The following is a 56722-nucleotide window of genomic DNA, read 5'->3' as shown; positions in this document are numbered from 1 at the left end:
ACCCTCACCCGAGACGTCGCGCGTGATGGAGGGGTTTTCACTCTTCCTCGCGACCTTGTCGATCTCGTCGATGTAGATGATGCCGGTCTCGGCCTTCTTGACGTCGTAGTCGGCGGCCTGGATCAGCTTCAGCAGGATGTTCTCGACGTCCTCGCCGACGTAGCCCGCCTCCGTCAGGGCCGTGGCGTCGGCGATCGCGAACGGGACGTTCAGCATGCGCGCCAGGGTCTGCGCGAGCAGGGTCTTGCCGGAGCCCGTGGGCCCGAGCAGGAGGATGTTGGACTTCGCCAACTCGATGGCGTCGTCGCGGCCGTTCGCCCCGCCGTTCTCACCGGCCTGGACGCGCTTGTAGTGGTTGTACACCGCCACGGACAGGGCCTTCTTGGCGGCCTCCTGGCCCACCACGTAGCCCTCGAGGAACTCGTAGATCTCGCGCGGCTTCGGGAGTTCCTCCCAGCGGACCTCGCTGGTCTCCGCCAGCTCTTCCTCGATGATCTCGTTGCAGAGATCGATGCACTCGTCGCAGATGTAGACACCGGGCCCTGCGATGAGCTTCTTGACCTGCTTCTGGCTCTTGCCGCAGAACGAGCACTTGAGCAGATCGCCGCCGTCACCGATGCGTGCCACGGTGTGCTTCCCCTTCGCCTGGGAGACTCCTGGACGTCGACGTCCAGCGGACTCCTGGTGCTGCCTTATGTCCGACGGTACCTTGCCGGGCCCCCCGTCCGGGCCCCCCTTGGCGCGGTTCGCTTTGACGTGAACCGAGCCAAACCGTGCCAAGGGGCGGCAGACGTTACAGCCTCGCGCCTCAGCGCAGGGACGAGTTGTCCATCTTCCGGGTGGTGATGATCTGGTCGATCAGCCCGTAGTTCAGCGCGTCCTCGGCCGTGAGGATCTTGTCGCGCTCGATGTCCTCGCGGATCTTGTCGATCGCCTGGGTGGAGTGCTTGGCCAGCATCTCCTCCAGCTGCGTGCGCATCCGCAGGATCTCGTTGGCGGCGATCTCCAGGTCGGACACCTGGCCGCGGCCCGTCTCGCTGTACGGCTGGTGGATCAGCACGCGCGCGTTCGGCAGGGCCATGCGCTTGCCGGGCGTGCCGGCGGCCAGCAGCACGGCCGCGGCGGAGGCCGCCTGGCCCATGCAGACCGTCTGGATGTCCGGCTTGACGTACTGCATCGTGTCGTAGATCGCCGTGAGCGCCGTGAAGGAGCCGCCGGGGCTGTTGATGTAGACCGAGATGTCCCGGTCGGGGTCCATCGACTCCAGGCACAGCAGCTGCGCCATGACGTCGTTGGCGGAGGCGTCGTCGATCTGGACGCCGAGGAAGATCACGCGCTCCTCGAAGAGCTTCGCGTACGGGTCGTACTCGCGAATGCCCTGGGAGGTGCGCTCGACGAAGCGCGGGATGACGTAGCGGGACTCGGCCTGCGGGCCGGTGTAGCGGCCCTGCGAGGCGTTCATGTCCTGCACGGCCTGCATACGGTCGTAGATCCCACTGCCGGGGAATGCGTTCACGGTGTCTCCTGAAAGGGGCTGAGGCGGTCGGCTGGGGCTGCTGGGGCGTCCCGGGGCTTCACGGGCCCGGGCGGGGTCCTACGGGGCTCGTGGAGCCGCGTGGGACCGCTCAGGCCCCGGTGCCGCCGCCGCCCGGCATACCGGCGGCCGTGGCGATCACGTCGTCGATGAGGCCGTACTCCTTGGCCTCGAAGGCGTCGAACCAGCGGTCGCGGTCCGAGTCGCGGGTGATCTGCTCGACCGTCTGGCCCGTGTGCTGGGCGGTGAGCTCGGCCATGCGCTTCTTGGTGTGCAGCAGCCGCTCGGCGTGGATCTTGATGTCCGACGCGGAGCCGGCGAGACCGGCGGAGGGCTGGTGGATCAGGATCTCGGCGTTCGGCAGCGCGAAGCGCTTGCCGGGGGTGCCCGCGCTGAGCAGGAACTGGCCCATGGACGCCGCGAGACCCATGGCGATCGTCACCACGTCGTTCTTGATGTACTGCATGGTGTCGTAGATCGCCATGCCGGCCGTGATCGAACCGCCGGGGCTGTTGATGTAGAGGTAGATGTCCTTCTCGGGGTCCGAGGCAAGGAGCAGCAGCTGTGCGGTGATCTTGTTCGCGATGTCGTCGTCGACCGGCTGGCCGAGGAAGATGATCCGCTCGTTGAGCAGCCGGTTGTAGACCTGGTCGCCGAGGCCACCACCGATGGAAGGCTCGCCGGCGGCTGAAGGCATCAGATTCGTCACGTATCCACCTGCTCGTCTTACGACGGCGCCGGGCCGTCTCACGTGTTCCCTGCGGGGCGGGAGCCGTATCGGAGACTCCACTGCCCTGGTATTCATGGACCCTAACGCGCGGGTCCCTTCGGGGAATCCCGGAGATGGGAGTGTTCGCCGGGGGCGTAGCGCGGTGGGCTCCGGCGGTGGGGCCGGGGCGTCTCGCCGGAGGGCTTCAAGGCCGTGGGCGGCTGCGGGCGCGTGGGGGCTTGTCGCGCAGTTCCCCGCGCCCCTGGGGTGAGCTGCCCTCGCGGGGAGCGAAAAGGCCCTGGGGCGTGCCCCAGGGCCTTTTCACGAACTCACCGGTGCCGGGGCTCAGCCCTCGGTCTTCTCCTCGGCGGACTCGGCCGGGGTCTCCTCGGCGGCGGCCTCGGCGGACTCGGTCTCGTCCTCTTCGTCGTCGAGGTCGATGATCTCGCCGTTGGTGTCCTTGACCGTGGCCTTCTCGACCACGACGGCCAGGGCCTTGCCGCGGGCGACCTCGCCGACCAGGAGCGGAACCTGGCCGCCCTCGACGACCGCCTGGGCGAACTGGTCGGGGGACATGCCGGAGGAGGCGGCGCGGCGCATGAGGTGCTCGGTGAGCTCCTCCTGGTTGACGTTCAGCTTCTCCTGCTTGACCAGCTCGTCGAGGACGAACTGGGTCTTGATGCCCTTGACCGCGGCCTCACGGGTCTCGGTCTCGAACTCCTCCTCGCTCTTGCCCTGGATCTCCAGGTACTTCGCGAGGTCGAGGCCCATCTGGCCGAGCTGGTGGTGCTCCAGGTTGTGCTTGCGGGTGTTGATCTCGTCCTCGAGCAGCTTCTCGGGGACGGGCACCTCGACGAGCTCCAGCAGCTTCTCCAGGACGCGCTCCTGGGCCTGCGTGGCCTGGTCGTACTGCTTCATGTTCTCCAGGCGCTTGCGGCTGTCGGCCTTCAGCTCCTCGAGGGTGTCGAACTCGGAGGCGAGCTGCGCGAACTCGTCGTCCAGCTCGGGCAGTTCACGCTTGGCGACCTGGGTGACCTTGACGGTGACCTCGGCCTCCTTGCCGGCGGCGGAGCCGCCCTTGAGCTCGGAGGTGAAGGTGGCCTCGCCACCCGCCTCCAGGCCCTTCACGGCGTCGTCGATGCCGTCCAGCAGCTCACCGGAGCCGATGGTGTAGGAGACGCCGTTGGCGACGCCGTCCTCCAGGACCTCGCCGTCGACCTTGGCCTCCAGGTCGATCGTCACGACGTCGCCGTCCTCGGCGGCACGCTCGACCGGGGCGGTGGAGGCGAAGCGCTCGCGCAGCTCCTCGACGGCCTTGTCGACGTCCTCGTCGGTGACCTCGACGGCGTCGACCTCGACCTCGATGCCGGAGTAGTCCGGGATCTCGATGGCCGGGCGGATGTCGACCTCGGCGGTGAAGTTCAGCGTCTCGCCGTCCTTCAGCTCGGTGATGTCGACCTCGGGCTGGCCCAGCGGGCTGAGCTCGGCCTCGTTGACCGCGTCGGTGTAGAACTTGGGAAGCGCGTCGTTGACGGCCTCCTCCAGCACCGCACCGCGGCCGAACCGCTGGTCGATGACCCGGGCCGGGACCTTGCCCTTGCGGAAGCCCTTCACCGTGACCTGCTGGTTGATCTTCTTGTACGCCGCGTCGAGGCTGTCCTTGAGCTCCTCGAAGGGCACCTCGACAGTGAGCCGAACCCGAGTCGGGTTCAGGGTCTCCACGGCGCTCTTCACGGTTCGGTCTCCTTGTGGCTGACTTCTTGGTTTCTGCCGGGGCCAGAACGGCCCGGCGGATTTCGCCGCCCGGAGGACTTCAGACGATGAGACACACGGGCGTGCAGCTTGCATAGTAACGGCAGCGACTACACCGCCCAAAAGGCGATCACGCGAGTGATCAGGAGACGATCACCCGAGGTGGTCGGGTGGCTGGTCGGGGTGGCGGGATTTGAACCCACGGCCTTCCGCTCCCAAAGCGGACGCGCTACCAAGCTGCGCCACACCCCGTCTGGTGCGACACGTAGGGTACATGCCGTCAGGCGGTGCGGCCGCCGCATTTCCACAGGGCCGGCGCCGCGTCGGCCGGGGCCGGAAATGCGGTGTGCGTGGGGCGGGCCCGACCCGCTACGATGCCTTCAGTGCCGCGGTCGCTCCGACCTGCGGCGCGTGCTGTGCGGGCGTAGCTCAATGGTAGAGCCCTAGTCTTCCAAACTAGCTACGCGGGTTCGATTCCCGTCGCCCGCTCTTCATGGCTCAGGGCCAGGCGGAGGATCATTCCTCCGGCCTGGCCCTGAGTGCTTCCCGGGGCTGCGTTCAGCAGGAGCGGCGGTTACGGGCACGGCCACCGGCCGACCGTGCACGACTCCCACCGCCGGTAGTCCGGTCGGTGATCACGCGCCCCGGATGTGTGCTCAGCGGGTCGTGAGGGTGCGTGCGTCGACCGTGTAGACGGAGCGGACTCCGTAGGGGACGTAGAGGGCGTCGCCGACCAGGACGGGCCGGGCGCCTCCGGTGGCGAACATGCTGTCGACGCGGCCGCCGTCGTCGCGGCCGGGGCGGGTGCCTTCCGGCTTGCCGGTGCGTGCGTCCAGGGCGGCGAGGCGGCCGCTGGGGGACGCCAGGTACACGTGGGTGGCGGAGGCGGCCGGGGGGCCCGGCTGTTCGACGGAGGAGTTCGCTTCCCACAGGGTCCGGCCGGTGTCCGGCGACACCGCGCGGATGCCGCCGCTCGCCGTCGTGAAGTAGAGCGTGCCGCGCACCAGGTGCGCATCGGCGTCCGCGGGCCGGGGCCGGGCGAGCCGGCGCACGGTGAGTACGTGCGAGGAGACGTCGATCAGGGTCAGCGGCCGGTCGGTGTCGAGGGTGTCCGCGAGGACCAGGCGCCCGTCGTGCTGGCCGAGCAGGTACGCGGTGCCCTCCACCTCGACGGTCCAGCGGGACTTCCCGGTGGCGGGGTCGATGCGGGTGACGGTGGTACGGCCGGTCTCCCCCTCGTCCGTGGGGGTCGCGCAGACGAGGTAGGCGCGGCCGGCGGCGGCGTGCAGCAGGCAGTCCAGGAGGGCCGGCTTCGGCTGCTTCCAGCGGACGTCGCCGGTGCCGGCGTCGAGCAGGGCGTACCGGTCGCCCCCGTCCCCGTAGAAGGTGACGACACCCTCGGGAACCGCCACCGCCGCGCCCTGCGTGCTGTCGGGGACGGAGGCGCTCTCGCCGGTGCCGGTGGGTGTCCGCCAGAGCACCTTGCCGGTGTCGGGGGCCAGGGCGTGGACCCGGTAGGTGGTCCGGGGGCCGTTCGGGGCGTTGCGGTCGTCGGCCTCGTAGGCGTAGACGCGGCCCTCGCCGGTCCCGATGAGCGCGCCCTCGTCGCCGGAGCCGCCCTCCGGCGTGGGATCGACGGGCCTGGACCAGGTGGTGCGGCCGTCGGCGAGGGCGAAGCGGGTCGCCATCAGTTCGGCGCCGGCGCACACCAGGGACCGGTCGAGGGCGGCGCAGCCCGTGAGGGTGCTGTCGGGACCGCCCAGGACGCGCTCGCTGCCCGCCGGGGCCGGTGCGGTGTTCGCCCAGGGCTTCCAGCCCCCGGGGAGGTCGCTGCTGCCGGAGGGGGCGGAGGAGGCGGGGTTCCCGTCGCGCGTCATGGCGAGGGCGCTGGCGATGACCGCGGTGAGGACGGCGACGACCGCCGCCGGGAGGAGCAGCAGGCGGCGCGGGACACGGCGGCGCGGGCGCCCGGCCCTGGGCGGCGAGGTCCGGGACGGGTCGTACGGCGGGGTCCCCGCCCCGGCGTCCAGCGGCATCGCGGCCCGGTCGTCCAGCGGCATCGCGGCCCGGTCGTCCAGCGGCATCGCGGCCCGGTCGTCCAGCGGCGTCGCGGCCGGGGCGGCCGCCGGGCCGGCCGGTTGTTCGTTCCGTTGCGTCGCTGTCGCTCCGGGCCGGTGACCCGGGTCCTCCCGTTCGGTGTCCCGCTCGGCCGGTGGCCGGAGCGGGGCCGCGTCCCGGTCGGTGGCGGGCGTGTCCGGCCAGGGGGCCGGGGCGGGGGCGGCCGGTGCGGGGTCGGGCCGCCGGGTGCCCGCGGTGGGGTGGGACGGAGCGCTGGTGGGCGGCGCGCCCTCGCGGAGGAGGGTGAACAGGTCGTCCGCCGTGGGGCGGGACTTCCGGTGCTTCTCCAGGCAGAGGCGGACGACCGGAAGCAGCTCGGCCGGGACGCCGGAGAGGTCCGGCTCGCCCTCGACGACGCGCAGGGCCGTCTCGTAGGGGCTCGGGCTGTCGAAGGGGCCGCGGCGGGTGGCCGCGTAGGTGAGGACCGAGCCGAGGGAGAAGATGTCGGCGGCCGGGCCGACGTCCTGGGGCGAGGCGAACTGTTCCGGGGACATGAAGGGCGGCGTGCCCATGACGCGGCCGGTCTGGGTGAGGGCGTCGGAGGCGGCGAACTCGGCGGCGCGGGAGATGCCGAAGTCGATGACCCGGGGGCCGTCGTCGGCGAGCATCACGTTGGCCGGCTTCAGATCGCGGTGGACGACTCCGGCGCGGTGGATGTCGCGCAGCGCCTCGGCGAGTCCGGCGGCGAGTTCGCGCAGCCGGGGCGGTGGGAGCGGGCCGTGCCCGCGGACGTGGGTGCCGAGGTCCGCGCCCGGTATGTAGAGGGTGGCCATCCAGGGGCGGGGCGCGTCGGCGTCCGCGTCCACGACGGGGGCCGTGAAGGCGCCGCTGACCCGGCGGGCGGCGGCCACCTCGCGGCGGAAGCGGGTGCGGAACTCGCCGTCGTCGGCGTACTGGCCGTGCACCACCTTGACGGCCAGGCGGCGGCCGGAGGCCGAGCGGGCGAGGTAGACCACGCCCATGCCGCCGGAGCCGAGCCGGTCCTCGATGCGGTAGCCGCCCACCTCGGGCGGGTCGGAGTCGCGCAGCGCCATCCCCGTACGTTCCCCCCGTCACGTACCGTCCTGTGGTCGGGGCGAGCGTATCCGTCCGCACCGCGGGCCCGCGGTGCGGGGCCCGGACGGCCGGGGTCCGTCCCGGGCGTCAGAAGCTGATGGAGTTGATGGTCTCCGCTATCGAGTTGAGGAACCGGTTGATCGACGGGGCCATGCCGGTCGAGGCGAGGAAGAAGCCGAACAGGATCGCCACGATCGCGGGACCTGCCTTGATGGATCCCCCTCTCAGCAACACCACAAGGATGATCGCCAACAGCAGCACCACAGACAGTGAAATGGCCACAACTGATCACACCCTCGGTCGGTCCGCTCTCCCGGCCCGGGGACGCGACCCCGCGCACCCCGCCAGAACCATCGTGCCACCAACCCGGCCGCGCTATGCGGCGGCTGACGCATCGACCACCTCCGTGTTGTCCGGACGCGCGTACGTCACCCGGGGGCGGGGGCTCAACGACGGGTGTTCGTACGGCATTTCGAGGGGCCACCCGCGCGGGGAATTCGACCGGATCGTTTCCGTCTCCACACAACGCGTTCGCCATTAATTCGAATTGTTGCCAGGGCCTCATCAACGCCCCTGCGAGGCGCCTCCGGAGAGGCCTGAAGCGGACATTCCGCAGGAGTCGCCTGCTGGTCTTATGCACCGCTTAGTCCGGAAGTATCCCGACAAGCTGCCCCGGTATGGTGGACACCGTCCGTCATCGGGCGGTGTGTTGGCCATCACTCCGGTGGCGATGTCAACTACCCGTAATCCGGGGTACCCGGAGCGAATAGCCAGGATTCACATCCGGCGTTTTACGAATAGCTACAGGGAACGCTAGGGTGCCTCAGATGTTCCACGCTGCCTCGTCCCCCGTAAGCGCAGCGAGGTCCCGGATCGTCTCCCCGAGCTCCTGGTGGGAGGGTCTGTGACGAACTCGCTGCGACCGAACGGCGACCGCAAGGCGCCACTTCCCCCGGCCCAGCCGACGGCCGACGGAGTGCCGAGCCCGCGCTCGCCGCACAGCCCGCAGAACAAGCAGAACGGCAAGCAGCGCGACGCGTTCTTCGACAACGCCAAGTACCTCGCGATCGTGCTGGTGGCCATGGGCCACGCCTGGGAACCGCTCAAGGGCGACAGCCGCATACTCGAGGCCGCGTACCAGGTCGTCTACGCGTTCCACATGCCGGCGTTCATCATCATCTCCGGCTACTTCTCCCGCAGTTTCGACATGCGGCCCGACCGGCTGAAGCGCCTGATCACCGGCGTCGCCGTGCCGTACATCGTCTTCGAGACGGCCTACCCGCTCTTCAAGCGCTGGATCGACGACGACCCGGGCCAGGACATCAGCCTGCTCGACCCCTGGTACCTGACGTGGTTCCTGGTCGCGCTGTTCGTCTGGCGGCTGACCACCCCCATCTGGAAGCTGGCCCGGTGGCCCCTGCCGCTCGCGCTCGGTCTCGCCATGCTGGCGACCGTCAGCCCCTCGATCGGCGACGACCTCGACCTCCAGCGCGTCCTGCAGTTCCTGCCCTTCTTCGTGCTGGGCCTGTCGATGAAGCCCGAGCACTTCCACATGGTGCGCCGCCGCTCGGTGCGGATCGCGTCGGTGCCCGTGTTCGCGGCGGCGCTCGCGGTCAGCTGGTGGGCGGTGCCGCGCATGAACACCGCGTGGTTCTACCACCGCGACTCCGCGCAGGAACTGGGCGCCCCGTGGTGGACCGGTCCGGTCATGGTGCTGGCGCTGTTCGGCTGCTCCCTGGTGCTGACCGCGTGCTTCTTCGCCTGGGTGCCGCGCCGCCACATGTGGTTCACCGCCCTCGGCGCCGGCACGCTCTACGGCTACCTGCTGCACGGCTTCCTGGTGAAGGCCGGTGACTACGAGGGCTGGTTCGAGGCCTCCTCGCTCCAGCACCCGGCCGGCCAGATCGCGGTGACCGTCCTCGCGGCCGCCGTCGTGACGGTGCTGTGCACCAAGCCGGTGCAGCGCGTGTTCCGGTTCGCGATGGAACCGAGGATGGAGTGGGCCTTCAAGCGGGACGCGGCCGAGCTCGCCCGCGAGCGCCAGAGCGCCGAGCGGCGCGAGCGTGAGCGCGAGAAGGTCGACGCCTGACCCACCCGCGGGCACCTCAGCCGACGAGACCGAGAAGTGCGCGCATCCGCGCGTACTTCTCGGTCAGTCTTTTACGGGTCGCCTCGTCGAGGACCGCGAGGCGCTCCGGGTCCGCGTTGTGCGCCAGGTCCGCCTCCTTCACCAGCAGCGCGCCGGGCGTGGCCAGGATGCGGGCCGCGTACGCCTCGGGCGGCTCGCCCGGCCGCTTGGTGAGCGCGAGCACGATGTCCTTCGTCCGGTCGCTCAGCGCCGCCTCGCGCAGCCACTGGACCGGGAGGGCGTCGTCCTCGACGGCGTCGTGCAGCCAGGCCGCCGCGATCTGGTCCGCGTCGCCGCCGCGCGCCCGGACGCCCTCGGCGACGGCCCGCAGATGCTCCTCGTAGGGCCGGCCCGCCTTGTCCGTCTGACCGCGGTGCGCGGCACGGGCGGTGGCCTCGACTTCGGCCGGGGTCAGCGGGGTTCGGGATGTCTCGGTCACGGCTCCAGTGTGCCCCGGCGGGCGACGGCACCTCAGCGGGTGGCGGCGGCCGTGGGTCCCTCGCGGCAGATCAGCAGCAGGGCCCGGTCGTCGTTGACGTCCTTGGCGACCGCCTCGATGAGGTGCCAGGCGGCGCCGTGGAAGCCTCCGGCCACATAGCGGTCGGCCTCGCCGGTCAGACGGTCGATGCCCTCGACGATGTCGCGGTCGGAGGTCTCCACCAGGCCGTCGGTGAACAGCATCAGCACGTCACCGGGGCGCAGCGAGCCCTTCACCGGGTCGAACTGGGCGCCGTCGTAGACCCCGAGGAGCGGGCCCTCGGCCGCCTTCTCCTCCCAGCGGCCGGTGCCGGCGCTGAGCTGCAGGCCCGGCGGGTGGCCCGCGGAGTAGAGCTCGTAGTCGCCGGAGTCCAGGTCCAGGACCAGGTGGATGGAGGTGGCGAAGCCCTCGTCCCAGTCCTGGCGGAGCAGATAGCCGTTGGCGGCCGGCAGGAAGGCGTGCGGCGGGAGGGAGCCGAGCAGACCGCCGAAGGCGCCGGACAGCAGCAGCGCGCGCGAGCCCGCGTCCATGCCCTTGCCGGAGACGTCGGTGAGGACGACCTCCAGGGTGCGGCCGCCGTTGGTGCGGGCCGCCACCACGAAGTCGCCCGAGAAGGACTGGCCGCCCGCCGGGCGCAGGGCCATCTCACGGTGCCAGCCGTCCGGCAGGCCGGGCAGCTTGCTCTGCACGCGGATGCGTTCCCGCAGGTCGAACAGCATGGTGCCGCCGCGCCGCCAGGGCACGCCGACCCGGCTGCGGAACTGCGCCAGCAGCAGCCCGAAGAAGCCGCAGGCCGCGACCACCAGCACCACGCCCGGAGTGACCCGGGACGGGCCCTCCGTGTACGGGCCGAGCTGCACCGACTCCACGATCAGCGCCGTGGCGGCCGCCGCGTACAGGCCGAGCAGGCTCGCCGGGCGCAGCAGCAGACCGCCCACGACGACCGGCAAAACCAGCGCCGCCGGGGAGAACCACACGGAGTTGGCCAGCGTCGCCGCCGCGATCACCGGAACCATCAGGAGCAGACCGGCCAGGGCGATCCAGTCCGAGCCGTCCCCGCGGAAGTAGTCCACGGCGGCGCGGCGCACGCCGACGCGGGCCCGGTGCCACTGCTTCTTCAACCGGGCCGTGAACGTCTCGGCTTCCGCGCGCCGCTCTCGTCCTGATGCCATTAGTTCGGGACCCTATCCATCGGACCTGCCCCTTGGCACGGGAGGTCCCACTTGTCCCCCGTCCGAGGGCGCACGTCACAGTGAACTTCACCGAGCGCCGCCCCGCCCCCGCCCGGGAGAAATTCCCTCGCTCGTCCCGCATTGCCCTGGTAGGCATGGCGCATGGCGACTGACGCGACGGGCTCTTCGGCCGACCTGCGGGTGCTTCGGCAGGACGAATGGGACAAGTGGTACGACACCTTGCTTCGGGGCTTCGGCGGAGTGCCGGAGTCCACGGAGGAGCGCGCGTTGTGGAACGCGCTGACCGAGTACGACCGTTCACTCGGCGCCTGGGCCGGGGACGAGTGCGTGGGGACGGCCGGGGCGTTCAGTTTCCGGCTGACCGTGCCGGGCGGGGCGTCGGTGCCGGCCGCGGGCGTCACGATGGTGAGCGTGGCAGCCACGCACCGCCGGCGCGGGGTGCTGACGTCAATGATGCGCCGGCAACTGGACGACGTGCGCGCCTGGGGTGAGCCGCTGGCGGTGCTCACGGCCAGCGAGCCGGCGATCTACGGCCGGTTCGGCTACGGCAACGCGACCTACCACTTGAACGTCGAGATCGACACCAGCCGGGTGCGGCTGTCGGTGCCGCCCGGTACGGACGACGTACGGCTGCGGTACGCGGCGCCGGCCGAGGTGCTCGACGCGTGCGAGGCGCTGTACGCCCGGCTGGTGCCGACGCGGCCCGGGATGCTCGCGCGGCGGCCCGGCTGGGAGCGGCTCGGGGTGCTCGACCCGGAGAGCGAGCGGGGCGGCGCGTCGCCGCTGCAGTGCGTCGTCGCCGAGCGGGACGGCGAGACGGTCGGGTACGTCCGGTACCGGATCAAACCGGAGTGGGAGACCCCCGGTCCGAACGGCACGGTGATCGTGGAGAGCCTGGACGCGCTGGACCCCGCGGCGGACGCGGCGCTGTGGCGGTTCCTGTTCGACGTCGACCTGACGTCGAAGGTGGTGGCGCGCGGGCGGCCGGTCGACGACGCGTGGCAGTACCTGGTGTCCGACATACGGCGGTGCCTGCCGCGGCTGCGGGACTCGCTGTACGTCCGGCCGGTGGAGGTGGGGGCCGCGCTGGAGGCGCGGACGTATCAGACGCCGGTGGACGTGGTGTTCGAGGTGGAGGACGCGTTCTGCCCCTGGAACGCCGGGCGTTGGCGGCTGAGCGGGGACCAGAAGGGCGCGTCCTGCGAGCGCACGGCCGACGCGGCGGATGTCGTGCTGTCCGTGCGGGAGTTGGGGGCGGCGTATCTCGGGGGCGTGTCGCTGGCCTCGCTGGGGGCGGCGGGGCGGGTGCGCGAGGTGCGGCGGGGGGCGCTGGCCGAGGCCTCGCTGGCGTTCGGCGGCGGTGGGGGTGCCGGTGCCGGTCTGGCGCCGTGGTTGCCGCACGGGTTCTGATGCCGGGGCTTAGGGCGCCGGTGACCCAGGGGAGCGCGAGGGTCTGCGGGCCCTCGGCGGGTCACGGTCGCTGACAGGCCGGGCACCAGAAGAGATTGCGGGCGGCGAGGTCGGCGGTGCGGATCTCGCCGCCACAGATGTGGCAGGGCAGGTCGGCCCTGCGGTAGACGTACACCTCGCCGCCGTGGTCGTCCACGCGCGGCGGGCGGCCCATCGCCTCCGGGGTGTGCTCCGGGCGGACCGTGTCGATGCGGTTGTTGCGGACGCCCTCGCGCATGAGGACGACGAGGTCGGTCCAGATCGCGTGCCACTCGGCGGGGGTGATGTCCTTGCCGGGGCGGTACGGGTCGATCCGGTGCCGGAACAGTACCTCCGCGCGGTAGACGTTTCCCACGCCCGCGACGACCTTCTGGTCCATGAGGAGGGCGGCGATCGTCGTACGGCTGCGGGCGATGCGGCGGTACGCGGTGTCCGGGTCGGCGTCGTCGCGCAGGGGGTCGGGGCCGAGGCGGTCGTGTATCGCCCGCTTCTCCGGGGGCGTGATCAGGGCGCAGGTGGTGGGACCGCGGAGGTCGACGTAGGCCGTGTCGTGGGTGAGGCGCAGACGGACGGTGTCCGCGGGCGGGGGCGCGGGGGCCGGGCCCGCGGTGACCTTGCCGAAGAGGCCGAGGTGGATGTGGACCCAGTGGGTCGCGCCGAAGCCGAGGAAGAGGTGTTTGCCGTGGGCGTCCGTGGCGGTCAGTTCCGTGCCGGTGAGGAGGGCGGCGGCGGGGGCGAACCGGCCCTGGGGGCTGGTGACGTGGGGGGTGGTGCCGCGGAAGGCTGTGGCGTAGTCCTGGGCGAGACGGTGGATGGTGTGGCCTTCGGGCACGGGGTGCTCCATGGGGTCGCTACGGTTTTGCCCACCCGCCCGCCCGGCACGGTTCGTTCACGGGCCGGGCTCGACAAGCCTCGGGGCTCCGCCCCGGACCCCGGATCCTCGCCCACCCACCCGCCCGGCACGGTCGGGCAGCGGGCCCGGCTCGCCCCGGGTCCGGTGGGACTGCGTCCGCTGTGGCTTCCTCGGGGGTTCGCCCCGGACCCGGGCCGGGGCCGCGTGGCGGGGGCCCGGCCTTCGGTCCGGGTCCGCCGGGCGGTCGCTACTGCTGGGGGTGGTGCGGGGGGATCGGGGGGAGGTCCGAGGTCGTTTCGTACGACGACAGCATGTCGATGCGGCGGATGTGACGTTCGTCACCGGAGAACGGGGTGTTGAGGAACACCTCGACGAACTTGGTCGCCTCGTCCTGGGAGTGCATGCGGGCACCGACGGCCACGACGTTGGCGTTGTTGTGCTGGCGGCCGAGGGACGCCGTCTCCTCGCTCCAGGCGAGGGCCGCGCGGACGCCCTTGACCTTGTTCGCGGCGATCTGCTCACCGTTGCCGGAGCCGCCGATGACGATGCCCAGGGAGTCGGGGTCCGCGGCCGTGCGCTCCGCTGCGCGCAGGCAGAACGGCGGGTAGTCGTCCTGGGCGTCGTAGATGTGCGGGCCGCAGTCGACGGGGTCGTGACCCGCCTCCTTCAGCCACTCGACGAGGTGGTTCTTCAGTTCGTAGCCGGCATGGTCCGAGCCGAGGTACACGCGCATGGGACGAGTGTGACACGGGTGTTTCGGGGCAGGCGCGCGGGGTGGCTCACAGGAAAACGTGAGGCACATGTGAGCCGCATTACGGAAGCTCAGGAAAACCTCAAGTAACAATCTGGATTCAAAGGTTCTCCTAAACGTTCGCCTCCGATTCACTGGACCGGCTCGTACACCGCTCGTATGAGCCCCCGTACACCGGCATGCCGCGACACACCCCGTTCGCACGGCGCGCGCGGTCCGTACGGAAGTACCACTCCCCGGCGCAAAGGAAATCCGTTCCATGACCTCGCAGCCGACGATGAAGACAACCGGAAACGAACCCCAAGGTCCCGGAGAACCCGGGGCGCACGGCTCCGGGCTGCAGGCCGGACTCAAGAACCGGCACCTGTCGATGATCGCCATCGGTGGCGTGATCGGCGCCGGCCTCTTCGTGGGGTCGAGTTCCGGCATCGCCACCGCCGGCCCCGGCATCCTGCTCTCCTACGCCCTCGTCGGCACGCTCGTGGTGCTGGTGATGCGGATGCTGGGTGAGATGTCGGCCGCCAACCCGACCTCGGGTTCGTTCTCCGCCCACGCCGACCGGGCGCTCGGCCCCTGGGCCGGGTTCTCCATCGGCTGGCTGTACTGGTTCTTCTGGGTCGTGGTGCTCGCGGTCGAGGCGACCGCCGGTGCCGTGATCCTGGAGGGCTGGATACCGGCCGTGCCGCAGTGGGCCTGGGCCCTGATCGTGATGGTCGTGCTGACCGCCACCAACCTCGTCTCCGTCGGCTCCTACGGCGAGTTCGAGTTCTGGTTCGCGGGCATCAAGGTCGTCGCCATCGCCGCGTTCATCGTCATCGGCGGACTGGCCGTGTTCGGCGTCCTGCCGGGCGTGGACAGCGAGCAGGCCGGGCTGAGCAACCTCACCGAGCACGGCGGTTTCCTGCCCAACGGGCCCGGGGCCATCCTCACCGGTGTGCTGCTCGTCGTCTTCTCCTTCATGGGCAGTGAGATCGCGACCCTCGCGGCCGGCGAGTCGGAGAACCCGCAGCAGGCCGTCACCAAGGCGACCAACAGCATCATCTGGCGTGTGGCCGTCTTCTACCTCGGCTCGATCTTCGTCGTCGTCGCCCTGCTGCCGTGGGACAGCAAGTCCATCACCGAGGACGGCTCCTACGTGGCGGCGCTCGACTCGCTGGGCATCCCGCACGCCGGTCAGATCATGAACTTCATCGTGCTGACCTCGGTGCTGTCCTGCCTCAACTCCGGCCTGTACACCGCCTCCCGCATGGCCTTCTCGCTCGGCCAGCGCGGGGACGCGCCGAAGTCCTTCGCCCGTACGACCTCCAACGGCGTGCCGCGCACGGCGATCCTCGCGTCCGTCGCGTTCGGCTTCGTCGCGGTGTTCTTCAACTACAAGTTCCCGGACTCCGTCTTCCTGTTCCTGGTGAACTCCAGTGGTGCGGTCGCCCTCTTCGTGTGGCTGGTGATCTGCTTCTCGCAGCTGCGCATGCGGAAGATCATCAAGGCCGAGGCGCCGGAGAAGCTCGTCGTGAAGATGTGGCTGTACCCGTACCTGACGTGGGCGACGGCCGCGCTGATCGTGTTCATCCTCGGTTACATGCTCACCGACACCGAGCACGACGGCCGGACCACCATCTCGCTGTCGCTGCTCGTCGCGGCGGTGGTGCTCGCCATCGCCTTCGTGAAGGAGAAGCTGCGGGGCGGGCGGCGGGCCGCCGACGAGGCCGAGGCCCGGGACAAGGTCTCCGCCGGCTGAGCCTTGAGTCGCTCGCCGTCCTCGTGAACGAACGGCAGGGCCTGCGGCGCGTGTTGCTTCGGCGCACGCGCCGCAGGCCTTTTCGCTGTTCCTTTCGCTGCCCTTCCCGCTGCCTAGAGCACCGTGAAGCTGTCCTTGACCTTCTCGTAGACGCGCAGGGCCTCCGGCTCGACGGCCGCGTCGTACCAGGTGTTGACCTGGTACGACGTCCCCTTCACGTTGAAGCCGAGCAGACGGGCGTGCCAGTGGACGCCCTTCAGGGTGAAGGTGTACTCCCAGACGACCGCGGGGTGGCCGCGGAACGTCGTCTCCTCCAGGCGGATCTTGCGGTAGTCCTCGCCCTGCTGGGCGTTGCGCTCCGAGGTCTGCCAGGTCTCCAGGAGGTCGCCGCGGGCCAGGGACGACTTGCCGACCAGTTCCTGGGAGCCGTCCGGGGAGGTGTAGTGCACCTCCGCGCCCGTCTTCACGTCCCTGCGCCAGCCGCCGGGGGGCGCCCAGGCGAAGCCGCCCGCCTCGCGGCGGGTGCCGGGCGGCGGGCTCTGCGGCCTGGCGGTGCCCTCCACGGTGGGTGAGGCGGTGGGTGAGGTGGCGGGTGTGCCCGTTGCGGTGGGGGACGCCGATGCGGAGGTGCCCGCGCGGGTGGGTTTGTCGTCCGGCGGGGTGGAGGACGTGGCCAGCAGGATGCCCACGGCGGTTCCGACGGTGGCGACGGTGGCGGCCGCGGCCGCGAACGCCGTTCGGCGGCGGCGCGTGCCGGGGTGCGGGGTCCGGCGGGGGCGGGGCGTGGTGGGGCCGGGGAGCTCGCCCGGCGGCATGGGGTCGGGGGCCGGGCTCGGAGTGGGGTGTGGACGGCGCTCGGTCTCCGCGTGGGCGCGGATGAGGGAGACGGGGCTCGGGGCCGGTGCGGGGCGGCGGGGGTCCGGTGGTGTGGGTGGGCGGGAGCCCTGTGGAGTCGGCCGCTCCGGCCGCTCCGACTCGGCCTCCGGGCCCGGTTGCTGCCCCTGGACGGCCTGCGGCTCCTGCCCCTGCCCCCGCTCCCCTGCCCGTTCCTCCTCGGCGACCGGCGCCCCCTGGGCGGGTTCCGGAATCGGGCCCGGTGCCGTTCGCGCGTACGGGCCTGCCGCGAAGGCCGGGCCCGGGGCGTCCGGGCTTGGGGCGCCGGTCTCCGGCTCGGCGGCTCCCACCCCCGGTGTCCCTACCGCCACCGTCGGCGTCGGCAAGGGGAACGCCACCGGTTCCAGGGCCGATTCCAGGTCCTCCAGGGTCGGGCGGGTCGACGGGTCCTTCTCCAGGAGGGACGCGAGGATCTCGCACAGCGGGCCCGCCGCGGCGGGCAGGTCCGGCTCCTCGTAGAGGACCGCGTGCAGGGTCGCCAGCGTGGTGTCGCGGGAGAACGGGGAGCGGCCGCCCAGGGCCGCGCAGAGGGTCGCGCCGAGGGACCAGATGTCGGAAGGCGGGCCCTGGGGGCGGCCGGAGATGCGCTCGGGGGCCATGTAGTCGGGCGAACCGACCAGCATGCCGACCATGGTGAGCGCCTTGGCGTCCTGGATCGCAGCGATACCGAAGTCCGTGAGGACCACACGCCGGGCCCTCGCACGGGAGCGGGTGGCCGGGACGTCGCGCTCGGCCCGTCCGGATCCGGCCACCGCGCTCGCGTCCTCCACCAGGACGTTCCCGGGCTTGATGTCCCGGTGCAGCACGCCCCGTTCGTGGACCTGCCGGAGCGCCGCGACCAGGCCGAGTCCGATCCGGGCGGTCTCGCAGGGGCGGAGGGGGCCCTCCTCCGCCAGGGCGCGTTCCAGGGAGCGGCCGGCGACCAACTCCATGACGATCCAGAGGCGTTCGCCCTCGTCGACGACGTCGTAGATCCGTACGACGTTGGGGTGGTCGATGCGGGCCGTGGCCCTGGCCTCGCGCAGGGTCCGTTCGCGGCGCGTCCTGCTGTCCTCCGCGTCGAGACCGTCGATCCGCATTTCCTTGACGGCGACCTGCCGGTCGAGTATTTCGTCGGCGGCTCGCCACACCCGCCCCATTCCCCCCTGGCCGATACTCTCGACCAACCGATAGCGTCCCGTCACCAATATCCCTGGAACACCGCCGCTGTTCGAATTCCCCGGCAATCCGCTGCACCCCCTCCACGACGCCGCGACCGACTCCAGTGAAACACAACGGTCACACTTCGTGCCGCACCAGGATAGTGCGGCGAAATCTTGTGGTACCTCTTTCAGTGCTGCGAATTCAGGCGCAGCCCAGGGGGACGCAAGGGGGGACGAACATGAGTTCTCGTCGTACGGCCGTGGTCGTGGGACCGCTGGTCGCGGCATCATTCTCAGCGGTGCTGATCCTTTCCGGCACCGCCGGCGCGGAAGACGAAGGGCCCGCAAGCAGCAAGGGTGGAAAGGTCGTCGACGAGGCCCCGGCCGGGGTGAAGCTCACCACGCTGCTGCCCGGAAAGATCTCGGTCGACAACGGTTCGGAAAAGACGGCGATTACCGCCACGGTGAAGAACGAGGGAACCAAGGACAGCGGAAAGATCAGGCTGTTGGTCGTCGGTTTCGACGGGCTTGTGGTCAAGAGCGTCGAAGGGTGTTCCGCGATAGCCGACAATGACCTTCCGGAGGGTTCCAACAGCGGTTTCGCCTGCCCGCTCGACCATCTCGCGGCGGGTGAGTCGAAGTCGTACGCCGTCGACGCGACGTACGACCTGGGCAAGACCGGGAAGATCTGTCTGCCCGTTCAGACGGGCGACGGGAAGAAGACGTTCTGGCAGCAGGGTCCGGTGCCGTTCGGCACGACCAACCCGTCGCCGGACGCCCCGGCCACTCCCCTGCTGCTCGGTACGGACAACGAACCGGCGGGCCCGGGCGGCAAGGAGCTGCCCAAGACGGGACCGGCGCGTGATCTGCTGCCACTGGGTGCGGCCGGTGCCTCGCTGCTGGCCGCGGGCGTGGCCGGTCTGTGGTGGTCGCAGTGGCGGCGGCCGGCGGTGCGGGAGGGCTGATCCGGCCACGCGCGAGAAACACCGCGCGAGGAACACGACACGGGGAACACGGCACGGGGAACACACGGAAAGAGGCCCGCCGGGACGGTTCGTCCCGGCGGGCCTCCGAGGGCTTGCGCGCGTTCAGCGCTTGTTCGCGAACTTCCACGCCGTCGGCAGCGCGCCCATCGCCAGCGCGGCCTTCAGCGCGTCGCCGATGAGGAACGGCGTGAGGCCGGCGGCGATCGCGGCGGTGGCGGACATGCCGGTGGCCAGGGCCAGGTAGGGCACGCCGACGGCGTAGATGATCGCCTCGCCGACGACCATCGCGCCGGCCATGCGCCACACCGAGCGGTCGGCGCCGCGGCGGGCCAGGGCGCCCACGACGGTCGCGGCGAGGATCATGCCGAGGATGTAGCCGAAGGAGGGGGCGACGCCGGAGGAGGCGCCCGCGAACCACGGCACGCCGGCCAGGCCCGCCAGCGCGTACAGCGCCAGGGCGAGGAAGCCGCGGCCGGCGCCGAGGGACGTGCCGACGAGCAGCGCGGCGAAGGTCTGGCCGGTCACCGGCACCGGGGAGCCCGGCACGGGCACGGAGAGCTGGGCGGCGAGACCGGTGAGCGCGGCGCCGCCGAGCACGAGGGCCGCGTCCCGGACACGGGAGGCGGGGAGCAGGTCGGCGAGGACCTGTCCGGTGCGGGCGGGTGTGGCGGCAGCGGTGCTCATGGGGACTCCGCGAGGGTGAGGGCCGGTGGGACACCGTGACGCTATCCCAGCGCCTGCGGCCCGATCACCGTCAGCGGTCGACAAAGGCACGAACCGGCGGTTGGTCGGCTCCGTACAAAGAGTGCGGGTTACACCGAGTACGGCGTGACGCCGGTCACGGTGCTCGGGTGCCCTGGGACATGGGAAGAGCACGGAAGCCGTCTGTAGGTTTCCCCCAAAGGCCTCACCCGGGAGGCCTTCGCCGCCCACCGACGCGCACCGACGTCACCTTCGTCCCCGGCCCCGCCGCAGCCCACCTGCGCGCCGGTGGCCGCCCAGGCACGCTGAGCGACACGGGCGTCCACATCGTGGGATGCCTCTCCGCCCGGATGGGGAGGCGTCCGAAACTGGCGGCGTTTTTGCCCTCGTACGCACCTCACGCATTGGACGAGCCGCGCCCATGCCCACCAGCACCACCCAGGAGACCCCGACCGGCACGGACGGCGTCTCCCTCTCCCACGGCCTGAAGCAGCGCCACCTGTCGATGATCGCCCTCGGCGGGGTGATCGGCGCGGGTCTGTTCGTCGGCTCCGGCGCGGGGATCGCCGCCGCCGGTCCCTCGATCGTCGTCGCCTACGCCCTCTCCGGTCTCCTCGTGATGTTGGTGATGCGGATGCTCGGCGAGATGTCGGCCGCGTATCCCTCGTCGGGTTCGTTCTCGGCGCACGCCGAGCGGGCGATCGGCCCCTGGGCCGGGTTCACCGCGGGCTGGTCGTTCTGGGTGCTGCTGTGCACGGCCGTCGGCCTGGAGGGCATCGGCGCCGCGAAGATCGTCAGCGGCTGGCTGCCGGGCACGCCCGAGTGGGCCTGGGTGGCGCTGTTCATGGTCGTCTTCTGCGGCACGAACCTCGCGGCGGTGAAGAACTTCGGCGAGTTCGAGTTCTGGTTCGCGGCGCTGAAGGTCGCCGCGATCACCCTGTTCCTGGTCCTGGGCGTCCTGGCGATCCTCGGCGTCCTGCCCGGCACGGACTCCCCCGGCGCGGCCAACCTCACCGACTTCCTGCCCAACGGCGCCGAAGGCCTGGTCATCGGCCTGCTCGCCTCGGTCTTCGCCTACGGCGGCCTGGAGACGGTGACCATCGCCGCGGCCGAGTCGGAGAACCCCGTCCAGGGCGTGGCGCGCGCGGTCCGCACCGCGATGTGGCGCATCGCGCTGTTCTACATCGGCTCGATGGCGGTCATCGTCACGCTCGTGCCGTGGGACTCGAAGGAGGTCGTCGAGAAGGGCCCGTACGTGGCCGCCCTCGACGAGCTGGGCATCCCCGGCGCCGGGCAGCTGATGAACGTGGTCGTGCTGGTGGCGCTGCTGTCGGCGATGAACGCCAACATCTACGGGGCCTCCCGTATCGCCTACTCGCTGGTGGAGCGCGGCCAGGGCCCGAAGGGGCTGGGCCGGGTGTCGGGCGGGGTGCCGCGGATCGCGGTGCTGGCCTCCTCCGTGTTCGGGTTCCTGTGCGTGCTGCTGAGCTACTGGCGGCCGAACGACGTCTTCGCCTGGCTGCTGAACATGATCGGCGCGGTGATCCTCGTCGTGTGGATCTTCATCGCCGTCTCGCAGCTGCGGCTGCGCCGCCGGATGGAGCGCGAGGCCCCCGAGAAGCTGGTCGTGCGGATGTGGGCGTTCCCGTGGCTGACGTGGCTCGCCCTGGCGGGCATGGCCGCCGTGTTCGTCCTGATGGCCCGTGAGCCCGACACGCGGGTGCAGCTGTACTCGACGGGCGGGATGACGCTGGTCCTCGCGGCCGTCGGCTACGCCTGGCAGAGGGCGCGCGCCCGGCGTTGAGGACCCCGACGTCGAGAAGGCCCCCGTGGGACACGCGGGGGCCTTTTCGCGTGCCCGTGGCATCCCTCCCGCACTCTTGCTGCTAGCGTGCAGTTGCAAGAGAGTTGCAATAAGAGGTTCGGAGGGGAACCCGCCCATGCCCGTCTACACGCTGCCCGACCTGCCGTACGACTACGCGGCACTCGCCCCCGTGATCAGCCCCGAGATCATCGAGCTGCACCACGACAAGCACCACGCGGCCTATGTGAAGGGCGCCAACGACACGCTGGAGCAGCTCGCCGAGGCGCGGGACAAGGAGACCTGGGGGTCGATCAACGGGCTGGAGAAGAACCTGGCCTTCCACCTCTCCGGGCACATCCTGCACAGCATCTACTGGCAGAACATGACCGGCCCGAAGGACGGCGGCGGCGAGCCGCTCGCGCAGGACGGCGTGGGGGAGCTCGCGGACGCGATCACCGAGTCCTTCGGCTCCTTCGCCCGCTTCAAGGCCCAGCTGTCCAAGGCCTCGGCGACCACCCAGGGCTCCGGCTGGGGCGTGCTCGCCTACGAACCGCTGAGCGGCCGGCTGATCGTGGAGCAGGTCTACGACCACCAGGGCAACGTCGGCCAGGGCGCGACCCCGATCCTGGTCTTCGACGCCTGGGAGCACGCCTTCTACCTGCAGTACCGCAACCAGAAGGTGGACTTCATCGAGGCGATGTGGCAGGTCGTCAACTGGCAGGACGTGGCCCGGCGCTACGAGGCCGCGAAGTCCCGCACGGACGTGCTGCTGCTGGCCCCCTGAGGCCGCCTTCCGTGAAGCGTCCTGCCTCGTGATCGTCTTCTCACCCTTCACGATCGGCAGGCGGAGAGAAGAAGACCCCCGCGAGGACAGGACTCGCGGGGGTCTTCCACTCTTCCGGTGTTACGGCAGGTCCGGCTCGCACGGGACGTTGAGGGAGAGCAGGGCCGCGGAACCGTCGGCATGCATGCGCAGTTCGCTGATCGCCGCGTTCCGCAGCCGCGGGAACACCCTGCGGTACTCGCGCGCCGGGATCGACAGCAGGCTGCACAGCACCAGGCGGAGCAGGGTGTTGTGGGCGACGACCAGGACGCGTCCGCCGGGGTGGGCCGCGGCGGTCTCCCGCAGGGCGCGCACGCCCCGGACCGCTGCCGCCGCCGGGTCCTCGGCGCCGGGGAAGGAGTGCGCCACCGGGTCGGCCCGGTACGCCGCGGCCCACTCCGGGTCCTCGGCCTCGAACTCGGCGAGCGTGCGGCCCTCGACGACGCCGAAGTCGCACTCGCGCAGGTCCGGTTCGATCCGCGGGGTGAGACCGAGGGCGCGGCAGGCGGGGTCGGCGGTGGCGACGGCCCGGGACAGCGGGGACGTGCGGATCGCGTCGACCGGGTGGGCGGCGGCCCAGCGGCCGAGGGCCTCGGCCTGGGCGCGGCCGGTGTCGGTGAGGGCGATGTCGCTGACGCCGGCGTAGCGGTTCTCGGCGTGCCAGACGGTCTGTCCGTGGCGGGCCAGCAGCAGGGTGGTGGTCATGGGCCGGTCCGTTCGCGTGCGGTGGGCTGGTCGATGCGGGGCGACGCCGTCCCGGGCGGCCTGTCGGTGTCATGCGGCGTCGGCCTGATCGGCACCGCGATGCCGGGCCGCTCCAGAGTCCTGGTCATGCCTTCCCCGCGTCCAGTCGGTCCTCGTCATGCCGTCCCCGCATCCCGTCGGTCCTCGTCATGCCGTCCCCGCATCCCGTCGGTCCTCGTCATGATTGCCCGGCGTCCAAGTGCAGCCGGGCCCGGGCGTGTTCCGCCACCGGGGCGGGCAGCCAGCCGCGGTCACGGAGGGCGTCGACGAGGCGTGCGTACGGTTCGGCGAAGGCCGCCGTGCGGCCGGGGCGGGGTTCGAGGACGGTCCGGACGCGGACCATGCGCTCGGCGACCCCGGCGAGCGAGCCGGCGCCCGACACGCCGTAGGCGGCCAGCGCCGCCATCCCCAGGGCCGGTTCCGTCTGTTCGGGCACGCGGGCCGGGCGGCCCAGGATGTCGGCGCGCAGTTGGTTCCAGTACGGGCTGCGCGCGCCGCCGCCGGTGAAGGTGAGCGGGCCGTCGAGGGGGGCGCCGAGATGGTGCAGGTAGTCCAGGCACAGTCGTTCCGCGAGGCCGACGCCCTGGAGCAGCGCGGCCCACCGGTCGGCGTCGTCCACCGGGTCGCCGAGCAGGAGGAAGGCCGCCTCCGGGGCCCGGAAGGGGAACCGCTCCCCCGGTGAGACCAGCGGATAGGCGACCGCGGTCGACGGCTCGAACGCCCCGGCCCGTTCGTCCATCACGGCGGGCTCGGCGTCCGGGAAGTGCGCCGCGAGCGCCCCGGCCCCGACGCTGGAGGCCCCGCCGGGCAGCCAGGTGCCGTCCGGGGCACGGTGGTTGTAGACCACGCCCGTGGAGTCCCGGACCGGATCGCGGGCCGCGCCCTTGAGCACGAGGGTCGTGCCCAGGACCGAGTTCCAGGAGCCGGGCCGCAGCGCACCGGAGGCGATCTGGGCCGCGCAGCCGTCGGTCATCCCGGCGAGCACGGGCGTGCCGGCGGGGATGCCGGTGGCGTCGGCGGCGGCCGGGCCGACCTCGCCGAGGAGCGTGCCCGGGCGGACCACGTCGGGCAACAGGTCCTCGGGCACGCCCAGTTCGGCCAGAGCGCCCTCGGGCCAGGAGGCGCGTTCCAGGTCGTAGCCCGTCTTGAGGGCGTGGCTGGAGTCGGCCGGGGGCGGTGTGCCGGTGAGGCGGGCGATGATCAGGTCGGGCTGGTGGGCGAGCCGCAGGCCCGGGCCGTACTCGCCGAGGAGCCACAGGGCCTTGGGCAGCGCCCAGGTGTCCTGGACCGCGAGTCCGGCCTCCCGGGCCCGGGCCGCCTCCCGCGCGGCGCGTCCGTCGTCGTACATCAGCGCCGGGCCGGCCGGCCGGCCCGAGCCGTCCGTCAGCAGCACCGTGCCCGACGTGCCGCACACCGCGAGTCCGCCGACCGGCGTGCCGGGGGGTGCGGTGCCGAGGGCCGCGCGGGACGCCGTGCACAGGGCCGCCCACCAGCGCAGCGGGTCCTGCTCGTGCCGCACCCCGTCACGGCGCCCGGTCAGCGGGGCCGAGCCGCTGCCGAGGACCGTGCCGTCGGCCGTGACGAGCAGCACGCGGACGCTCTGCGTGCCCAGGTCGACGCCCAGCCAGGCCGCACCCTCGTCCGCCATCCGGAACCTCCCGCGCCGTCGCAGCCTGGACTGTGAACTTCTCACTCTGCCCCGATATTTTCCCGTGCGCGAGGGATTGACGCCCAACTTCGGCCGTTCCACTCTCTGTTAACGAGTCGACCCGACGTGTTAACCAGGCTCCACGCGGAGGTACGGATGGACACGCACGTGCACGACCGCCGGCGCTTCCTCGCCCTCGCCGCCGGGGCCGCGGCGGCCCCGCTGCTCACGGCCTGCGGCGCCGGTTTCGGCGGGAACGACAGCAAGGGCGACGGGTCCGCCGCCGACGACGTCACCGGCTCCTTCGACTGGAAGCGGGAGAAGGGCACGACGGTCAAGGCACTGCTCAACAAGCACCCGTACACGGACGCCCTGATCGCCGACCTGAAGTCCTTCACCGAGCGGACCGGCATCGAGGTCGAGTACGACGTCTTCCCCGAGGACAACTACTTCGACAAGCTCACCGTCGACCTGTCCAGCGGGCGTGCCTCCTACGACGTCTTCATGCTCGGCGCGTACATGGTGTGGCAGTACGGGCCGCCGGGCTGGCTGGAGGACCTCGGACCCTGGATGCGCAACTCCGCCGCCACGGGCGCCGAATGGGACCAGGCGGACTTCTTCCCGAACCTGCTCCAGGCCGACCAGTGGTCGCTGAAGGCGGGCGCGCCGCTCGGGCAGGGCGGGCAGTACGCGCTGCCCTGGGGCTGGGAGACCAACGTCGTCGCCTACAACACCGAGGTGTTCGGCAGACTCGGCCTGAAACCGGCCGAGTCCTTCGACGAACTGACCGAACTCGCGGGGACCATCAAGCGGAAGGCGCCCGGCGCGGGCTTCGACGGCATGTACGGGATCGCCGTCCGTGGCTCCCGGAGCTGGGCCACCATCCACCCTGGCTTCATGACGATGTACGCCCGCAACGGCCTGAAGGACTTCACGGTCGACGGCAAAACGCTCACGCCCGCGATGAACAGCCCCGAGGCCGTCGCCTTCACCGAGGACTGGGCGCGCATGGTGAAGCGCGGCGGGCCGCCGTCGTGGACCTCCTACACCTGGTACCAGTGCTCCAGCGACCTGGGCGCGAAGAAGGCGGGAATGCTGTTCGACGCCGACACGGCCGCCTACTTCCAGGCGGTGAAGGGTGCAAGCCCCGCCTCCGGGAAGATCGCCTTCCACCCGGGTCCGAAGGGTCCGGACGGTTCCCTCGCCACCAACATGTGGATCTGGTCGCTCGGCATGAACGCCAAGAGCAAGAAGAAGAGCGCCAGTTGGCTGTTCCTGCAGTGGGCCACCGGCAAGGAGCACCTGCGCAAGGGCGCGATCACCCACAACCACATCGACCCCGTGCGCAGGTCGGTCGCCGAGGACGCCGCCTACAAGGACAAGATGCGGCACCTGCCCGGTTTCCTGGAGACCTTCGAGACGGTCGTCGACCAGACGAAGATCCAGTTCACCCCGCAGGCGCAGTTCTTCGACGCGACGACCAGCTGGGCCGCGGCCCTCCAGGAGATCTACGGCGGCGAGGGCGCGCAGTCGGTCCTGGACGGGCTGGCGGACGACCTCGCCGGCAAGGTGGGCTAGCCGTGCGGCCTGCGCTGCGGCCGTACCTCCTGATCGTCCCGGCCCTGCTGCTCACCTGCGGAATCCTCTACCCCTTCGCGCTCGGGCTGTACTACACGCTGTTCGACTTCTCGGCGAGCAAACCGCAGCCGGACATGGTGCGGCTCGAGAACTACAGAGCCGTCTTCACCCAGGAGGCGTTCTGGAACTCGGCGTGGGTGACCGTGCTGTACGCGGTCGGGGCGGCCCTCGCCGAGACGGTGCTCGGCGTGGCCGTCGCCCTTCTGCTGCACCGTTCGACGGCCGTCGGCCGGGTCCTGGAGAAGGTCCTGATCCTGCCGCTGATGATCGCCCCGGTGATCGCGGCGATCATCTGGAAGCTGATGCTCCAGCCGTCGGTCGGGGTGGTCAATCACCTGCTGAGGCCCTTCGGTCTGGGCGGGGTGCAGTGGACGGACACCCCGACGGGCGCGCTGCTGTCGTCGATCGCCGTGGACGTGTGGGTCTACACCCCGTTCGTGGCGATCCTCGCCCTGGCCGGTCTGCGGTCGCTGCCCGCCTCCCCGTTCGAGGCGGCGGCCGTGGACGGCGCGGGGTGGTGGTACACCTTCCGGCGGCTGACCCTCCCGATGCTGTGGCCGTACGTCCTGGTCGCGGTGATCTTCCGGTTCATGGACTCGCTGAAGGTGTTCGACATCATCTACGCCCTGACCGAGGGCGGGCCGGGCGACGCGACGGTGGTGCTGCAGATCCGGGCGTACCTCGAAGCCATCCGCTTCCAGCGCTACTCCTTCGGGATCTCCTACACGATCGTGCTGTGGGCCGTGGTGTACCTGGCCGCGATGGTGCTGGTGAAGCACCTGGGGAAGATCCAGCGGAAAGCCGCGGAGGTCACCACGTGAACAAACGCGCCCTGGGGTGGCTGGGCGACGCCGCCCTGATCCTCTACTTCGTCTTCGCGCTGTTCCCGATCGCCTGGATGGTGATCCTGTCGCTGAAGCCGGCGGACCAGCTGTTCTCCACCTACTTCTCCTTCTCCCCCACCCTCGACGGCTACCGGACCGTCCTCGGCGACAGCGAAGGCATCCCGTTCGTGCGGTTCTTCGTCAACAGCCTGGTGGTGTCGGTCGGCGCGGTCGCGCTGTCCCTGCTGGTGGGGCTGCCGGCGGCGTACGCCTCGGCCCGGTGGCGGTTCAAGGGCTCCGAGAACCTGATGTTCACGCTGCTGTCGTTCCGCTTCGCGCCCGAACTGACCGTCATCATCCCGCTGTTCGTGCTCTACCAGAAGCTCGGCCTGTTCGACACGTACGTCGGCATGGTGTGGGTGCTGCAACTGGTGACGCTGCCGCTGATCGTGTGGATCATGCGGTCCTACTTCGCCGACCTCACCCCCGAGCTGGAGCAGGCGGCCCTGCTGGACGGCTACACCCGCAAGCAGGCGTTCTTCAAGGTCGCGCTGCCGCTGGTCAAGCCCGGCATCGCTGCCGTGTCGCTGCTGGCGTTCATCTTCGCCTGGAACAACTTCGTCTTCCCGCTGATCCTCACCTCCAACGAGGCGCAGACGGTGACCGTCGGCGCGCTGTCCTTCCTCGGCGGCGACCGGCCCAAGTACAACCTCACGGCCGCCGCCGCGCTCGTGTCGGTCGTCCCGCCGCTGCTGCTGGCGCTGACGATCCAGCGCTACCTGGTGCGGGGCCTGTCCTTCGGGGCGGTGAAGTCGTGATCCGGCTCAGCGGGATCCGCAAGGCGTACGGGAAGACCGTCGCGCTCGACGGGCTCGAACTGGAGGTGGACGAGGGCGAGTTCTTCTGCCTGCTCGGACCGTCCGGCGCGGGCAAGACCACGACCCTGAAGACCGTCGCCGGGCTCGAACGGCCCGACGAGGGAACGGTGGCGCTCGGCGGCGAGGACATGCGGGGCGTCGAACCGTACGACCGGGGCGTGGCCATGTGCTTCGAGAGCTACGCCCTCTACCCGCACCGCTCCGCCTACGACAACCTCGCCTCGCCCCTGCGCTCGCCCCGGCACCGGCTGCCCGCCGCCGAGGCCCGGCAGCGCATCGGCGCGATCGCCGAACTGCTCGGCATCTCGGGGCTGCTGGACCGGCCCGTCGGGCAGCTGTCCAACGGACAGCGGCAGCGCGTCGCCCTCGGCCGGGTGCTGGTCCGCCCCGCCCGGGCCTTCCTGCTGGACGAGCCGCTCTCCCACCTCGACGCCAAGCTCCGCCAGCAGATGCGGGCCGAGCTGAAGGCCATCGGGGCCGTGCAGCGCACCACCACCCTCTACGTCACTCACGACTCGGTCGAGGCACTGGCGCTCGGCGACCGGATCGGGGTCATCCGGGAGGGGCGGATCGTGCAGACGGGCACGCGGGAGGAGATCTGGTACCGGCCCCACGACACCGAGGTCGCGCGGGCCTTCGGCCGGCCCCGGATCAATCTGCTGCCGGGGGTGGTGACGGAGGGCGGGGTGCGGTCGGAGGGCGGGGTGGCGCTGCCGGTGCGGGCCCCGGCCGTGGCGGGCACGGAGGTCCTGGTCGGCATCCGCCCCCGGGACCTCGCCCTCGGCGGCGAGGGCCACGAGCTGACCGGGACCGTGTACGTCACGGAGGTGCTCGGCCGGTCCGTCGAGGTGACCGTCCGGCTCGGGACCGGGGAGCAGCGGGTGTCGCTGGTGGCGCCCCGGGCGGACGCGGCGCGCCTCCGTCCGGACGATCCGGTACGGCTCGTGGTCCGGCCTGAGAACCTGCTGCTGTTCGAGGCCGACCGGCCGGAACGACCGGGACGACGGATAGAGACACAGCCATGAGCAACAGCAGCGGTGGACAGCAGGGGCCCGCGGCGCGGCAGGCCGCCATGGCCGAGCGGGTGCTGGCCGACGGCTCGGCGACGGCGGCGGAGCTGGCCGAGCGGTTCGGCGTGAGCCTGATGACCATCCACCGGGACCTCGACGAGCTCGAACGGCAGGGCATCGTACGGAAGTTCCGCGGCGGGGTGACCGCGCAGCCGTCGGGGGTCTTCGAGTCGAACGTGCAGTACCGGCTGAAGACCATGCGCGCCGAGAAGGCCGCCGTCGCCGAGCACGCCCTGCGGATGGTGGAGCCGGGCATGGCGATCCTGCTGGACGACTCCACGTCCACCCTGGAGATAGCCAGGCGGCTGCGCACGGGCGAGGTCACGCCCCTGACGGTCGTCACCAACTTCCTGGAGGCGATCAATCTCCTGGTCGACCAGCGGGGCATCCATCTGATGGCGCTCGGCGGCGACTACGACCCGCTGCACTCCTCGTTCCTCGGGGTGTCGTGCGTGGAGGCGGTCCAGCAACTGCGGGTGGACGTGTGCTTCGCGTCCACGTCGGCCGTGCACGGGGGTTACGCGTACCACCAGGAGCAGCACATCGTGTCCGTGAAGCGGGCCATGCTCGACGCGGCCGCCCGCAACGTCCTGCTGATCGACCACACCAAGCTCGGCCGGGTCGCCCTGCACCGGGTCGTCCCGCTGTCCCGCTTCGACACGGTCCTCGTGGACGACGGGGCGTCGGCGGAGGCGCTGCGGGACCTGGACGAGCACAAGGTCCGTTACGAGGTTTGCGCGACGAAGGGCGGCCATGACGGGGCTGGAGCTACGTGAGCTGCGGAAGACCTACCGGTCCCGGGGGCGGCCCCCGGTGGAGGCCGTCCGCGGGATCGACCTGAGCCTGCGGTCCGGGGAACTGCTCGGGCTGCTCGGGCCGTCCGGCTGCGGCAAGTCGACCACGTTACGGATGATCGCCGGGCTGGAGTCCGTCACCGGCGGGGACATCCTGGTCGGCGGCACGTCGGTGGTGGAACGGCCCGCGCAGCGGCGCAACATCGGCGTCGCGTTCGAGAACTACGCGCTGTACCCGCCGCTGTCGGTCGCGGAGAACCTGGCGTTCGGCCTGAAGGCCCGGCGCAGGTCGGCCCGGGGCGACGTCGAGCGCAAGGTGAAGGAGATCGCCGAACGGGTCGGCCTGACCGACCTGCTGGACGCCCGCCCGGCCGGTCTGTCCAGCGGCCAGAAACAGCGCGTCTCGCTCGCCCGGGCCCTGATCCGCGCACCGGACGTGCTGCTCCTCGACGAGCCCCTCTCCCACCTGGACGCGGCCCAGCGCGACACCACCCGCCGCGAACTCAAGCGCATCCAGAAGGACCTCGGCCACACCACCATCCTGGTCACCCACGACCAGGAGGAGGCCCTGTCCCTCGCCGACCGGATCGCCGTCATGAAGGACGGCGTCATCCAGCAGCTCGGCACTCCCTACGAGATCTACGACAGCCCGGCCAACGTCTTCGTCGCGGACTTCGTCGGCGAACCCGCGATCACCCTGCTGCCCGGCCTCGCCGGCGGCGACGGCCACGCCCGCCTGTCCGACGCGGTGCGGATCGCGCTGCCCGTGCCCGTGGAGCGAGGCCGCGCGGTGGTGGTCGGCATCCGCCCCGAGGACGTCCGGCTCACCACCGAGGAGGGCGGCCTGCCGGCCCGGGTCGTCGCGCACGAACCGCTGCTGGAGTGGGGCCTGGCGACCCTCGCCCTCGACGGCGTCGACCGGCACCTGGTCGTCCTCACCGACCCCGAGGTGCGGCTGGCCCACGACGACCGGGTCCGGGTCGCCCCGGACCTCGCACACACCCATGTCTTCGACGCCGAGACAGGAGACTCCCTGCGATGACTGCCGAGAACAGCGTGCGTGTCGTGGCCGCCGGCGACCACTTCGTCCTGCCGTCGCTGATCACCCGGGCGGTGGAGCACGAGGTGGAGCGGGCCGAGGTGCGGGAACTGCGGCTCGGCTGGCCGCTGGAGCCGTTCGGGCCGGTCGCCGAGGTGCGGGAGGCCAGTGACGCCGAGGACGAGATGATCGAGGCGCTGGCCGGGGCGCAGGTGCTGGTCACCCAGATGGGGCCGGTCACCGAGAAGGTCCTGGCCGCCTGCCCGGACCTGAGGCTGGTCGTGGTGTGCCGGGGCGGGCCGGTCAACGTCAACCTGGACGCGGCGAGGCAGCGGGACGTGCGGGTGTGTTTCGCGCCCGGCCGCAACGCCGCCGCCACCGCCGAGTTCACCCTCGCCCTGATGCTGTGCGCGCTGCGCCGCATCCCCCAGGCGCACGACCCGCTCGTCCGGCGGGGCAGTTGGGAGGGGGCGGCGTACTACACGTACGAGGAGAGCGGCCACGAGCTGGAGGACCTGCCGGTCGGGCTGGTCGGGTACGGGGCCGTCGGCAGCCGGGTCGCGCGGGTGCTGTGCGCGTTCGGGGCGCGGGTGATGGTGTACGACCCGTATGTGCACGGCGAGATCCACGGCCTGCGCGTCAGCTCGCTCGACGACCTGCTGCGCCGCTCCCGGGTGATCAGCCTGCACGCCCGGCTCACGCCCGCGACCCGGGGGCTGATCGGCGCCCGGGAGCTGGGCCTGCTGCCGCGCGGGGCGGTGGTGGTGAACGTGGCCCGGGGCCCGTTGCTGGACGAGGCCGCGCTGTGCGACGCGCTGGAGAGCGGGCAGGTGTCGGCGGCGGCGCTCGACACCTACGAGCGGGAGCCGCTGCCGGTGGAGTCCCGGCTGCGGGGATTCGCCGACCGCGTGGTGCTCACGCCCCACCTGGGCGGCGCCTCGCGCGCGGTGGCGGAGAAGGCCGCGCGGATCGCCGCCGAAGAGGTGGGCCGCTGGGTGCGGGGAGAGCCGCTCGCGCACTGTCTGACCTGAGGACCCTGAGGAGAGCCGCATGTACGTCGGTATCGATGTGGGCACGTCCGTGGTCAAGGCGGCGGCCTTCGACGCGGAGGGCCGCCAACTGGCGGCCGAGGCACGGCCGGTGGGCCTGTCCCTGCACGGCGGGGTCGTCGAGCAGGACATGGAGGAGGTGTACGCGGCGGTCGTCGGCGTGCTCGGCGCGCTGACCGCGGCGGTGGCGGAGCCGGTGGAGTTCGCGGGACTGACCGGGCAGGGCGACGGGGTGTGGCTGGTCGACGCCGAGGGGCGGCCCGTGCGGGCGGCGGCCTCCTGGATGGACGGGCGCGCCCACGAACTGGTCGACCGGTGGCTCGCGGACGGCACCTTCGAGACCGTGTTCCGGCGGACGGGGAGCGCGATGTTCCCCGGGTGCCCGGGGCCGCTGCTGGCCTGGCTCGACCGTCACGAGCCGAAGGCGCTGGACACCGCGAGGGCCGCCCTGTACTGCAAGGACGTGGTCTTCCAGCGGCTGACGGGGGCCGGTCCGACGACGGACGTGTCGGACGCGTCCATGCCGTTCCTGGACCCGCGGACCCGGACCTACGACGACCGGGTCGTGGAGCTGCTCGGGCTGACGCACCGGCGGGGCCTGCTCGCCCCGGTCAGCGACCCGGTCGCCACGGCCGGGGCCCGTGGTGAGGGTCTGCCGGCCGGCACCCGGATCGCCAACGGCCCCTACGATCTGCCGGCCTGCGCGCTGGGCGCCGGGGTGACGTCCCCGGGCGACGGGCTGCTGATCGTCGGCACCTGCCTGGCCGGTCTGGTCGCCACGACGGAACTCGACCTGACCGGCGAACCGGCCGGGCTGTACATCTCCACGGACCGGCCCGGGCACTGGCTGCGCGCCATGCCCGCCATGGTCGGCACGGCCGCGCTGGACTGGGTGCTCTCGACGACCGGCGTACGGCACGACGAGGTGGACGGCCTGCTGGCGGAGACACCGCCCGGCGCGCACGGCGTGCGCGTGCTGCCCTATTTCGCGCCCTCCGGCGAACGGGCCCCCTTCGTCGAGCCGCGGTTGCGCGCCGAACTCACCGGCGTCTCCCTGGAGTCGACCCGGGGCGATCTGATCCGGGCCACCTGTGAGGGCATCGGTTACGCGGCCCGGCACTGCCTGGAGGCGGCGGGCCTGACGGGGAGCCTCGCCGTGTGCGGCGGGGGCACGCGCAGCCCCGCCTGGATGCGGCTGCTGGCGGACGTGCTGGGACGGCCCCTGCGGGTCGTCGAGGGCGAGGTGGGGGCCCGGGGGGCGGTCCTGGCGGCGGCCGAGCGGTTCGGGGCCGGGCTGGACGCCCGGGCGTGGACGCGGCCGACGGCGGTCGTCGAGCCGGACCCGGAACGGGCGGCGGTCTACACGGCGGGCTACGCGGAGCACCTGGAGCGGCTGGCCGGGGCACGGGCCCGGGCACGTGCCTGAACGTCCCCTCGACGAAAGGGAGTCGTATGCGGCTCGAACGAAGATCCCTCCTGCTCGCGGCGGCCACGGGAGCGGCCACGGTGGCCTCGGGAACGGCCACGGCTGCCGCCACCGCCCCGGCGGCGGCCGCACCCAGTACCCGCGGACCGGTCGTCATCGGCCACCGCGGCGCGGCCGGCTGGCGCCCGGAGCACACGGCGGCCTCGTACACCCACGCGGTGGAGACGGGCGCCGACTGGATCGAACCGGACCTGGTGCCGACGAAGGACCACGAGCTGGTGGTCCGGCACGAGAACGAGATCTCACAGACGACCGACGTGGCGGCCCGGCCGGAGTTCGCGGACCGGCACACCACGAAGACGGTCGACGGCCGGCAGGTCGCCGGCTGGTTCACGGAGGACTTCACCCTCGCCGAGCTGAGGACGCTGCGGGCGGTGGAGCGGCTGCCGGCGGTGCGCAACCGCAACACCGTCTTCGACGGGCGTGAGCGGATCCTGACCTTCCAGGAGGTCGTGGACCTGGCGCGGCGGCTGTCGAAGACGCACGGCCGGACCGTCGCCGTCTTCCCCGAGACCAAGCACCCCACGTACTTCCGCTCGATCGGACTGCCGCTGGAGCCGAAGCTGGCCGCGGCCGTCCGCCGCAACCGGCTCGGGCGGCGCGAGTGCGTGGTGCAGTCGTTCGAGCCGACGAGCCTCGCGCGGATCGCCGCGGAACGGCTGGGCGTGCCGCTGTGGCAGGCGCTGGGGACGACGGGCGGCCCGTACGACCTGGTCTCGTCCGGGGATCCGACGACGTACCGGGACATGATGAGCCCGGCCGGGCTCGCGCGGATCGCCGCGTACGCGGACTGGATCGGGCCCGACAAGTCCTCGGTCGCCGGCACTTCGCTCGTCGCGGACGCGCACGCGGCGGGGCTGCGGATCGGGCCGTACACCTTCCGCGCGGAGAACCAGTACCTGCCCGCTCGGTTCCGGCGCGGAAGCGGGGCGAACGATTTCGGGGACGCGTTCGCCGAATACACGCTGTACTACGACATGGGGGTCGATGCGGTCGTGACCGACTTCCCGGACCTGGCGGTGAGCGCGAGGAGGAGCTGATGTTCTTCAAGGACAAGCACTGCCCGACCTGCCGCGGCGGTGGCACCCAGGTGTTCACGCCGCTCAAGCCCGAGGAGCGCAAGGCGCTGGGGACGGACCGTACCGACCTGTGGCGCTGCACCGCTCCGGGCTGCCGGTGGTACCAGCCCTGGGGTCATCAGGCGGGCGGGGGCCGGCTCCCGGAGGAACTGCGGAACCCGGGAGCCGACGCCGCGGTGTGAGTCCGGTGTGCGTCCTAGAGGTTGGAGAAGTCCGGACCCTTGGTGCGGGTGCGCTTGATCTCGTAGAAGCCCGGCACCGAGGCCACGGCGAGGGTGCCGTCCCACAGGCGGGCGGCCTCCTCGCCCTTGGGGGCCGGGGTGACGACCGGGCCGAAGAAGGCGATCTGCTCGCCGTCGGCGCCGGGCACCGCGATGACGGGCGTGCCCACGTCCTGGCCGACCTTGTCGATGCCCTCCTTGTGGGAGGCGCGCAGCTCGGCGTCGTACGGAGTGGAGTCCCAGTGCTCCATGAGGGAGTCGGGCAGGCCCACGTCCTTCAGGGCCGCGGCGACGGTCTCCTTGCCGTGGCCCTCGCCCTGGTTGTGGATACGGGTGCCGAGTGCGGTGTAGAGGTCGCCGAGGACCTCGGCCCCGTGCTCCTGCTGGGCGGCTATGGCGACCCGGACCGGACCCCAGCCCGTCTCCAGCAGCTCGCGGTACTTCTCGGGCAGCTCGTCGAGCTTGTTCTCGTTGAGCACGGAGAGGCTCATCACATGCCAGCGGACCTTGATGTCCCTGACCTTCTCCACCTCCAGCACCCAACGGGAGGTCATCCACGCCCAGGGGCACAGCGGGTCGAACCAGAAGTCGACGGGGGTCTTGTCCGACATGTCTCTCCTCGTGAGGAAACCGTTTCCCCGGGAAACGCCGGGGCGCTCCCCGGCCATTCCCGGCTGACCGGCGTCAGGGGCTCGTGGCAGGATCGGTGCTGTTCAGCCGTATCCCACGACGCTTGAGGAGTTCCGCCCGTGCCCGGTGAGAATCTGTCCCGCGACGAGGCCCGCGAGCGGGCCGCCCTGCTGAGCGTCGACGGGTACGAGGTGTCCCTCGACCTGCGGTCCGCGGTCGGCGAGGACAGCGGCGACGGGCCCCGCACGTTCCGCTCGGTCACGACGATCCGCTTCCGCTGCAACGAGCCCGGCGCGAGCAGCTTCGCCGACCTGATCGCCCCGAGTGTGACGTCCGTCTCACTGAACGGGCGTGATCTGGACCCCGGGGAGGTCTTCGACGGCTCCCGGATCACGCTGGAGGACCTGGCCGCGGACAACGAGCTGGTGGTCGACGCCCGGTGCGCCTACTCCCGCACCGGCGAGGGCCTGCACCGCTTCGTCGACCCGGAGGACGGCGAGGTCTACCTCTACACGCAGTACGAGCCGGCCGACTCCCGCCGCGTCTTCGCCAACTTCGAGCAGCCCGACCTCAAGGCCCCCTTCCGCTTCGAGGTGCGGGCCCCGGAGGGCTGGACGGTGTGGAGCAACGGCGCCGGTGAACGGGCCGACGGGGTGTGGCGGTTCGCGGAGACCCGGCCGATCTCGACGTACATCACGTGCGTGGTGGCGGGCCCGTACCACTACGTGACGGACACCTACGCGCGCACGTTCGCGGACGGCACGACGCTGGAGATCCCCCTCGGCGCGCTCTGCCGCAAGGCCCTCGCGCCCCACTTCGACGCCGACGACGTCTTCCTCGTCACCAAGCAGGGCCTGGACTTCTTCCACGACCACTTCGACTACCCCTACCCGTTCGGCAAGTACGACCAGGCCTTCGTGCCCGAGTACAACCTGGGCGCGATGGAGAACCCGGGGCTGGTGACGTTCCGGGAGGAGTTCATCTTCCGCGGCAAGGTGACGCAGGCGTCCTACGAGGGCCGGGCCAACGTCGTGCTGCACGAGATGGCGCACATGTGGTTCGGCGACCTGGTCACCATGGAGTGGTGGGACGACCTGTGGCTGAAGGAGTCGTTCGCGGACTTCATGGGCGAGTTCTCGCTGGTCGGCGCGACCCGCTTCAAGAACGGCTGGGTCACCTTCGCCAACCGCCGCAAGGCCTGGGCGTACCGCGCGGACCAGCTGCCGTCCACGCACCCGATCACGGCGGACATCCGCGACCTCCAGGACGCCAAGCTGAACTTCGACGGCATCACGTACGCCAAGGGCGCGTCGGTGCTCAAGCAGCTCGTGGCCTACGTCGGCCAGGAGGCGTTCCTGGAGGGCGCCCGGCGCTACTTCAAGCGGCACGCGTACGGCAACACGCGCCTCGGTGACCTGCTGTCGGTGCTGGAGGAGACCAGCGGCCGCGACATGAGCGCCTGGTCCCGGTCCTGGCTGCAGACGGCCGGGGTGAACGCGCTGACGCCGCAGGTGCTGCTGGGCGCCGACGGCCGCGTCGAGGAGCTGGCGGTGGTGCAGGAGGCCGCCGAGTCGCACCCGGAACTGCGCCCGCACCGGGTGGCCGTGGGCCTGTACCGGGTGGCGGACGGGACGCTGGAGCGGTACGCGCGCGTGGAGACCGACGTCGACGGCGCCCGGACGGTCATCGGGGAGCTGGCCGGCACCGACGCCCCGGACCTGGTCCTGGTCAACGACGACGACCTGACGTACTGCAAGATCCGCTTCGACGAGACGTCACTGGCCACACTGCGCGCGCACCTGGGGTCCGTCACCGACCCGCTGGCCCGCGCCCTGTGCTGGTCGGCGCTGTGGAACATGACCCGGGACGCGCTGCTCCCCGCGCGGGACTTCGTGGACCTGGTGCTGCGGTTCGCGGGGCGCGAGTCCGAGATCGGCGTCCTGCAGATGCTGCACGCCTGGGCCGAGTCCGCGCTCACGCACTACTCCGCTCCGGCCCGGCGGGAGACGACCGCGCGGCTGCTCGCCGAGGGCGCGCGGCGCGAGCTGTACGCGGCCGGGGCCGGCGGCGAGCAGCAGCTGGCGTGGGCCCGCTTCTTCGCCCGGACGGCCACCGCCGAGGCCGACTTCGACCTGCTGCGCGACCTGCTGGAGGGCACGGCGACGGTCGAGGGCCTGGAGCTGGACCAGGAGCTGCGCTGGGTGTTCCTGGAGCCGCTGGCCGCGCACGGGGTGGTGGACGAGAAGGCGCTGGCCGAGGAGCTGGCCCGGGACGACACGGCCTCCGGCAAGCGGCACCAGGTGCGCTGCCTGGCCGCGCGCCCGTCGGAGGCGGTCAAGGCCCAGGCGTGGGCGCAGGTCGTGGAGTCGGACGCGCTGTCCAACGCCATGGTCGAGGCGACCATCGCGGGCTTCTCCCAGGGCTCGCAGCGGGAGTTGCTCGCGCCGTACGCGGAGAAGTACTTCGCGGCGATCGAGCGGGTCTGGGCCGAGCGGTCGATCCAGATCGCCATGCACGTGGTGCAGGGCCTGTTCCCGTCGCTGCAGCAGTCCCGGGCGACGCTGGACGCCACGGACGCCTGGCTGGACTCTCACCCGGACGCGGCGCCCGCGCTGCGCCGGCTGGTGCTGGAGGCCCGGGACGATCTGGCGCGGGCACTGCGCGGACAGACGTGCGACGAGGCCGCTGACCAGTAGCTTTGGCCTGAGATTCGGGCGTTCCGGCTTCGTTACGAGATGTGTGCCCGCCGAGCCGTAACCCCTGGTCCGCACCCGAACGGACCAGGGGCTTTCGGCATCCGAACATCCGTCCTTTAGTGCTGGGTTGTCCGTATTTGTCGACGGACCTGTAACAGCGGTTCAAGAGCGCCCCGGACGCGGGAAATTGCGGGGCATGACCCAGAACACGCCGCTCTCCCCCCGCCCGCTGCACGACCTGTCCGGTGGCGGCCGGCCCCGCGTCATGACGACCGCCCAGCTCCGTTCGCACGGGGTCTCCACGGCCGAGACGAACGCGCAGTGCCGCCCGGGCGGCCCCTGGCAGCAGCTGCTGCCGGGGGTGGTCCTGCTCCACCCGGGCCCGCCGACCAGCGAGGAGCGGCTGCACGCGGTGCTGATGTACGCGGCGCGGGAGCGCGGCACCGGCGTGCCGGCCCAGCCCGGGGCGGGCACGGCACACACCCCCGGCTACCCGGAGGTGATGATCACGGGGCTGGCCGCCCTGACCCTGCACGGCTTCTCCTCCACGCCTCCGCTGCCGTCCCTGGACGCCTTCGACGTCCTGGTCCCGCGTATGCGGCGGCTGCGCTCCACGGGCTGCGCGCGGATCGTCCGCACCCCCGTGCTGCCCGACCCGGAGCTGGTCACGGGCGTCCCGGTGGCACCGGTGGCCCGGGCGCTGGCCGACGCCGTCGCCGAACTGGCGGACGCGGGCGTGGTGCGCCGGCTGATGACGGAGGCGGTGCGCGGCGGCCACTGCGACCCGGCCTCCGTGGTGCGCGAGCTGAACCAGGCGCGGCTGCTGAGCCGCCCGCACGTGGTGGACGCGGTGGACTCGCTGCTGGCCGAGGGCCGCGCCATCGCCGAGGACCGTCTGTACCGGATGGTCCGCGAGTACGGCCTGCCCGACCCGGTCTGGAACGTGGACCTGCGCCTGCCCGGTGGCCCCTACCTCGGCGGCCTCGACGCCTACTGGCCCGACCAGGCGGTGGCGGTCGAGCTGGACACCCGGGCGCCCCGGCAGGACGACGACGCCCTGTGGTCCGAGTACGCCCGCAAGCGCGAGCACCTGGAGCGGCTCGGGATCACGGTCGTCCACATCACGCCCAGGAAGCTGCGCGACTCCCCGGAGCAGCAGGCGACGGTGGTCCGCACGGCGCTGATGGCGTCGGCCGACCGTGAACCGGCCGCGTATGTCGTGGTGCTGCCCCGGTAGTGACGGACCGGGGCAGGGCCAGGAGGGGAGAGGAGGGGCCGCCGGTGCGCACCGGCGGCCCCTCCTCGCGTCCGCGCGCCGCTCCCGGTGCGGGCGTCAGCCCTTCTTCAGGACCAGTTCGGTGTTGCGGTCCTCGGGGTTGCCGCCGAGGGTCGTGCTCGCGCCCGGGGCGTTGAGGGACAGTTCGCGGTACAGCGACGCGAGGCCGGTCTGGGAGAGGTCGGAGAAGTCCGTGCGGTGCGGCGCCGAGGACTCCACCAGCGTGGTGAACAGGGAGATCGTGCCGTCCTTGTTGTCGGCCAGTTCGACGACCCGGGCCAGCTGCGGGAAGTCGACGTGGGAGGCGGTGGAGATCTCCCAGAAGGAACGGCCGTCGGGCGCGGAGTGCGGGGTGATGACGTTCTTGTGGATGTGGCCGTTCACCCAGGCCAGCACGTTGGGGTGGCTGCCGAGCAGGGCCAGGACCTCCTGGCCGGTGCGGCGCCGCTCGTGCGGTCGGGCCGGGTCGGGCCGGGTGTTCGTCATCGTCCTGCTCGTGTGGTGGCTGAAGACCACCGCGTAGGAGTCCTTGTTCTCCCGCAGCGTCCGGTCCAGCCACCGCAGCTGGGCCGAGCCGACGGAGCCCTCGTAGTGGCCGCCGGCGTCGGTGGTGTCCAGGCTGATGCCGATGACGTCGTCGGAGATGCGGAAGGCGTAGTACTGGGTGCCCGCGTCCAGGTTCGCCGAGGAGTAGCCGTGGCCGACCGGGCCGACGCCCCGGAAGGCCGGGTCCAGGTGCGCCTGGAGGTACTCGGCGGTCGTGAAGGGGGCGCGGCGCTCGTCCGGGGTGACCGAACGCATGGCGCGGGCGTGGGACTTGAGGAAGTCGTGGTAGCGCACGCCCTGGGGGTCCCGGGCCTTCTTGATGAGCGTCTGGAGCTGCTTCGCCTGCGCGGCCGGCACGTCCATCAGCTTCCTGCCGCCGACGGCCAGGTCCGTGAGGTAGGAGTCGCGGTGCGAGGCGTAGCAGCCCATCGGCAGGGAGTCGTGGTTGCCGACCGTCGAGTACCAGGGCAGGTTCAGGCCCGGGCTCTGCACCTCGCGGATCGCGGCCTTCAGGAAGCCGTCCAGGCGGGGGAAACCGGCCTGCTTGTCGGTGTCGCGGAGGGCGGCGTCCGGCTGCCAGTACAGCTTCAGGCCGCTGTTCTGGACCCCCTCGTAGCGGCGCGGGTCGCCGGTGTTGGGTGTGATGCGCCCACCGCTCATGACCTTCAGGAACCACTCCAGCTCGGACTTGGCGTTGTTGTCCGTGTTGTCGCCGGTGGTCATCGCGAAGTGCAGGGGGGCGCCCGTGACGGGGGCGCCGCGCAGCGCGTTGATCCGCTCCACCAGGGCGATCGCGCCCTGGACGGTCAGCGCCTCGTGGGGCCGCCAGGCGTGCACGTCGGCCGAGCGCAGGTACTCCAGGCGCAGCGGGTGCTGCGCGTCGATGATGTGCAGGTCGGTGAGCTGCACGAACGCCGCGAGCGCGGTACGCCGCCCGGCCCGGCCGGACTTGGGCGCGGCCAGCTCGGAGCGCACGACCCGCTGCCAGCCGGGCCCGTCGCCCAGGCGCCGGTATCCGGAGCCGGCGCGCGCGGTGGCGACGGAGGCGACGGTCGTGCCCTTGGTGTAGGGGGCCAGGGGGGCGGCCGGAGCCTGGCGCGAGGAGGCGGCGACGGCCTGGGTGGTCTCCTCGGCGGTGGCGGCCTGGCTGTCGCTGGGCCGCAGCGCGTAGCCGACGCCCCCGGAGAGGGCGACCGCTCCGGTGGCGGCGAGGACGGAACGACGGTGGATGCCCTGGCCGGAGCCGGCGACTGAGCGTGTGCGCGACATGCGCTTCTCTCCCCGAGTGCGAACGCGTCGGCAGTGGTCGCGGGGCGTCCACGACACGAACACCCCGCTCGTACTGGATCGTTGGCACCGGGGATGACCTGCGTGTGAACAAGGCGGCAACGCGCAGCGCCGATCACCGTACGTGGATCTTGGACTACCGAGCGCGTCGCCGACCGCTCCGGGAACGGCCCGAAGCCGGTCACGCGGCGTTCATCTACCGGGGTACTCCACCTAGTCCAGGGCGCCGGCCGGTCTGCCCGTCACCGGTCGATCCCGCCACAGGCGCAGCGCGGTGTCGACCAGTGAAATCCGGGGCAGGCCGGGCACCGCGTCCAGGTCCTGCCAGGCGGCGAGGTCGGTGGAGCCGTTCACCTCGTAGCGCAGTTCACCGCCGGTGACGCGGCCCTCGTAGACGAGCCGGACGGCGTGGTGGTCGACGGTGCGCCCGAAGCCGTCGCGGAAGACGCGGCAGGAGGAGTCCACGCCGAGCAGACCGGTCACCTCGATCCGGTAGCCGGTCTCCTCCTCGACCTCGCGCCGGACGGTGTCGTAGGGATCCTCGCCGTGTTCCATGCCGCCGCCGGGCACGACCCACTCGGGGGTGCCGTCGGGTGCGGGCGAGCGGGCGAGCAGGATCTGTCCGTCACGGACGCATATGGCGTAGGCCGCCACCCTCAACTTCTGTCGCACTCCGGGACGTTAACCGATTTCACCGCCTTCGGGACTGATACCCGCAAAACGCATCGGGGGTTTTCCCCATACATCCATTTCGTTTCGGTCAACCCTCCCCAAAGAACATCCCCTTGCGTAAGGCTGTGCGATCGTCCGGGCCTGCCGTTCCGGACCGTGACGACCAGGTGCCGATCGGCCCCGGTCGTTCCCGCTCGTTCCTTTACCAACAAGGGATGCCGATGAGCCTCACCCCCCAGCGTGACCCGATATCGGGCCGGAGACGCGTGGCACGCATCGCCGTGGCCGCCGGACTCGTCGCCGCGCTCTCCGCGGCCGGACCGGTCCCCCTGGTCCTCGCCGCGGACGGCCCCGGTGCCGCCGCCCCGGCCGACCCGGACGTGAAGTCCGCGCACGACAAGCTCGGTTCGGACGACGCGGACCTGCTCGCCGAGGCCAAGGCCGACGGCGACAAGACCGTCACGATGATGATCGCCACCGCGCCGGGGCAGACCGAGCAGGTCTCCGGGCAGCTGGACGCGGTCAAGGGCGGCACGGTGGGCCGGGCCGACGACAAGCTGGGCTACGTCCGCGCCACCGTCCCGACCTCCCGGGCCGACGCGGCCATCGCCGCCGCCGCCAAGCTCTCCTCCGTGCACGGCATCGACCTGCGCGAGGAGATCCCGCTGGACGACCCGACGCCGAGCGCGGACGCCGCCAAGGGCGCCCGGGCCACGGGCACGTACCCGGCGCCGGGCAAGAAGACCCCGGCGGAGAACCCGTACAACCCGTCCTTCGAGACGGGCGCGGTCGACTTCGTGGAGGACCACCCGAAGGCGGACGGCCGCGGCATCACCATCGGCATCCTGGACTCCGGCGTCGACCTCGGCCACCCGGCGCTGCAGAAGACCACCACCGGCGAGCGCAAGATCGTCGACTGGGTGACGGCGACGGACCCGGTCGTCGACAACGACAACACCTGGCGCCGGATGGACACCTCCGTCGCGGGCCCCACATTCACGCACGGCGGCGCGGCCTGGACGGCACCGGCCGGCTCCTACCGGATCAGCACCTTCAATGAGTCGTACACCACCGGCGGTGACGCGGCGGGCGACGCCAACCGCGACGGCGACACCACCGACGACTGGGGCGTGCTGTACGACCCGGCGGCCGGCACGGTCCGCGTCGACCTCAACGACAACCACGACTTCACCGACGACACCGCGATGAAGCCGTACAAGGACGGCTTCCAGATCGGGTACTTCGGCACCGACGACCCGAAGACGGACGTCGCCGAGCGCCAGCCGTTCGTCGTCGAGATCCGCAAGGACGTCGTCCACAACGCGGCCGGCGCCAAGTCCGACTACGTCAACATCGGCGTCATCGAGTCCGAGCACGGCACGCACGTGGCCGGCATCACCGCCGCCAACGGCCTGTTCGGCGGGAAGATGAACGGCGCGGCGCCCGGCGCCAAGCTGGTCTCCTCGCGCGCCTGCACCTGGTCGGGCGGCTGCACCAACGTGGCGCTCACCGAGGGCATGATCGACCTCGTCACCAAGCGCGGCGTCGACATCGTCAACATGTCGATCGGCGGCCTGCCGGCGCTGAACGACGGCAACAACGCCCGCGCCGAGCTGTACACCCGGCTCATCGACACCTACGGCGTCCAGCTGGTGATCTCCGCGGGCAACTCCGGCCCCGGCGCCAACACCATCGGCGACCCGGCCCTGGCCGACAAGGTCATCTCGGTCGGCGCGTCCGTCTCCAAGGAGACCTGGGCCGCCAACTACGGCTCGGTCGTGGAGAAGAAGTACGCGATGATGCCGTTCTCCTCGCGCGGCCCGCGTGAGGACGGCGGCTTCACCCCGACCCTGGTCGCCCCGGGTGCCGCGATCAACACCATCCAGACCTGGCTGCCGGGCGCCCCGGTCGCCGAGGCGGGCTACTCCCTGCCGGCCGGTTACGGCATGCTGCAGGGCACCTCGATGGCCTCCCCGCAGGCCGCCGGTGCCGCCGCGCTGCTGCTGTCGGCCGCGAAGCAGAAGAAGATCGACCTCACCCCGGCGACGCTGCGCACGGCCCTCACCTCCACCGCCGACCACATCAAGGGTGTGCAGGCGTACGAGGAGGGCGCGGGCCTGATGAACATCCCGGACGCCTGGGACGCCATCCGTGACGGCGCCACCTCCCACGCGTACACGGTCAAGGCCCCGGTCGACACCGCGATCGACCAGTTCCTGAAGACCCCGGGCTCGGGCACGGGCCTGTACGACCGTGAGGGCGGCCTGAAGGCCGGCCAGAAGAAGACCTACGAGGTCACCATCACCCGTACGTCCGGTGCCGACAAGGCGATCCGGCACGAGCTGCACTTCGAGAACAACGCGGGCGGCACCTTCCGGATCGTCGGCTCCGACGAGGTGAAGCTGCCGCTGAACCAGCCGGTGACCGTCAAGGTCCAGGCCGCGCCGAAGTCCGCGGGCATCAAGAGCGCGATCCTGGAGGTCGACGACCCGCGCACCGAGGGCATCGACAAGCAGGTCCTGCACACGGTGGTCGTCTCGCAGCCGCTGAAGTACTCCTTCTCCGCGGCCGGTTCGGTGCAGCGCAACAGCTCGCAGCACTACTTCGTCACGGTCCCCGAGGGCGCCAAGTCCCTGGAGGTGGCGCTGAGCGGTCTGAAGGACAAGAGCCAGACCCGCTTCATCTCCATCCACCCGTACGGCGTCCCGGCCGACCCGACGTCGACGATCAACTGCTACCCGAACTACCCCAACCCGGCGAACACCTGCCGCCCGGACGTGCGGTCGTACGCGAACCCGCAGCCCGGTGTCTGGGAGATCGAGGTCGAGTCGCGCCGGACGTCGCCGCTGCTCGACAACCCGTACAAGCTGGACGTCGCCGTCCTCGGCGCGGCCTTCGAGCCGGAGACCGTGACCGTGCCCGAGGCGAAGGTCGGCACCCCGGCCACCGCCTCCTGGAAGGTGACGAACGGCTTCGCGGCGATCGACGGCAAGCTGGCCGGCGGCCCGCTGGGCTCGGCCAAGACGGCCCGCCCGTCGATCAAGCAGGGTGAGACGCAGACCACCACGGTCGAGGTGCCCGCGGGCGCCAAGTCGCTGGACGTGGCCATCGGCAACGTCTCGGACGCCGCCGCCGACCTGGACCTCGCGGTCTACGACGCGGCCGGCAACCAGGTCGGCAGCTCCGCCGACGGCGACTCGGAGGAGTCGGTTTCCGTGCCGTCCCCGGCCGCCGGGACGTACACCATCGAGGTCGTCGGCTACGGCGTGCCGGCCGGCACCACCGCCTACGACTACCGGGACGTGTTCTTCTCCGCCTCCCTCGGCAGCGTGAGCGTCGACGGTGCCGCGGTGAAGCTCGGCACGGGCGCCTCGGCGACGGTCTCCGGCAGCGTCACCGCCGCGGCGGCCGCTCCCGAGGGCCGTGAGTTCTTCGGCCAGGTCCAGCTGGTCAACGCCCGCGGCACGGTCGCGGGCCTGGGCAGCGTGAAGATCGAGAAGGTCGTGCCGTAACACCCGGGACGACGTACGAGGGGCGGGTGTCCGACCGGGCACCCGCCCCTTTCCCGTCCCCGCTCACCCCTCTCCGCAGGTGGTCCGGTCCGCCGACGGCAGGGCCGACGTGATCCAGGCCCGCTCGCGTGCGATCTGCTTCTCCCCCCGGGCCCAGAGGTCCGGGGTCGCCGCGCCGGGCCGGATGCCGACCAGCAGGTGGTCGCCCTCGGCCGGCAGGGGCCAGGAGCCCTTCGTCAGGGTGAAGGTGATCTCGTCCTCGCCCCGGGCGGGCTTGTAGGAGCGGGTCACGTCCAGCGTGACGCGGTCCTGGTCGCCTTCGGGCAGGGGTGTCACGGAGCCCACCGTGCCCTCGACGACCAGCTCGGCGCAGGCCAGGTACGCCGGTCCGCGCGGGGAGGCGGCCTTGTCCGCCGTGCCTCCGGCTTCGCCGCTCGCCGCGGAGGTGTCGGCGGAGCTCCCCTCGTGCGAGGCGAGCCAGCCCAGGCCCACCGTCGCGGAGCCGATGGCGGCCGCGACGGCCATGCCGACGGCGGCGGCCTTGATCCCGGGATGCCAGGACCACCTCCCGGCCCCTCCCGCGGGCCGTGGCCGGCGCCGGGACCGCAGTCGCGGCCGCCGCCGCGCCGTGCCGCGCGCCGCCCGCTCCGGGCCGGCCAGCGCGTCCCCGATGAGGCCCAGCTGCTCGCGCAGCAGGGCCACGTCCGCCCGGGCCGCGCGGTGCTCCGCCCGGTCGCCGGCCCCGGCGTCCTCGGGCAGCGGCTCGCCGGTGAGGGCGGCCATCAGCGGGTCCCTGTCCGCACCGCCCGCCTCGCTGTCGTAGCCGGACACGTCACACCACCTCGTCCTCGTGCAGGCGGGCGCGCAGGGCACGTACCGCCGTGTGCAGCCGGCTCTTGACCGTGCCCTCCGGGACGCCGAGCTGTTCGGCGATGGAGCGGACCGGCAGATCGGCGTAGAAGCGCAGCACGACGACCTGCCGCTGGGCGGCCGGCAGCTCGTCCAGGCCCTGGGCGACCGCGACGGACAGCACGCTGGTGTCCTCCCCGGAGGGATGTTCCAGTTGCCGCAGCGCGGCCAGCCGCTCCCCGAGCCGCTCCTGGCGGCGTTTGGCCCGGTGCCAGTCCATGGCCAGGTTGGAGGCGACGACCGCCGCCCACGCCGAGACGTCCCGCGGCGCCTCCCGGCCGCTCGCCGCCCGCTCCAGCAGCCGCAGGCGGACCTGCTGTACCCCGTCCGGCAGGTCCGCCTGCGGCACTCCGCCGAGTGCGAGCACCGCCCGCACGCGGCGTTCCTGTGCCGCGTCGAGCGGATCGTCGTCGGCGTGCCCCTCCCGGCCGCGCCGGGCCCTTCCGCGCAGCAGCACAAGCCACCCCCCTCACCGTGTTTGTCCTACGACGCGGACACGGCCCGGAACGTTCGGCCGTGGGCGCGTGAGTTTTCGCCGGGGCGGCCGAGGCATACGTCACACTCCCGTGTGGCCGGAAGCGGCATGGGCAGGCGAGCTTGCGGCGCACGCCCCCCGCCGGATGAATTCCTCCAGCTCAGCGGGGTCGCCACCGCAGGTCCGCAACCATCGGGCGGGACGCCCCGTCCCACTCTCCGGGCAGACCGGGGAAAGAAGTGGACAGACGGGGCGTGGTCGGCCGCATGATGGAAAAGCCTCGGCCAAGCAACGAGCACGTGAAGAACGCAGGAGAGGGAGTCACCGTGAGGGTCGGAATCGTCGGAGCCACCGGACAGGTGGGCACGGTCATGCGCAGGATCCTCAAGGAGCGGAACTTCCCGGTCACGGAGCTGCGCCTGTTCGCCTCGGCCCGTTCCGCGGGCACGGAGCTGGACGGCGTGACGGTGGAGGACGCGGCGACCGCCGACTACACCGGCCTGGACATCGTGCTGTTCTCCGCCGGCGGTGCCACGTCCCGGGCGCTGGCCGAGAAGGTCGCCTCCCAGGGCGCCGTCGTGATCGACAACTCCTCCGCCTGGCGCAAGGACCCCGAGGTCCCGCTGGTCGTCTCCGAGGTGAACCCGCACGCGATCGCGGACCGCCCCAAGGGCATCATCGCCAACCCGAACTGCACGACGATGGCCGCGATGCCGGTACTGCGTCCACTGCACGCGGAGGCGGGCCTCGAAGCCCTCGTCGTCGCCACCTACCAGGCGGTCTCCGGTTCCGGTCTGGCGGGCGTCGCCGAGCTGCACGGGCAGGTGCAGAAGGTCGTCGCCGACGCCGACAAGCTCACCCACGACGGTGAGGCGGTCGACTTCCCCGAGCCCGGCGTCTACAAGCGCCCCATCGCGTTCAACGTGCTGCCGCTGGCCGGTTCGATCGTCGACGACGGCCTGAACGAGACCGACGAGGAGCAGAAGCTCCGCAACGAGTCCCGCAAGATCCTGGAGATCCCCGAGCTGAAGGTCTCCGGCACCTGCGTGCGCGTCCCGGTCTTCTCCGGCCACTCCCTCCAGGTCAACGCCCGCTTCGCCCGCCCGATCAGCCCCGAGCGCGCGACGGAGCTGCTGAAGGAGGCCCCCGGCGTCGAGCTCTCCGACATCCCCACCCCGCTGCAGGCCGCCGGCAAGGACCCGTCCTACGTCGGCCGCATCCGCGGCGACGAGACGGTGGAGCACGGCCTGTCGTTCTTCGTCTCCAACGACAACCTCCGCAAGGGCGCGGCGCTGAACGCCGTGCAGATCGCGGAGCTGGTGGCCCAGGAGCTGTCCGCCCGGTAGGGCGACGGCGCCACAGGCGCAGCGGGGCGGTCACCTCCAGCCGGGGTGGCCGCCCCGAGTGCTGCCCGGGACCCGCCCCCGTCAGGGCCGGCGCACCTCGTACAGGAAGCAGCCGTACTCCACGGCCCGGACGTGCACGAGCGCCACGGCCGGGTCCGCGAAGGCCTCGGCGAAGGCCGCCCCGAAGTCCGCGGGCTCCTCGGCCAGCCGCCCGCCGAGGATGCGCCCGTCGGCGGAGTAGCGGCGGACCGTGCGGTGGCTGTTCGTGAAGGGCAGGGCCTCACCGAGGTACCCCTCGCAGGGCTCGGCGTGGAGGAAGACCGGCCCCTGCTCGTCGTACGGCCCCGGGTCCGCCCCGGTGGCGGACGCCCAGCGGCGCAGGGGCGCGTAGGAGACCAGGGCGATGCGCTCGCCGGGCGCGCTGCGCCGCAGGCAGCAGCGGAGCGGGGCGCCGCCCTCGGGGTCGGTGAAGCCGGCCGTGGCACGGCCCGCGTCGTCGGTCGTGCGCAGTTCCTTCAGGGCCCGCGGGTCGATGGGGCGGGCGGTGTACGTCGTCGTCATGGTCCCCAGGGTGGTGCGCGCGGGGCGGGATCACCGGCGGTTTCCGGACGTGGCGTCACCCCGGGCGCCGGCCCGGCAGCCGGTCGCCGGTACCCCCGCGAGCCGAGGGGTATCCCTACCGGACGCCTGGGTCGTCGCCCCGCGCCGAGCCGCCGTGGAAAGATGACGCAACCCACCCATAACGAGGAGATGACCGCGTGCCTGGCACAAACCTGACCCGCGAAGAGGCGCAGCAGCGGGCGCAGCTGCTCGCCGTTGACTCGTACGAGATCGAACTCGACCTCTCCGGCGCGCAGGAGGGCGGCACCTACCGGTCCGTGACCACGGTGCGCTTCGACGTGGACGCCGACAACGGCGCGGAGTCCTTCATCGACCTGGTCGCTCCGGCCGTGCACGAGGTGACGCTGAACGGGGACTCCCTCGACCCGGCCGAGGTCTTCGCGGACTCCCGGATCGCCCTGCCGGGCCTGCTCCGGGGCCGCAACATCCTCCGGGTGGTCGCCGACTGCGCGTACACCAACACCGGCGAGGGTCTGCACCGGTTCGTCGACCCGGTCGACGACCAGGCCTACCTCTACACCCAGTTCGAGGTGCCGGACGCCCGCCGGGTGTTCGCGAGCTTCGAGCAGCCGGACCTCAAGGCGACCTTCCGGTTCACCGTGAAGGCGCCGGAGGGCTGGACCGTCGTGTCCAACTCGCCCACCCCCGAGCCGCAGGACAACGTCTGGGCCTTCGAGCCGACGCCGCGCATCTCGACGTACATCACGGCGCTGATCGCCGGCCCGTACCACTCGGTGCACAGCGTCTACGAGAAGGACGGCCAGAGCGTGCCCCTGGGCATCTACTGCCGCCCCTCGCTCGCCGAGTACCTCGACTCGGACGCCATCTTCGAGGTGACCCGGCAGGGCTTCGCGTGGTTCCAGGAGAAGTTCGACTACGCGTACCCGTTCGAGAAGTACGACCAGCTGTTCGTGCCGGAGTTCAACGCGGGCGCGATGGAGAACGCGGGCGCGGTGACCATCCGCGACCAGTACGTGTTCCGCTCGAAGGTGACGGACGCGGCGTACGAGACGCGCGCGGAGACCATCCTGCACGAGCTGGCCCACATGTGGTTCGGCGACCTCGTGACCATGGAGTGGTGGAACGACCTGTGGCTGAACGAGTCGTTCGCCACCTACACCTCCATCGCCTGCCAGGCCGCCGCGCCGGGCTCGCGCTGGCCGCACTCGTGGACGACGTTCGCCAACTCCATGAAGACCTGGGCGTACCGGCAGGACCAGCTGCCCTCCACGCACCCGATCATGGCGGACATCCGCGACCTGGACGACGTGCTCGTCAACTTCGACGGCATCACGTACGCCAAGGGCGCCTCCGTGCTGAAGCAGCTCGTCGCCTACGTGGGTGAGGACGAGTTCTTCCGGGGCGTGCAGGCGTACTTCAAGGCGCACGCCTTCGGCAACACGCGCCTGTCCGATCTGCTGGGGGCGCTGGAGGAGACCTCCGGCCGCGATCTGAAGACCTGGTCGAAGAAGTGGCTGGAGACGGCCGGCATCAACGTCCTGCGGCCCGAGATCGAGACGGACGCCGACGGTGTGATCACCTCGTTCGCCGTCCGCCAGGAGGCCCCGGCGCTGCCGGCCGGCGCCAAGGGCGAGCCGACGCTGCGCCCGCACCGGATCGCCGTCGGCCTGTACGAGCTGGACGAGGACAGCGGCAAGCTGGTCCGCGACGAGCGCATCGAGCTGGACGTCGACGGCGACCTGACCGCCGTGCCGCAGCTGGTCGGCCGCCGCCGTCCGGCCGTGGTCCTGCTCAACGACGACGACCTGTCGTACGCGAAGGTCCGCCTGGACGAGCGGTCCCTGGCCGTGGTCACCGAGCACCTGGGCGACTTCGAGTCCTCCCTGCCGCGCGCCCTGTGCTGGGCCTCGGCCTGGGACATGACCCGCGACGCCCAGCTCGCGGCCCGCGACTACCTGTCGCTGGTGCTCTCCGGCATCGGCAAGGAGTCCGACATCGGTGTCGTGCAGTCCCTCCAGCGGCAGGTGAAGCTGGCGATCGACCTGTACGCCGACCCGGCCGCCCGCGAGACGCTGCTGGCCCGCTGGACCGACGCGACGCTGGCGCACCTGCGGTCGGCCGCGCCCGGCAGCGACCACCAGCTGGCGTGGGCGCGCGCGTTCGCGGCGACCGCCCGCACACCCGAGCAGCTGGACCTGCTGGACGCGCTGCTGGACGGCTCGCAGACGATCGAGGGCCTGGTCGTCGACACGGAGCTGCGGTGGACGTTCGTGCAGCGGCTGGCCGCGGTCGGCCGGTTCGACGAGGCGGAGATCGCGGCCGAGTACGAGCGCGACCGCACCGCCGCCGGCGAGCGGCACGCCGCCACGGCCCGCGCGGCCCGTCCGACCGCGGAGGCGAAGGCGGAGGCCTGGGCGTCGGTCGTCGACTCCGACAAGCTGCCGAACGCGGTGCAGGAGGCGGTGATCGGCGGCTTCGTCCAGACCGACCAGCGCGAGCTGCTCGCCCCGTACGCGGACCGGTACTTCGAGGTGGTCAAGGACATCTGGGAGTCCCGCTCCCACGAGATGGCCCAGCAGATCGCGATCGGCCTCTACCCGACCGTGCAGGTCTCCCAGGAGACCCTGGACAGGACGGACGCGTGGCTGGCCTCCGCCGGACCGAACGCGGCCCTGCGCCGCCTGGTCTCGGAGTCCCGCGCCGGCGTCGAGCGCGCCCTGCGGGCCCAGCGCGCGGACGCGGCGGCGGCCGGTCAGTAGCGGCTCCGGCTCCACAGCGGCACCGAGAAGGGGCGCCCGGCCTGTGCCGGGCGCCCCTTCGACCGTTCGTACCGCACGCCTCCCCGAGCGCGCCCCTCCTCTACCGCCGCACCGCTCAGGCCGCCACGCCCCGGCGTTCCCTGCCGGCCGGAGCGCCCTGGGGCTTCGTTGCGGTGACTCCGCGGGCGCCCGGACCGCCCCGCCCGGTGAACTGTCCCGCCACCGTCGCCCCGAGGGCCAGCGCCATGCCCACCAGCTGTACCGGTGTCAGCGCCTGGCCGAGCGCCGCCCAGCCCACGACGGCCGCGGTCAGCGGGGAGAGCGGCCCGAGGAAGGTGACCTGCGTGGCGGTCATGCGGCCGATGCCGCGGAACCACAGCCAGTACGCGACCGCCGTGTTGGCGAGGGCGAGGTAGAGGTAGCCGCCGGCCGCCCGGCCGTCCAGCGCCGGGGGCGCGCCCTCCACCAGGAAGGCGAGCGGCGCGATGAGCAGACCGCCCGCGGTCAGCTGCCAGCCGGTGAGCGCCAGCGGCCCGACCCCGGCGGGACGCCCCCACCGCTGCGTGAGGACCGTGCCGGCGGACATGGAGATCGTGGCGGCCAGGGCCGCGAGCAGGCCGAGCGCGTCCAGCGCCCCGGCCGCGCGCAGCACGACGAGGCTGACGCCGAACGCGGCCACCGCCCCGGTGAGCAGCGTGCGCCGGGTCGGCCGCTGCCCGAGGAGCAGCGCCGAGAGCCCGGCGACGAACAGCGGTCCCGCCGAGCCGACGACCGCTGCCATGCCGCCGGGCAGCCGGTACGCGGAGAGGAACAGCAGCGGGAAGAAGGCGCCGATGTTCAGCGCGCCGAGCACCGCCGCCTTCCCCCACCAGGCGCCGCGCGGCAGCGTCCGGGCGAGGGCGAGCAGCAGCAGACCGGCGGGCAGGGCGCGCATCAGGCCGGTGAACAGGGGGCGGTCGGCCGGGAGGAACTCGGTGGTGACGGCGTAGGTGGTGCCCCAGGAGATCGGAGCCAGGGCGGTGAGGGCGATGAGAGCCGGGCGGGAGACGGCCATGGGAGGCACCCTTCAAAGTAGGTAGGCAGTAATTAGCTTAGCGCTAAGCAACTTTCCGTCAAGCTACTTTCTTGCGGGTGACCGAGAAGGTGCCGATACTCGTGCCATGAGCGAACGCCCGGAGCAGCACAGGGACCCCGTCGACGCGATCATCGAGCAGTGGGCGAAGGTCCGGCCCGACCTCGACACCACCGCGATGGAGGTCTTCGGCCGGATCAACCGCATCGCGCACGCGATGGGGGAACGGGCCACGAAGGTCTACGCGGGGTTCGGTATCTCCCGCGGGGAGTTCGACGTCCTGGCGACCCTGCGCCGCTCCGGCGAGCCCTACACGCTCTCGCCCCGGCAGCTGTCGGCGACGCTCATGCTCACCACGGGCGGCATGACGGGCCGGCTCGACAAGCTGGAACGCGCGGGGCTGCTGCGTCGCTCCCCGGACCCGCACGACCGGCGCGGGCTGCAGGTGACGCTCACGGACCAGGGCCTCGCGCTGGTCGACGAGGCGGTCGGGGCGGGGCTGGCGGTGCAGACGCAGGCGCTGTCCGCGCTCGACGCCGAACAGGCCGGCCTGCTGGCCGGCCTGTTGCGGGCACTGCTGACGGAGGCGGACCGCCCCTGACGCACCGAGGGCGCCGTCGCGGTGACCGCGACGGCGCCCTCGGTGGAAAACCCCTGATCAGGCCTTGACTTCGGTCTTCGCGTCGGCCTTGGTGGTGATGTTGGAGCTCGTCGGGTCCTTCTTCTTGTGCGACTTGTCCCCGACCATCACCAGTCCGGCGATGACCAGGTACAGCACGATCGGGGCCACGACGAAGAGGCCCAGCGTCTCGATGACGCTCAGGCCCGTGCCGGGGTCGTCACCGTCGTCGCGGGTGAGCGCGGAGGCGGGGGACGACATGAGCAGCATCATCAGCGTCGTTCCGGCTGCCAGGGCGCCGGCGCGCAGGGCGTTCTTCTTGTCCACGGTGTCAAAGTATCCAACGCCGCCCGGGGCCGCGCGCCCGGGGTGCCGTAAGAGGCCCCGCCTCAGGGTCCCGCCTCCTTCAGCACCTCCATCAGCGCGTGCAGCCGCGGCGAGGCCGCCAGCTCCTCCAGCGTCACCGGACGGCCCTCGGCGTCCGCGATCGGCAGGCGCCAGTTCGGGTACTGGTCCCACGTCCCCGGCAGGTTCTGCGGGCGGCGGTCGCCGACCCCGTCCGGGAGCCAGACGCCGACCATGCGGGCCGGGGTGCGCAGCAGGAAGCGGTGGACGGCCTGGATCTCGGCCTCCTCCGAGGAGGTGTCGGTGCCGCCGCCGGTGCCGTGCAGCAGGCCGAGCTCGGAGAGCAGGGCGAGCCACTCGGCCGTGTCGGCGGCCGCCTCGGCGCGCTCCTCGGCGAGCGGGCGGGTCAGCAGGCCGAGGCTGTCGCGCAGCTCCACGTGCTCGCCGGTGAGACGGGCCGCCGTGGAGGGCAGGTCGTGGGTGGTGGCGGTGGCCAGGCAGTCGGCGCGCCAGCTCTCGGGGGCCAGGGGCCGGCCGTCGCCCTCCCAGTCGCGTTCGAACCACAGCACGGACGTGCCGAGCACCCCGCGCTCGCGCAGCGCCTCACGCACCCCGGGCTCGACCGTGCCGAGGTCCTCGCCGATCACCGGCGCCCCGGCGCGGGAGGCCTCCAGGACCAGGACGGCGAGCATGGCCTCGGCGTCGTAGCGGACGTAGGTGCCCTCGGTGGGCGGGTGGCCCTGGGGGACCCACCACAGCCGGAACAGGCCCATGACGTGGTCGATGCGCAGGGCCCCGGCGTAGCGGAACAGGGCGCGCAGCAGGTCGCGGAAGGGCGCGTAGCCGGAGCCGGCCAGGCGGTCGGGGCGCCAGGGGGGCAGGCCCCAGTCCTGGCCGCGGGCGTTGAAGGCGTCCGGCGGGGCGCCGACCGACATGCCGGCCGCGAAGTACTCCTGCTGCGCCCAGGCGTCGGCACCCGCGGGGTGCACGCCCACCGCCAGGTCGTGGACGATCCCCACGGGCATGCCGGCCTCGCGTCCGGCGCGCTGGGCGGCGGTGAGCTGGCTGTCGGTGAGCCAGGCGAGCCGGGAGAAGAAGTCGACCCGGTCCAGCAGGCCGTTGCGGGCGCGGGTCGTCTCGGCCGAGCGGGGGTCGCGCAGGCCGCTGGGCCAGCGGTGCCAGTCCGAGCCGTGCACCTCGGCGAGCGCGCACCAGGTGGCGTGGTCCTCCAGGGCCTGGCCCTGCTCGGCGAGGAAGTCGCAGTAGGCGGCGCGCCGTCCGGGGCCGAGGGGGACCTCGCAGAGCAGTTCGAGCGCCTCGCGCTTGAGCTCCCACACGGCGTCCCGGTCGATGAGCGCGCCCTCGTGCAGCACGGCCTCGCGCAGCCGGGCCGCCCGCTCCAGCAGGGCGCGCAGCCGGTCGGGGTCCTCGACCTGGGCGGCCTCGGGGACGTCCTCGATCCGCAGGTGCACCGGGTCGGGGAAGCGGCGTGAGGAGGGGCGGTACGGGGACGGATCGGTGGGCGTGCCCGGCACGGCCGCGTGCAACGGGTTGACCTGGACGAACCCGGCGCCGAGCGACCGCCCGGCCCACCCGGCCAGTTCGGCCAGGTCGCCGAGGTCGCCCATGCCCCAGGAGCGGCGGGAGAGCAGCGAGTAGAGCTGGACGAGGAGTCCGTACGAGCGGCCGGCCGGAGTGGGCAGGCGCTCCGGCGCGACGATCAGGTGGGCGTGGGCGGTACGGCCGTCGGGCGCCGTGACGGTCAGCCGGTGGACGCCGGGCGGGAGTTGTTCGGCCGAGGCGCGGGTCTCGCCCTGCTCGGTCTCGACGCGCAGCCGGGTCCCCTCGGGGAGGGCGGCCAGGGCGGCCGGCGGGTTCGGCCCCCAGGCGACGACCGTCGGCGGCAGCAGCCGCGCGGCCAGCTCCCGCTCCCGGGCGGCGAGCGCGGCGCGGACGGCGCCGGGCGTGCTCGCGTCCACGCCGAGAGCGGCCAGGACGAGGGTGACCGCGGTGGCCGAAGCCGCGACCGTGCGGTCCGGGGAGGGGTTGAAGGAAGGCGCGACGCCGTGCAGGACGGCGAGGCGGGACAGGTCCTCGGAGAGCGGTTCGGCCGGCCGGGGAGCGGTCATCTAGAGCCTCGAATGGTCCGGGACGAAGGCGGGGGGCTCGCTGGTCAGGGGGGCGGCTTCGGCGAGCGGCGGCTCGCTGGTGAGGGGCTCGGCGTCGGGCAGCGGGGGCTCGCTGGTCAGCGGCGGTTCGGTGCAGGCGCTCTCGGAGCTGAAGACGCAGTACTGCGGGTCGTGGTGGCGGGGGCCGTCGAGGTCGGCGGACGGGTCGTCCGCCACGGGTTTGGACGGGGCCGGGAGCGGAAGGAACGTCATCGCAGCCACGGGGGCCTCCTTTTCGGGTACGGCGTGCGGGTTATCGCAGCCCTACCCAGTCGGCGCGCGGGCAGACGCCCTGCGCCGCACATCGTGCTCCTGCTCACATTCCCCTCCCCTCCACTCCTTCCATATTCCGGCAAAAGCAGTCACATCGGCCACTCTCGTTGACACCCTCGCCGGGCGGGTGGTGGGCTCGTTCCGCCGGTCGAACACACCTGGAGGGGGCCTGTGGGACTGCGGCACGGGAAGCGGGCGGCGGCTCTCGCGGTCGCCGTCGTGGCCGGAAGCCTCGGGGCCGCGCCCGCCGCGGTGGCGGCTCCGCCCCCGCCCGGCCCGGCCGCCGCGCCGGCCCCCGGCGTCACCGACGCGGGTCCGTCCGTCTGGCCCCGCCCGCAGTCCCTGCGCCGAAACGGCGCCCCCGTCGCCGTCCCGGACCGGGTCGCGCTGGTTTCGGATGCGCACGCCGATCCGTACGCCCTCGACGCGCTGCGCGCGCTCCTGCGGCAGGCCGGGGCGCGCCGGATCACGGACACCGCCGGACCGGGCGCCCTGGTCGTCCGCGCGGGGACGCGACCCGCCCGCCCGGGCGACCGGCACGCCCTTCCCTCCGGGGGCTACGAGCTGACCGTGGGCGCGGACGGCATCACCCTCACCGGCACCGGCGCGGACGGCCTGTTCCACGCCGTGCAGACCCTGCGGCAGCTCCTGCGCCCGGACGGCACGGTCGCGGCGGCCGTCGTCCGCGACTGGCCCGGCACCGCCGTCCGCGGTGTCACCGAGGGGTTCTACGGCACCGCCTGGACGCACCGGCAGCGTCTGGCACAGCTCGACTTCCTGGGGCGCACCAAGCAGAACCGCTACCTGTACGCCCCGGGCGACGACCTCTACCGGCAGGCCCGCTGGCGTGAGCCGTACCCGGCGGCGCAGCGGGCCGCGTTCCGGGAACTGGCCGAGCGGGCGCGCCGCAACCACGTCACGCCCGGCTGGGCGGTGGCCCCGGGCCAGGCGATGTGCTTCTCGTCCGACGACGAC

47 protein-coding genes and 2 tRNA genes (2 of these 49 cut by a window edge) are annotated in these 56722 nt (G+C 72.1%); 24 read left to right on the top strand and 25 right to left on the bottom strand.

Annotated elements, in window-relative coordinates; genetic code table 11:
* The 5 genes from clpX to ACIGAQ_RS11245 form a co-directional block, all read right to left on the bottom strand.
* A protein-coding gene (clpX, locus tag ACIGAQ_RS11265) for an ATP-dependent Clp protease ATP-binding subunit ClpX (RefSeq protein ID WP_010041898.1) crosses the window boundary here: on the bottom strand, positions 1–627 show its 5' portion. It extends 660 nt beyond the left edge of the window; only the first 627 of its 1287 coding nucleotides appear in the window; it begins with the start codon at positions 625–627; its stop codon lies off the left edge, out of view.
* Between the two features lie 181 nt (positions 628–808).
* Positions 809–1516 (bottom strand): ATP-dependent Clp protease proteolytic subunit, encoded by a 708-nt coding sequence (locus tag ACIGAQ_RS11260; protein WP_365087894.1) that lies wholly within the window; start codon positions 1514–1516, stop codon positions 809–811.
* Between the two features lie 109 nt (positions 1517–1625).
* The gene (locus tag ACIGAQ_RS11255; protein WP_184817720.1) at positions 1626–2231 is read right to left on the bottom strand and encodes an ATP-dependent Clp protease proteolytic subunit; all 606 of its coding nucleotides are present in this window, start codon (positions 2229–2231) and stop codon (positions 1626–1628) included.
* A 357-nt stretch (positions 2232–2588) separates the two neighbouring features.
* A complete protein-coding gene (gene tig, locus ACIGAQ_RS11250) occupies positions 2589–3977 on the bottom strand; it encodes a trigger factor (protein ID WP_399781473.1) in 1389 nt (462 codons plus the stop codon).
* A gap of 193 nt (positions 3978–4170) precedes the next feature.
* A tRNA-Pro gene (locus tag ACIGAQ_RS11245) sits at positions 4171–4247 on the bottom strand.
* A gap of 166 nt (positions 4248–4413) precedes the next feature.
* Here ACIGAQ_RS11245 and ACIGAQ_RS11240 point away from each other — a divergent pair.
* Positions 4414–4484 (top strand) — tRNA-Gly (locus ACIGAQ_RS11240).
* 167 nt (positions 4485–4651) lie between these two features.
* On the opposite strand, the gene ACIGAQ_RS11235 is transcribed toward ACIGAQ_RS11240, so the two are convergent.
* Positions 4652–7147, bottom strand: coding sequence for a PQQ-binding-like beta-propeller repeat protein (locus ACIGAQ_RS11235; protein WP_399781470.1), 2496 nt, complete (start codon positions 7145–7147; stop codon positions 4652–4654).
* Between the two features lie 109 nt (positions 7148–7256).
* A complete protein-coding gene (locus tag ACIGAQ_RS11230; RefSeq protein ID WP_010041885.1) occupies positions 7257–7451 on the bottom strand; it encodes a hypothetical protein in 195 nt (64 codons plus the stop codon).
* Between the two features lie 622 nt (positions 7452–8073).
* Between ACIGAQ_RS11230 and ACIGAQ_RS11225 the strand changes: the two genes are divergently transcribed.
* A complete protein-coding gene (locus ACIGAQ_RS11225; RefSeq protein WP_399781467.1) occupies positions 8074–9258 on the top strand; it encodes an acyltransferase family protein in 1185 nt (394 codons plus the stop codon).
* A 16-nt stretch (positions 9259–9274) separates the two neighbouring features.
* On the opposite strand, the gene ACIGAQ_RS11220 is transcribed toward ACIGAQ_RS11225, so the two are convergent.
* Positions 9275–9736 carry an HD domain-containing protein gene (locus tag ACIGAQ_RS11220; RefSeq protein WP_311686941.1) on the bottom strand — a complete coding sequence of 154 codons (462 nt, stop codon included), beginning with the start codon at positions 9734–9736 and terminating at the stop codon, positions 9275–9277.
* 32 nt (positions 9737–9768) lie between these two features.
* Positions 9769–10947: a PP2C family protein-serine/threonine phosphatase gene (locus ACIGAQ_RS11215; RefSeq protein WP_094055487.1), complete on the bottom strand. Its 1179-nt coding sequence runs from the start codon at positions 10945–10947 to the stop codon at positions 9769–9771.
* A 162-nt stretch (positions 10948–11109) separates the two neighbouring features.
* Here ACIGAQ_RS11215 and ACIGAQ_RS11210 point away from each other — a divergent pair, with 162 nt between their 5' ends.
* Positions 11110–12378 carry a GNAT family N-acetyltransferase gene (locus ACIGAQ_RS11210; RefSeq protein WP_399781463.1) on the top strand — a complete coding sequence of 423 codons (1269 nt, stop codon included), beginning with the start codon at positions 11110–11112 and terminating at the stop codon, positions 12376–12378.
* 61 nt (positions 12379–12439) lie between these two features.
* Here ACIGAQ_RS11210 and ACIGAQ_RS11205 read toward each other — a convergent pair whose 3' ends face one another.
* The gene (locus ACIGAQ_RS11205) at positions 12440–13249 is read right to left on the bottom strand and encodes an Fpg/Nei family DNA glycosylase (RefSeq protein WP_399781460.1); all 810 of its coding nucleotides are present in this window, start codon (positions 13247–13249) and stop codon (positions 12440–12442) included.
* Positions 13250–13517: 268 nt separating this feature from the next.
* Positions 13518–14003, bottom strand: coding sequence for a ribose-5-phosphate isomerase (locus ACIGAQ_RS11200; RefSeq protein ID WP_311686684.1), 486 nt, complete (start codon positions 14001–14003; stop codon positions 13518–13520).
* 277 nt (positions 14004–14280) lie between these two features.
* Between ACIGAQ_RS11200 and ACIGAQ_RS11195 the strand changes: the two genes are divergently transcribed.
* On the top strand, positions 14281–15759 hold the full coding sequence (locus ACIGAQ_RS11195; protein WP_399781457.1) for an amino acid permease: 1479 nt from the start codon (positions 14281–14283) through the stop codon (positions 15757–15759).
* 113 nt (positions 15760–15872) lie between these two features.
* On the opposite strand, the gene ACIGAQ_RS11190 is transcribed toward ACIGAQ_RS11195, so the two are convergent.
* Positions 15873–17792: a protein kinase gene (locus ACIGAQ_RS11190; protein ID WP_399783114.1), complete on the bottom strand. Its 1920-nt coding sequence runs from the start codon at positions 17790–17792 to the stop codon at positions 15873–15875.
* 242 nt (positions 17793–18034) lie between these two features.
* Between ACIGAQ_RS11190 and ACIGAQ_RS11185 the strand changes: the two genes are divergently transcribed.
* Entirely contained in the window at positions 18035–18760 is a 726-nt protein-coding gene (locus tag ACIGAQ_RS11185; protein WP_399781454.1) for a hypothetical protein, read from the top strand.
* Between the two features lie 123 nt (positions 18761–18883).
* Here ACIGAQ_RS11185 and ACIGAQ_RS11180 read toward each other — a convergent pair whose 3' ends face one another.
* Positions 18884–19465 (bottom strand): biotin transporter BioY, encoded by a 582-nt coding sequence (locus ACIGAQ_RS11180; RefSeq protein WP_311686676.1) that lies wholly within the window; start codon positions 19463–19465, stop codon positions 18884–18886.
* 439 nt (positions 19466–19904) lie between these two features.
* On the opposite strand from ACIGAQ_RS11180, the gene ACIGAQ_RS11175 reads away from it, so the two are divergent.
* Positions 19905–21287, top strand: a complete 1383-nt coding sequence (locus ACIGAQ_RS11175) for an amino acid permease (RefSeq protein ID WP_399781449.1) — start codon at positions 19905–19907, stop codon at positions 21285–21287.
* Positions 21288–21423: 136 nt separating this feature from the next.
* A complete protein-coding gene (locus ACIGAQ_RS11170; RefSeq protein WP_311686672.1) occupies positions 21424–22071 on the top strand; it encodes a superoxide dismutase in 648 nt (215 codons plus the stop codon).
* Positions 22072–22191: 120 nt separating this feature from the next.
* On the opposite strand, the gene ACIGAQ_RS11165 is transcribed toward ACIGAQ_RS11170, so the two are convergent.
* A complete protein-coding gene (locus ACIGAQ_RS11165; RefSeq protein ID WP_399781446.1) occupies positions 22192–22815 on the bottom strand; it encodes a histidine phosphatase family protein in 624 nt (207 codons plus the stop codon).
* Positions 22816–23032: 217 nt separating this feature from the next.
* Positions 23033–24502: an FGGY-family carbohydrate kinase gene (locus ACIGAQ_RS11160; RefSeq protein ID WP_399781443.1), complete on the bottom strand. Its 1470-nt coding sequence runs from the start codon at positions 24500–24502 to the stop codon at positions 23033–23035.
* Positions 24503–24658: 156 nt separating this feature from the next.
* Between ACIGAQ_RS11160 and ACIGAQ_RS11155 the strand changes: the two genes are divergently transcribed.
* From ACIGAQ_RS11155 to ACIGAQ_RS11110, 10 genes are read left to right on the top strand one after another with little or no spacing between them, the layout of a single operon-like run.
* Positions 24659–26080, top strand: a complete 1422-nt coding sequence (locus ACIGAQ_RS11155; RefSeq protein ID WP_399781440.1) for an extracellular solute-binding protein — start codon at positions 24659–24661, stop codon at positions 26078–26080.
* 2 nt (positions 26081–26082) lie between these two features.
* Positions 26083–26961, top strand: coding sequence for a carbohydrate ABC transporter permease (locus ACIGAQ_RS11150; RefSeq protein WP_399781437.1), 879 nt, complete (start codon positions 26083–26085; stop codon positions 26959–26961).
* On the top strand, positions 26958–27782 hold the full coding sequence (locus ACIGAQ_RS11145) for a carbohydrate ABC transporter permease (RefSeq protein WP_311686662.1): 825 nt from the start codon (positions 26958–26960) through the stop codon (positions 27780–27782). Before ACIGAQ_RS11150 ends, ACIGAQ_RS11145 begins: the two co-directional genes overlap by 4 nt.
* Positions 27779–28867, top strand: a complete 1089-nt coding sequence (locus ACIGAQ_RS11140; RefSeq protein ID WP_399781433.1) for an ABC transporter ATP-binding protein — start codon at positions 27779–27781, stop codon at positions 28865–28867. Before ACIGAQ_RS11145 ends, ACIGAQ_RS11140 begins: the two co-directional genes overlap by 4 nt.
* Entirely contained in the window at positions 28864–29688 is an 825-nt protein-coding gene (locus tag ACIGAQ_RS11135) for a DeoR/GlpR family DNA-binding transcription regulator (RefSeq protein WP_399781430.1), read from the top strand. Before ACIGAQ_RS11140 ends, ACIGAQ_RS11135 begins: the two co-directional genes overlap by 4 nt.
* Positions 29666–30748, top strand: coding sequence for an ABC transporter ATP-binding protein (locus ACIGAQ_RS11130; protein WP_399781427.1), 1083 nt, complete (start codon positions 29666–29668; stop codon positions 30746–30748). The genes ACIGAQ_RS11135 and ACIGAQ_RS11130 overlap by 23 nt, the downstream gene beginning before the upstream one ends.
* Positions 30745–31776, top strand: a complete 1032-nt coding sequence (locus tag ACIGAQ_RS11125) for a 2-hydroxyacid dehydrogenase (protein WP_399781424.1) — start codon at positions 30745–30747, stop codon at positions 31774–31776. Before ACIGAQ_RS11130 ends, ACIGAQ_RS11125 begins: the two co-directional genes overlap by 4 nt.
* 19 nt (positions 31777–31795) lie before the next feature.
* Positions 31796–33220 (top strand): FGGY family carbohydrate kinase, encoded by a 1425-nt coding sequence (locus tag ACIGAQ_RS11120; protein ID WP_399781421.1) that lies wholly within the window; start codon positions 31796–31798, stop codon positions 33218–33220.
* 26 nt (positions 33221–33246) lie between these two features.
* Positions 33247–34320, top strand: coding sequence for a glycerophosphodiester phosphodiesterase family protein (locus tag ACIGAQ_RS11115; protein WP_399781418.1), 1074 nt, complete (start codon positions 33247–33249; stop codon positions 34318–34320).
* Entirely contained in the window at positions 34320–34541 is a 222-nt protein-coding gene (locus ACIGAQ_RS11110) for a hypothetical protein (RefSeq protein ID WP_362274814.1), read from the top strand. Before ACIGAQ_RS11115 ends, ACIGAQ_RS11110 begins: the two co-directional genes overlap by 1 nt.
* A gap of 14 nt (positions 34542–34555) precedes the next feature.
* Here the strand turns inward: ACIGAQ_RS11110 and ACIGAQ_RS11105 are convergent, their stop codons facing one another.
* On the bottom strand, positions 34556–35191 hold the full coding sequence (locus ACIGAQ_RS11105; protein WP_311686648.1) for a DsbA family protein: 636 nt from the start codon (positions 35189–35191) through the stop codon (positions 34556–34558).
* Between the two features lie 138 nt (positions 35192–35329).
* On the opposite strand from ACIGAQ_RS11105, the gene pepN (ACIGAQ_RS11100) reads away from it, so the two are divergent.
* Positions 35330–37906 (top strand): aminopeptidase N, encoded by a 2577-nt coding sequence (gene pepN, locus ACIGAQ_RS11100; RefSeq protein ID WP_399781414.1) that lies wholly within the window; start codon positions 35330–35332, stop codon positions 37904–37906.
* A gap of 196 nt (positions 37907–38102) precedes the next feature.
* Positions 38103–39143, top strand: a complete 1041-nt coding sequence (locus ACIGAQ_RS11095) for a hypothetical protein (RefSeq protein ID WP_311686644.1) — start codon at positions 38103–38105, stop codon at positions 39141–39143.
* A gap of 96 nt (positions 39144–39239) precedes the next feature.
* On the opposite strand, the gene ACIGAQ_RS11090 is transcribed toward ACIGAQ_RS11095, so the two are convergent.
* Positions 39240–40997 (bottom strand): TIGR03767 family metallophosphoesterase, encoded by a 1758-nt coding sequence (locus ACIGAQ_RS11090; RefSeq protein ID WP_399781410.1) that lies wholly within the window; start codon positions 40995–40997, stop codon positions 39240–39242.
* A 231-nt stretch (positions 40998–41228) separates the two neighbouring features.
* A complete protein-coding gene (locus ACIGAQ_RS11085; RefSeq protein WP_399781407.1) occupies positions 41229–41687 on the bottom strand; it encodes an NUDIX hydrolase in 459 nt (152 codons plus the stop codon).
* 221 nt (positions 41688–41908) lie between these two features.
* On the opposite strand from ACIGAQ_RS11085, the gene ACIGAQ_RS11080 reads away from it, so the two are divergent.
* Entirely contained in the window at positions 41909–45199 is a 3291-nt protein-coding gene (locus ACIGAQ_RS11080) for a S8 family serine peptidase (protein WP_399781404.1), read from the top strand.
* 63 nt (positions 45200–45262) lie between these two features.
* Here ACIGAQ_RS11080 and ACIGAQ_RS11075 read toward each other — a convergent pair whose 3' ends face one another.
* Positions 45263–46030 (bottom strand): hypothetical protein, encoded by a 768-nt coding sequence (locus tag ACIGAQ_RS11075; protein WP_399781401.1) that lies wholly within the window; start codon positions 46028–46030, stop codon positions 45263–45265.
* Position 46031: 1 nt separating this feature from the next.
* Positions 46032–46562: a sigma-70 family RNA polymerase sigma factor gene (locus ACIGAQ_RS11070; protein ID WP_311686688.1), complete on the bottom strand. Its 531-nt coding sequence runs from the start codon at positions 46560–46562 to the stop codon at positions 46032–46034.
* A gap of 347 nt (positions 46563–46909) precedes the next feature.
* Here ACIGAQ_RS11070 and ACIGAQ_RS11065 point away from each other — a divergent pair, with 347 nt between their 5' ends.
* Positions 46910–47929: an aspartate-semialdehyde dehydrogenase gene (locus tag ACIGAQ_RS11065; RefSeq protein WP_362274829.1), complete on the top strand. Its 1020-nt coding sequence runs from the start codon at positions 46910–46912 to the stop codon at positions 47927–47929.
* Positions 47930–48010: 81 nt separating this feature from the next.
* Here the strand turns inward: ACIGAQ_RS11065 and ACIGAQ_RS11060 are convergent, their stop codons facing one another.
* Entirely contained in the window at positions 48011–48490 is a 480-nt protein-coding gene (locus tag ACIGAQ_RS11060; protein ID WP_094055519.1) for a DUF1203 domain-containing protein, read from the bottom strand.
* 197 nt (positions 48491–48687) lie between these two features.
* On the opposite strand from ACIGAQ_RS11060, the gene pepN (ACIGAQ_RS11055) reads away from it, so the two are divergent.
* On the top strand, positions 48688–51270 hold the full coding sequence (gene pepN / locus ACIGAQ_RS11055; protein ID WP_362274832.1) for an aminopeptidase N: 2583 nt from the start codon (positions 48688–48690) through the stop codon (positions 51268–51270).
* Between the two features lie 115 nt (positions 51271–51385).
* Here pepN (ACIGAQ_RS11055) and ACIGAQ_RS11050 read toward each other — a convergent pair whose 3' ends face one another.
* Complete coding sequence (locus ACIGAQ_RS11050) at positions 51386–52324, bottom strand: EamA family transporter (protein ID WP_399781397.1); 939 nt, start codon at positions 52322–52324, stop codon at positions 51386–51388.
* Between the two features lie 106 nt (positions 52325–52430).
* Between ACIGAQ_RS11050 and ACIGAQ_RS11045 the strand changes: the two genes are divergently transcribed.
* Entirely contained in the window at positions 52431–52943 is a 513-nt protein-coding gene (locus ACIGAQ_RS11045; RefSeq protein WP_362274838.1) for a MarR family transcriptional regulator, read from the top strand.
* Positions 52944–53000: 57 nt separating this feature from the next.
* Here ACIGAQ_RS11045 and ACIGAQ_RS11040 read toward each other — a convergent pair whose 3' ends face one another.
* The 3 genes from ACIGAQ_RS11040 to ACIGAQ_RS11030 all read right to left on the bottom strand — a co-directional run bounded on the left by ACIGAQ_RS11040 (position 53001) and on the right by ACIGAQ_RS11030 (position 55696).
* Positions 53001–53288, bottom strand: coding sequence for a hypothetical protein (locus ACIGAQ_RS11040; RefSeq protein WP_094055522.1), 288 nt, complete (start codon positions 53286–53288; stop codon positions 53001–53003).
* Between the two features lie 62 nt (positions 53289–53350).
* Complete coding sequence (gene malQ, locus ACIGAQ_RS11035; RefSeq protein WP_399781392.1) at positions 53351–55435, bottom strand: 4-alpha-glucanotransferase; 2085 nt, start codon at positions 55433–55435, stop codon at positions 53351–53353.
* On the bottom strand, positions 55436–55696 hold the full coding sequence (locus ACIGAQ_RS11030; RefSeq protein WP_311686621.1) for a hypothetical protein: 261 nt from the start codon (positions 55694–55696) through the stop codon (positions 55436–55438).
* Between the two features lie 222 nt (positions 55697–55918).
* On the opposite strand from ACIGAQ_RS11030, the gene ACIGAQ_RS11025 reads away from it, so the two are divergent.
* Positions 55919–56722: the beginning of a beta-N-acetylglucosaminidase domain-containing protein gene (locus ACIGAQ_RS11025; protein WP_399781388.1), read on the top strand. It continues 2064 nt past the right edge of the window; the window shows 804 of its 2868 coding nt (coding positions 1–804); its start codon is at positions 55919–55921; the stop codon falls past the right edge of the window.

It is taken from the genome of Streptomyces sp. NPDC085932 (assembly GCF_044540525.1).
Taxonomy (GTDB): domain Bacteria; phylum Actinomycetota; class Actinomycetes; order Streptomycetales; family Streptomycetaceae; genus Streptomyces; species Streptomyces levis.
The sequence above is the reverse complement of the archived record's forward strand: the minus strand, read 5'-3'. Positions and strand labels throughout refer to the sequence as shown.

What these genes read in the sequence shown, in the direction of transcription:
- ACIGAQ_RS11095 (WP_311686644.1), top strand. Translation starts at nt 38,103, where the DNA reads ATGACCCAGAACACGCCGCTCTCCCCCCGCCCGCTGCACGACCTGTCC.
- ACIGAQ_RS11165 (WP_399781446.1), bottom strand. Translation starts at nt 22,815, where the DNA reads ATGACCACCACCCTGCTGCTGGCCCGCCACGGACAGACCGTCTGGCAC.
- ACIGAQ_RS11130 (WP_399781427.1), top strand. Translation starts at nt 29,666, where the DNA reads ATGACGGGGCTGGAGCTACGTGAGCTGCGGAAGACCTACCGGTCCCGG.
- ACIGAQ_RS11090 (WP_399781410.1), bottom strand. Translation starts at nt 40,997, where the DNA reads ATGTCGCGCACACGCTCAGTCGCCGGCTCCGGCCAGGGCATCCACCGT.
- ACIGAQ_RS11060 (WP_094055519.1), bottom strand. Translation starts at nt 48,490, where the DNA reads ATGACGACGACGTACACCGCCCGCCCCATCGACCCGCGGGCCCTGAAG.
- ACIGAQ_RS11170 (WP_311686672.1), top strand. Translation starts at nt 21,424, where the DNA reads ATGCCCGTCTACACGCTGCCCGACCTGCCGTACGACTACGCGGCACTC.
- ACIGAQ_RS11200 (WP_311686684.1), bottom strand. Translation starts at nt 14,003, where the DNA reads ATGCGCGTGTACCTCGGCTCGGACCATGCCGGCTACGAACTGAAGAAC.
- ACIGAQ_RS11180 (WP_311686676.1), bottom strand. Translation starts at nt 19,465, where the DNA reads ATGAGCACCGCTGCCGCCACACCCGCCCGCACCGGACAGGTCCTCGCC.
- ACIGAQ_RS11110 (WP_362274814.1), top strand. Translation starts at nt 34,320, where the DNA reads ATGTTCTTCAAGGACAAGCACTGCCCGACCTGCCGCGGCGGTGGCACC.
- ACIGAQ_RS11215 (WP_094055487.1), bottom strand. Translation starts at nt 10,947, where the DNA reads ATGGCATCAGGACGAGAGCGGCGCGCGGAAGCCGAGACGTTCACGGCC.
- ACIGAQ_RS11080 (WP_399781404.1), top strand. Translation starts at nt 41,909, where the DNA reads ATGAGCCTCACCCCCCAGCGTGACCCGATATCGGGCCGGAGACGCGTG.
- ACIGAQ_RS11120 (WP_399781421.1), top strand. Translation starts at nt 31,796, where the DNA reads ATGTACGTCGGTATCGATGTGGGCACGTCCGTGGTCAAGGCGGCGGCC.
- ACIGAQ_RS11195 (WP_399781457.1), top strand. Translation starts at nt 14,281, where the DNA reads ATGACCTCGCAGCCGACGATGAAGACAACCGGAAACGAACCCCAAGGT.
- ACIGAQ_RS11135 (WP_399781430.1), top strand. Translation starts at nt 28,864, where the DNA reads ATGAGCAACAGCAGCGGTGGACAGCAGGGGCCCGCGGCGCGGCAGGCC.
- ACIGAQ_RS11185 (WP_399781454.1), top strand. Translation starts at nt 18,035, where the DNA reads ATGAGTTCTCGTCGTACGGCCGTGGTCGTGGGACCGCTGGTCGCGGCA.
- ACIGAQ_RS11050 (WP_399781397.1), bottom strand. Translation starts at nt 52,324, where the DNA reads ATGGCCGTCTCCCGCCCGGCTCTCATCGCCCTCACCGCCCTGGCTCCG.
- ACIGAQ_RS11155 (WP_399781440.1), top strand. Translation starts at nt 24,659, where the DNA reads ATGGACACGCACGTGCACGACCGCCGGCGCTTCCTCGCCCTCGCCGCC.
- ACIGAQ_RS11115 (WP_399781418.1), top strand. Translation starts at nt 33,247, where the DNA reads ATGCGGCTCGAACGAAGATCCCTCCTGCTCGCGGCGGCCACGGGAGCG.
- ACIGAQ_RS11255 (WP_184817720.1), bottom strand. Translation starts at nt 2,231, where the DNA reads ATGCCTTCAGCCGCCGGCGAGCCTTCCATCGGTGGTGGCCTCGGCGAC.
- ACIGAQ_RS11235 (WP_399781470.1), bottom strand. Translation starts at nt 7,147, where the DNA reads ATGGCGCTGCGCGACTCCGACCCGCCCGAGGTGGGCGGCTACCGCATC.
- ACIGAQ_RS11125 (WP_399781424.1), top strand. Translation starts at nt 30,745, where the DNA reads ATGACTGCCGAGAACAGCGTGCGTGTCGTGGCCGCCGGCGACCACTTC.
- malQ (WP_399781392.1), bottom strand. Translation starts at nt 55,435, where the DNA reads ATGACCGCTCCCCGGCCGGCCGAACCGCTCTCCGAGGACCTGTCCCGC.
- ACIGAQ_RS11160 (WP_399781443.1), bottom strand. Translation starts at nt 24,502, where the DNA reads ATGGCGGACGAGGGTGCGGCCTGGCTGGGCGTCGACCTGGGCACGCAG.
- ACIGAQ_RS11175 (WP_399781449.1), top strand. Translation starts at nt 19,905, where the DNA reads ATGCCCACCAGCACCACCCAGGAGACCCCGACCGGCACGGACGGCGTC.
- ACIGAQ_RS11190 (WP_399783114.1), bottom strand. Translation starts at nt 17,792, where the DNA reads ATGGGGCGGGTGTGGCGAGCCGCCGACGAAATACTCGACCGGCAGGTC.
- ACIGAQ_RS11045 (WP_362274838.1), top strand. Translation starts at nt 52,431, where the DNA reads ATGAGCGAACGCCCGGAGCAGCACAGGGACCCCGTCGACGCGATCATC.
- ACIGAQ_RS11210 (WP_399781463.1), top strand. Translation starts at nt 11,110, where the DNA reads ATGGCGACTGACGCGACGGGCTCTTCGGCCGACCTGCGGGTGCTTCGG.
- ACIGAQ_RS11105 (WP_311686648.1), bottom strand. Translation starts at nt 35,191, where the DNA reads ATGTCGGACAAGACCCCCGTCGACTTCTGGTTCGACCCGCTGTGCCCC.